The organism is Seleniivibrio woodruffii (genome assembly GCF_029267515.1).
Classification (GTDB): domain Bacteria; phylum Chrysiogenota; class Deferribacteres; order Deferribacterales; family Geovibrionaceae; genus Seleniivibrio; species Seleniivibrio woodruffii_A.
Genome location: NZ_JAJUIS010000014.1, coordinates 1 through 42,453, shown reverse-complemented (window position 1 = coordinate 42,453; position 42,453 = coordinate 1). Strand labels below are relative to the sequence as shown.

Sequence of the window (42,453 nt, the reverse complement as noted above, 5' to 3'; positions counted from 1 at the left end):
TCAAGCGATTGACGTTCTTCGGGGGTAAACTCACGTTCGCGCATGAACTCTCTCCTTTAAATTTAGTGTATACGAAAAAAAGCCCTTTAGCTATTCGCTAAGGGGCTTTTTATTAGTGTCCAAATTTAAGGATACAGTTCATCACGCGGGCTTTTTGTTACTTAACGTAGAATTGTTTGTATTGAGGACTGACCTCAATTTTCGCTGTCTTTTTAAGTGATTCAACATAGTCTTTAACAGCTTCGTTCTGTTTGACGCCCAGCAGCGCTGAAACCAACTGGTCCTTCATTTCAGGAGTTACAGTGGTTGCGGGAGGTGTAAGGCTTACAACCTGAACAAGGAAAACCTTGCCGCTCACCGTATATGGCTTTTGAAGGAATGAACCAGGTTTGGCTTTGAATATGCTGTCCATAAGATCGTTATTCATTCCCAGATTCTCAATAGGTTCGTTTCTGTTAAACGCTTTGGGTGTTACAAACGTCTTACCCGTTTTTGCAGCCGCGTCCTGAATGGAGGCAAGTTTTGAAGCCTCAGCGGCAGCTTTTTCAGCAGCCTTGATATTTGCCTGTCCTTTATATTCGCCCTCAACCAGTCCTTTGATTTTATCAAAAGGCGGGATGAACGAGGGAAATTTGTCTGTCATTTCGAAGATTACTTTTTTATCATCGAAATCCATTATCTGGCTGACTTCGGTTTTGGACATGCTCATGAGTTTTTTCACCATATCAGGCTTACCTTCAAGAGGGGTTCCAACGCCTGTTTCGGTGATGCCGTTAAGAGTTACAACGGGGAGTTTATTACCGTTTTTCTTGTTGTATGCAGTAATGTTTGATTCAGCAACAATCTCTTTATATTTGTCGAAAACGAAACTTTTGAAAGCCGCCTGACCTTTTTCTTTTTTAATAAGGTCGGCTATCTGAGGTTTTGCCTGCTCAAGAGTGGGGCTGGTTTCGATTTTGTGGTCAACAGTTTTGATGATGTGGAAACCGAACTGGGTTTTCACGATATCTGAGATTTCGCCGTTTTTAAGTTTGAAAGCGGCAGCTTCGAACTGGGGAACCATCTGACCTTTTTTGAAATAGCCGAGGTCGCCGCCGTTCTGTCCGCTGGAATCTGCTGAGTATTTTTTTGCAAGCTCTGCGAAGTCTGCACCGGATTTAGCCATGCCGAGCACTTCTTTGGCAAGTTTTTCTTTTGCGTCAACATCCTGTTTGTTGTTCCAGTCGTCAACCTTGAAAAGGATGTGTGATGCTTTAACACTTTCTGGCTGTATCAGAGACGCTTTGTTTCTGATGAAATAGTCTTCAATTTCTTTATCGCTCACAGGTATGTCGATGTTTTTCATAAGAGACGGGTCGAACACAAGAGCTATGAAATTTGCTTTTTCTGGGACTCTGTATGCTTCTTTGTTTTCATCATAGAATTTTTTGACAGCGGCTTCATCCACTTTAACAGTTCCGGCGAAGTCGTCAGCGTTAAACTCAATATAGTTGATAACAGCATTAGTGTTGCGGAACTTGTATTCCATCTCAATTTCTTTGTCTGTTACGGACACACTGTTTTTAATCATTTCAGTCATTTTCTGTGCAGTGATGTCCTCTTTAACCTTCTGTTCGAAGATTGCCGGAGTCATTCTGTTTCTTGCAAGAATGTTAGTGTATTGTTCGATGTTGAACTGGCCGTCAACCTGAAATGACTGCATGTTCTGGATGTACATCTGTACTTCCGCGTCGGAAACGGGGATGTTCAGTCTTTTTGCCTCTTCAATGAGGAGCGCCTGACCGATGAGATCGTTCATAACAGTCTTTTCCAACAGGTTGTCCTTCATAATCTGGTCAACCTGATTTCCGAAGAGACTGCGGAAATTTTCTCTTGTTGCGTCTAGTTTCTGGCTGAAATCAGCGTCAGAAATGACAGTCTCGTTAACCTTTATTGCATAGTGGCTCTGGGCAACCTTGTCACCTATACCCCATGCGAAGAAAATGGTTGCAACAAACGCCGCAATCACAAACCAAAGGGCAAAAACTGTCATCTTTTTCTGTTGTCTGAACTTGGAGATCATATTGAAGTACCTCGTGAGGCAATATTTGACCGAAAAATTAAAATTTAAGACCCGACAGGGTTACTCCGGCACACAAATTAACCCGCTACCGTTGCTTTCTTCCGAACCTGGCGGGGTTCGCGGGAAATTCATTGCAGAGACCCCATCGGGCCAGCCTGATATTTATTTTTAAAGCATCAAAAACGGAGAGGGAGGGATTCGAACCCTCGGTACGTGTTAGCGTACACACACTTTCCAGGCGTGCTCCTTCAGCCTGACTCGGACACCTCTCCATATTCGTGATTCCGAAAAGGAATCAAATGTATATCAGGCTTTCACTTTAATGTCAATAGTATGGTTTCATCCGTGCTATATTTTTTGCACACCATTATTTAACTATGATTTTTGCGGGTTTAACGGTTTTTTTAATCTTATAGTACACATATGGCGCATACCACTCTTTTGAGCATTTTACAGGCTCCGCATAGACCACTATGGATTTTTCAGTTTCGTCAATGCGGTATACCTCTATGCACGAACCGCCCGCTTCTTTTCCGAAATAAGCAACAAGAAGAGAGAAATTTGCGTAGTCGAAAGGCTGCGTATTTTTATTCATAACGGCTCTTGCTCTGTGAAACGCGCTGTATTCATCTTCAGAGTTGAATATCCTTACTCCGTATGCGGGTTTACTCACAGGAGCGAACCCGTTCACTTTTTCAAAAGATGAGAGGGTGCTCCTGTCGCCCATTGCAAAAGCAAAAGAGGCGCAAGAAATTAAAATTGTGAAAATTATGGTTTTCATGTCACACCGTTGAGGTATTAATTACTTTGTAGTAGCATATTAATATGATAATATCACGACAAAACAGTTCACGAGGTCGGTTATGATTACCAGATTAAAAATTTTGATAATTGCAGGATTTGTGTTCATTTCTTTTCTTCCTGCTTCCGCCACAGATGTTTCCGGAAAGATTATAGGCGGAACAGAGGCGACTGACGGCGAATATCCTTTCGTTGTTGCGATTCTGGATACGACAAATGGCGCCACAGAGCTTAATCAGCAGTTTTGCGGGGGAACGCTCATTGCCGCCGACTGGGTTCTGACCGCGGCGCATTGCATGGAGGATTACACCACTGCCACTGCCATCAGCAACCTGCGGGTGCTGGCGGGAACGAACGTTCTCTCCACAACGGCATCAACCAGCGGCACAAAGGTCAGGGTGTCGGCTGTATACGTCCATGAAAGCTATAACAGCGTGACTTTCAACAACGACATTGCTCTTTTAAAACTGAGCACGTCTCTTTCTGAGGATACTATAGACGGTCTCTCCTCAACAACCTATCCCGCTTTCTCGGTGGGCACACTGGCAACAGTTGCCGGCTGGGGTACAACAGCTTATCCTGACACCGTGCATACCTATCCCACAGACCTTATGGAGGTGGATTTGCCTGTTGTTTCCAATACAACGTGCAGTGAGGTTTCCGGATACAGTATGACCGATAACATGCTCTGTGCGGGCTATGCCGAAGGCGGAAAGGACTCCTGTTCCGGAGACAGCGGCGGTCCTCTGTTCGTTCAGGACGGATCAAACTATATTGTAATCGGTATAGTCAGTAACGGATATCAGTGTGCACAGCCCAATTATTACGGAATATATACCAGAGTTTCCCAGTATACGTCATGGATAGACGGAAAGATGAACGGTACTACTGATGACGGCGGAAGCACTGATAGCGGTGATACCGACACAGACGTAGATACAGTGGATTCAGGCGGCGGTGGAGGAGGCGGATGTTCCGCATCCAAAGACGGTTCGCCAATTGCTCTGATACTCATGTTCACCGCTGGCGGAATATACCTGATACGCAGAAGAAGAGCATAACTCTTTCGGATATAAAAAGAGGCAGCCTCATGGCTGCCTCTTTAATTTTGTGATTGAATATTTTACTGAGCTTCCAGAACCTGCATACCGAAATCCCTGCCCCACTGATAAGCATCTCTCAATTCATGTTCGGATGGTGTCATCTTAACTTTGAACGAGGGCAGAGGTGTTTTCATCCGCATGGTCTTCATTATATCTTCTGAAACCTTGACCCCTTCGCCGCTCCAGCCATATGAACCGAAACAGCCGCCAAGCCTGTTCACAACGTTGAGAACAACGAAATATGAGAACAGCTCAAGTACCGGATGTGGTGCTTTTGCATTAAGGGTAGGGGTGCCGATGAGCACGCCGTGGGATATCTCTATAGAGTCGATGAGGGTCATTATATCCGTTGTGGCGGAATCATACATGTCCACACGGACGCCAACCTCTTCGATTCCGGCTCGTATCTGGTCAGCCAGCTTTTTCGTGTTGCCGTAGGCAGTTGCGTATACAAGAGTAACCTGACGGGTCGTCATGTTTTTATAATAGCGGGCTGCCGACTTTTCATAGAAATCCATGTAAAAGTCGATGTCTTCAACGAGTATGGGACCATGTGAAGGGCAGACCATGTCTATTTTTAACCCATTAATCTTTTGCAGAGCTTTGGTTATATGCTCCTTATAGGGGCGCATTATCATGGAATAATAGAAGCGGAACGCCTCTTTCGCCACTTCCTTTTCCTCAATGTCTCTGTTCAGGAGTATGTCTTCCTTGGGGCAGTAGTGCGCGCCGAGAAAGTCACAGGGGAAGAGCATTTCGTCCTCAACCAGATAGGTGAACATGGTGTCGGGCCAGTGCAGAAAAGGCGTATGGAAGAACCGGAGCGTTTTCCCGCCGAGATCTATAACATCCTCATCACCGACGGCTCTTCCTTTGAAGTCACGGTTGACAATATTTTCAACGAAGGTCTTCGCTGTTTTGGAGTAGATAACCTCCATATCGGGGTTGAGATCAAGCAGCGTCGGCAGAGCGCCGGAGTGGTCCGGTTCGTTATGGTTCAGAATGACGTAATCAATCCTGCTGATTGGCATGATCTCTTCTATACGGGCGATATATTCCTTCTGAAAATTAAGTTTGCAGGCTTCTATGAGAGCTGTTTTCTCTTTGCCCACAACAAGGTAGCTGTTGTATGTCGTTCCGTGTTCCGTGGGGATAACTATGTCGAAAATCTCAAGCTCAGGGTCTTTTACACCGACCCAGTAAACGTCTTTTTTAAGCAAAGTAGCATGCATATTTCCTCCAAGAAAAATAACTGAAAAAAAGCCGCCGTTTTTGCTTTGCGGCGGCTTTGTTCCTTAGTCCTGATAAGCCTCAAAGCTGTCTTTGCCTACGCCGCATTCGGGGCAGACCCAGTCTTCGGGGATATCTTCGAAAGCTGTACCGGGGTCGATACCTCCGTCAGGGTCACCCACTGCAGGGTCATAAATCCAGCCGCAGATTGTGCAGATATACTTCATGGTTGCCTCCTTATAATAAGAGTATACTTGTCTTTTTATGCAAGTCAAATCTTTTTGATTTCAGTGTTTTTGATACCAATCTTTTTGAGCAGCCGTTCTTTTATGGTGCTTATTACTGCTGCGTATTCTTTGTCAGTAAGGTTAAGCTGCCCGCCGGCTGATTTCATATGTCCGCCGCCTGTGCCAAGCCCTTTAACAAGGCTTATGGCCATTCTGCCGACTGCTGTTCTGGTGGATTTTGACCGCAGCGAGAAGAAACCGTTATTGTCTATTCTTCCGACGACAAAAGTCCACTTTATATCCCGCATCCTCAGCAGAAAATCGCTTGTTTCCGCTATCAGATCGGCATTGCGCACCTCGCCCAGATCGCAGAAGATGAGATTATCAATGATCTCTGAACATTCTACAGCTTTTTTCAGGTTTTTGAAATAGTATCTGGGAACTTCGGGGTTTTCAATTTTTGTGAGCTTCTTGTGTGAAATATAGGGAAATATATATGACATCATGGCTTTGTCTATGCAGGTGTTCGTGCGCCCGGACCCCACCGTATCGGTCTTTATTCCGTAATAAAGCGCTGTTGCAGTATCTGTGTCGGGAATGATGTTCAGATGCTTCATATATTCTGTGATAATTGTGCTGGTGCTGCCGGCTTCCTGCCTGACATCGTGCAGGCGTACTTCGGATGTTGAATGGCGGTAGTTGTGATGATCAATTACAACGTCGGCATTAAACCCGTCTGGTATAAAGACATTTCCGGCTTTGGGCTGTGTGTCCACAACTATGAGATAGTCGTAGCGGGCAAAATTCAGCTTTACTGAGCTATGCATCTGGATTTTGCAGAGACGAAGAAGTTCACGGTTCTCTGCTCTGCCGACAATGCCGTAAAATCCTATTGTACATCGCTTTTTCAGTTTGGCGGATAGAATGTACCTTAGACCGGTCGCCGCGGCTATGGTGTCAGGATCAGGGTTGTTGTGAGTAAGTATCAGAACCTTTCTTTTAGGTTTGATATCTTCTAGTATCCTGTCTATCATGATAAAGATTATTACTCCTGCGACGTAAAATCAAGGAGAATGTTCCCGCCTTCCAGTTTCGATGCCGTAAAACCGTACTGCTTCTGTATCCCCTGCAGCTTTTTAAGGAGCATATCAGGCGACACATAAATTTCGGCTTCGATGTCAAGTGATTTTTCGGCAAAACCTTTTATACTGTAGTTGGTTATGAATGTTTTTCTTTTCAGCGTTTCCATAAGATTTTTGGGTGTTGCAAAATTGGCGTAGTTCGCAGCCGTAAGGGTTATTTTGGTCAGTTCCCTATCAAGCGACGGTGCCGGAATCGCTCCCTCGCGAACGGAATAGAGCGCAAGATCCATTGCGTTGTAAAGTGCCGATGCAACACATGATGTTTCGGACTGTCCTGAGCCTTCCCCTGAAGTTTTCACAGGGCTGAATTCTTTTGCTTTTCCTGCCACGCGGATGCTGACAGTTGCCGTGCATTTTCCACCGTTTGCTGCGGTCTCAGCTTTTATATCGAAAAGATATTGTGCTTTGGAATTCTGGAACGCTTCGTAAACAAGGTCGGGCAGGGCGCTGTCCGCCACTGTGGAGAGGAAGTCCATCTGATATTTTGTACTGAAAGCGTTATTTTTCAGAGCGTTGGTTATTGCCGCGTTATTTTCATAGTTGTCATGTGATTCGTCAATTACATATACTGCGTTGTCGGTTCTGGATTTTATCATATACGCAACGTCGGCAAGGCTTAGTTTGTCCACGTCTGCTATGACCGAATAGGTTATTGTGCCGTGGCTGTATCTTCTGTCAACTATCTTGTAGCTTCTTATAAATTTAAGGTATTCAGACGTTATTTCGGGCATCTCCGAACCGGGTTGATCATCCTGCTGTCTGGAGAAATAGTTGTAAAGCGCATTCAGAAGCGCACCGGTTTTTGCGGAGGAGTCCGCCTGTTTTATGTTGTCACCATGAACGGTAACTGTGGATGAACCATTAACCACCATAGCGTATGCGTTTATACTGAAAAGCAGAACGGCTGCCGCCGTCATAAGAAACTTATTCATCATTGTCTCCGTTCTCCGTTGTGGTCGCTGTGTATACGGATGAAGTATATTTGCCCAGTCCTCTGAGTCCGAGAGTGAGCATTACTATGTGTTCGACATCGCTTTCGTTGCTGACTGAAACGTCTTTTATCTCTGTCTTTCTTTTGTATGAAATGCCTGCTTCCCAGCATTCACTCTTATAAAGCAGGTTAACGGAATCATCCACTGACGATTCCGCCTTCCAAGACAGCTTATTGTTCCAGCCGGAGCTGGTTCTGCTGTATGAAAGGTCATATTTAGGTGTAGTATAGGTTATCGTTCCCTGAATGGTAGTGTTTTTGTCGTCGCTGGTCTCTTTGTCATAGGCAAATTTGCCGGAAACTATGAATTTCCCGGCGGATAAGCTCAGACGGGTGAGAAGGAAGTCGGCGTCTTTTTCATAATAGTTGTATTCATGCTCAAAATAGCTGTAAAAACCTTTGGTCGTATAGAGTTCAATTTTTGTTACAAGCGGCTCATAGCGGTGATCCTGACGGGTCATCTCATAACCCTGAACGTTTTCCAGTTTCAGCATCCAGTCGGGAGCTTTAAAGTAGTTTTTAAGTGAATACGAGTAGTTTCTGGTTTCCTCAATTATATCCTGATCAATGTAGTCGAACAAATTGGTCTGGTCAACGTCAGGTGTCTGGACGTATCTCAGGGTGTTGTATATGGAGTGGCGGAAACCGCCGTAATTTTTAAAAATTTCTGCAAATGCGAAGGAGTAGTCGATGGTGTACATTTGTCTTGTGATGGAGTCGTTGTCAACATCCAGATATGCCATGCCGGAATGTTTGTCGGTCTCAGGCATTTCCAGCTCATAGTTGCTGTCGAAATCGTACCATCTTGTGTAGTAACCTTTGACAGAGGGAGTGAACGTACCTATGTAAACCGGAATAGGTTTATAGAACATCAGTGTGGCATGGTCTCTCGTATAATCCAGTTTTTTGTGTTCATTTGTATCCGTTGAGTAGTTGTATATGAACTTGGTGTTGCGTACCTCATCGTGGGCGGCATAGTATCTGACATTGACCGGAGCGAAGGATATATCTTTTTCAGCGGAGAGCGACGGACGCAGATATGTATGCTCTTTCAGATAGGTGCTTGTAATGGTGTAAGACATTATATCGTTGTATTTCAGCGTAAGGTCGCTGTACTTTGTGTCGTAAAGAAGCTGTACGCTGTTGTAGTAGGTTTCATCCTCGTTGTCGTAGTTCTGGGCGATGGAGTAGTCTTCGTAGTCGTCCTGATAGCTGTAATCAGAAACCGCTTCCAGATCAATTTTCAGCCTGAGACTGTCTGTTATGGCTATGTTCGACTTATTATATATAAAGAAACGCCCCGATTCTCTGTCCGGACCTGAAACCTGTGTTTCTTCCGATGGAGATTTTCTGTCTTTCGCGACATATTCGAAATAGTTATATATTGTGCTGTCTGTACTGGGTTTCATACGAAACTCATTGGCATACAGGGTGTTTTCATTCTGAGAGAAGGTTGCGGCAACAGTAGTGTCTTTGTCCACGTCTATGTTATAGAAGAATTTCGGCTGGATAAAAGCGCCCATAGTGGAGCTGTAGCCCAGCTTTGGGACGAGAAAGCCCGTCTCTCTTTCGCTTTTTATTGGATATATAATATAAGGAGAATAGAAAACAGGAACGCTCTTTGCCCATCCGGCAACGTTGAAAGCGGAGAAATACCCGCCCACGTCTATCTTTGCAGACGATGCTGATAGTGACCATGCCGGATCGTCGCCGGAACAGGTTGTAAATGTTGTGTCGAATAATTTATAGGAGTTTTTGCCTGTTTTGTGAACTTCGTCGGCGGTGAACCAGTTATAAGGCTGAACAAACGCGTCCGCCTGATAAAACTTCCCTGTCTCGGTCTGGGTGTCATATTCCATACGCTGACAGTCAACCGTTTCGTCGGCTTCCGTCATACGCACGTTGCCTGTCGCCTCCATATATCCTTTGTCCTTATAGTATAGGAGATCGTCGGCTGTAAGAGTGCGTTCGCCTTGAAAAACTTTAACGTTGCCTGTGGCATGATAAAAGTTCTGATCGGACGAATCGACGTTGTCAGCTTCAATGGTAACATTTTCTGCAGCGTATGACGCCATGCAGAGGCAAACAATCATAATGGAGAGAATAACTTTCACTTGCTGTCCTTGACCAGTATTTCCCTTACCGCTGCACAAAGATACAGGGAACCGCATACGAGTATATCAGTATTTCGGTTAAGTTCAACGGCTAATTTGACAGCTTCGCTCACATTTGCACGCTTTAGTATATCCATATTTAAGTCATTGACATCAATGCTTCTTTCGTTATCAGGGATCTCAGTTGCGATGATATCCGCCGCAACAGCCTGCATAATATTAATATGCTTCTGTGCGTCCCTGTCCCTTGTGCATGAAAAGATGAGCACAGGATCTTTACCGCGGTAAGAATGCGCAAGTTTTTTCAGTCCGTCTTCGTTATGGGCACCGTCCAGAACGAACCTGCCGAACCTTTCCATGCGGCACATGGGCAGTTTCAGGTTTTCAGGCACTTCACCTTTGCAGATAAGGTCACAGACAGATTCAGCAAGCCGCAGATTGTCTGCGTAAGGTTCTTCAAATCCTCTGAACAGAGTGTCAGGGTAGTCTGGCTCCACAATGGTTTTGTCCGGAAACTGTGCATGAACGTGTTTACGCACCTCTTCAGTGTTCCTGCCGAGAAAAAACAGGGGATTATCCTTTATTATTGCCAGCTTTTCGTTAGCTATGGTTATGATATCGTTTCCGAGATACTCTGTGTGGTCCATAGATATACTTGTTATAACAGGTATTTTTGTGTTGATTATATTTGTCGAATCAAAACGTCCGCCAAGTCCCGTTTCCATGATCGCGGTGTCTATCCCTTTCTCCTTATAATAATATAACGCTATGAGTGTAAGTGTTTCAAAGTAGGAGAGAGAGAAGGATATTACGACCGGCTCGACAATTGAAAAAACACGGTTGAAATCATCAGGGGAGATGTCTTCGCCGTTCAGTTTAATGCGCTCGCGTACATTTAATATATGAGGTGATGTGAACAAGCCTGTGGAGTGACCTCTGAAACGCAGTATCTGGTCTATGAAATAAGACGTGCTGCCCTTACCGTTGGTGCCTGCTATATGTATGATGTTTTTAGCAATATTGTCTGATATGCCGAAATACTGTGCGGCGTTTCGGATACGGTTAAGGGTGAGCTCAAGATTTTTGAACTCACCCCTTTGTTTAAAGAATATTTCGAATAGCGTGTGCGGCATCAGCCGAAGAATTCCAGAACCTTGGAAATACCTGATTTCCAGTCCTGTCTGTGGAGAACCATGTCCACCATCCCGTGTTCAAGAAGGAACTCGGAGCGCTGGAAGCCTTCGGGAAGGGTCTGGCGGATTGTCTGTTCGATAACTCTGGGACCTGCGAAACAGATAAGTGCGCCCGGTTCGGCAATGTTTATGTCGCCGAGCATCGCATAGCTCGCAGTTACACCGCCTGTTGTGGGGTCAGTGAGCAGTGAGATGTGCCCAAGCCCTTTCTGGCGCAGTTTTACCAGTGCGGCAGAGGTTTTAGCCATCTGCATAAGCGACAGTATGCTCTCCTGCATCCTTGCGCCGCCGGAGCAGCTTATAGTAATGACGTGGGTGTTTTTTTCAATGGCACTCTCGACGAGCCTGACTATCTTTTCGCCGACAACGCTGCCCATACTTCCGCCGAGGAAGCCGAATTCTATGCCTCCGATGTGCACTGGTCTGTCGTTTATACGGGCTATGCCTGAAACGAATGCGTCGTTCATGCCCGTTTTTTTGACAGCAGCTTTAACTCTGTCCGGGTATTTCTTTGAATCTTTGAATTTGAGCGGATCAAGTGATTTCAGGTTTTCGTCGATCTCCTGAAACGTGCCTGGGTCTATTATGATGTCGATTTTTTCCCTGACGGTGATAGGAAAGTGCTTTCCGCACTTGGGGCAAGTCTGGAGAGCTTTGGTTACCTCTTTGTGGTAATTTATCTCCCCGCATCCGCTGCATTTCAGCCAGAGTTTTTCGTCAATCTCCTTGCGCTGTTGGTCGGGAGTATTAACTTTCTGGACTTTATCGCGTAAAAAATCTCTGATGCCCATATTTTCTCCGTGTTTGTGTGTCAATTAAGCATAATGAATACGGTATCTGAAAGTTGAATAATAAAACTGTTCCTTTTTTTTTGCAAATGTTTTCTTTTTTACCTGAAAATATGGAATGTCTGTCGATGTCGCATGAATAGCTGCGCAGGTGTGCATATGTTTTCGTTGGCTAATTTCTTCAAGCAGATACAGAGGAGCAGTGCCGTATGAGCAGCATCAAACAGAGCGCGGTGACGGTAGGTATCGGGAAGTGGAATTTTCATGTCGAAATGATGTATAAGATTGTCGAGAGAATAGCTCTTTAAGCCTTTTTCAGCAGCCCTTGATAATTTTACAGTATCTATTACACAATTGAGTCCGAAGGGAATCCCTTTCTCCTCAAGGTGGTGAGCAACGAAGGCGCAGTCAAAGCCTGCATTGTGGGCTGCGGCAATGCTGTCTCCAGTGAACTCAAGAAACTGTGGAAGCACCTGATACGCTTCAGGTTTATCAGCTACCATGCGTGTATTGATCCCATGTATGGCATATGCCTGATACGGGATATCGGTTTTTGGATTTATGAGGGAACTGAATGTGTCCTGAAGGTCAACTGTCAGTCCGGGTTTAACCTTTACAGCGGCGATTTCCACCAGTCTTGCACCCTTGACAGGGGACATTCCGGTTGTTTCTGTGTCAAAAACCGTAAAGGTCATATCTGAAAAGTTAGTGTTGTGCATCGTATGTCTCAAACAGGCGGATGAAATCTGCAAGGGTCATCTGCTCTCCGCGGATGTTCTGTGCCAGTCCGGCTTTTTCCAGAACTTCTTCAATATTTTCTATATGCTTCATAAGGTTATTTTTGAGTGTTTTGCGTTTCAGTACAAATGAATTACGCACCATATCCAGAAAACGTTTTTCCCGATCGATATCAAAATGCCTCTCTCTGGGGTAGAACTCAAGAACTGTTGAGCGCACTTTAGTGTTTGGCCAGAACTGACCTCCTGATATCTCTTTCAGCTTTTTCATGGTGAAGAAATATGAGGATATTACGGACAGGGAGGAGTATTCCTTGCAGTTAGGCTTTGCGTTGATTCTGTCCGCAACCTCCTTCTGAAACATAAAGGTCATTTTCTCTATGCGGTGGAAGAACTTTACGCAGTGCATCAGTATTTCCACCGAAACATTATAAGGCAGGTTGCCTGCGAAGGCTATTTTGCCTTCCGGAAGCTGCGATTCTTCTATCAGCATGAAATCCGAGTGTATCAGCCTGAATTTGGGGTAGATGAACAGGTACCTGGGAAGGAATTTTGCAAGGTCTTCGTCAATTTCCACAGATGTCACCCGCACGCCCTTTTCAAGCATTGCGATGGTGAGCACTCCGCATCCGGGACCTATTTCCACCACGTTTTTGCACTCTGCATCCGCAAGTGATTGCGCTATGTCGTCGATGGTATGTCTGCTGGTCAGAAAGTGCTGACCGAACTTCTTTTTTGTATATCCGTATTCGTTCTTGTAAATATCAAGCAAGTCGAGCATTTTTCACCATTTCCGCAGCCACTTCTGAGGCTCTTTTTATGCTTGTGCAGGAGGCTATGCCCTTACCCGCTATGTCAAAAGCTGTTCCGTGGTCAACGGAGGTTCTGATTATGGGCAGGTTCAGGGTGACGTTTACAGCGTTGCCGAATGATTCCATCTTGACCGGGATAAGCCCCTGATCGTGGTACATTACAACCACGAAATCGTATTCGCCTTTCGCCGCCTTAACGAACAGGGAATCGGCCGGGAAAGGACCTTCAACGTCTATTCCCTCCGCCTGTGCAATTTCAACGACAGGGGAAATAAGTGTTATCTCCTCGTCGCCAAGTGCACCGTTGTCTCCTGCATGGGGGTTGAGTCCGCATACGGCGATTCTGGGCTGCCGTTTCCCGCAGAAGAACTGTCCGGCGGCATTGGCGTTAAGTATTGCATTCATAATGGCTTTTTCGTCAAGTTTATCAACAAGCTGCTCCATGGGAACGTGTGTTGTCGCCAGAACGCAGCGCACCTTGTCGCCCACCATAAGCATTGAGAAGTGTCTGGATTTCGTCAGAAATCCGAGAAATTCCGTGTGTCCGGGGAAGTTATAGCCGCCCTCTTTAATGGAGGCTTTATTAATTGGGCAGGTGACAACTGCGTCCGCCTCACCGCTTTGCACCATACGCACGGCTTTTTCAACGAAAAGCATGGAAGCCTTTCCGTATTCAGGCTTTATCACGCCGTATTCTATGTCAAACGTCAGCTTTTCATCCGGTTCAACAATAGTTAGCGGCGGCATGGGCTTATTCAGCAGTGTTTCAAAAGTATGTCTTATAATATATTCGTAAGACACAAGAATAACTTCGTATTCATCGTTCTGTGCTATGCTTTCAGCAAATTTACAGGCTATTTCCGCGCCTATTCCGGACGGGTCGCCCGTTGTAATGGCTAATTTTATCTTTTTCATAAGCGGAAGGATATAGCATACGCCCTCCGGTTTCAAGAGTTAAAAACTTGCGTAAAAATATCCTCTAAATATTATATGTAGTATTTGAAATGAAAGATAAAAGTCTGTAAGATAGTACGCCCGATGCCATAACAGGCGGCAGGGAAGGAGATAAAATGCCCCAGCTTACAAAGAACATATTCGACGAGCTTACGGAAAATATCCGTGGCGAAGTATATACAGACGCTGTGCGGAGATATCTGCACTCCACCGACGGCTCCATCTTCCGTGTGGAACCAGCCTGCATAGTCTATCCTAAAGACACTTCGGACGTTGTTGAGGCTGTAAAATTCGCCAATAAATACGGGCTGTCCGTCCATTCAAGGGGTGCGGGTTCGGGGCTATGCGGTTCTGCAATCGGTCGCGGCATAATCCTTGATTTCGCAAAGTTCATGAATACTCTCATAGATATAGACGAAGAGACCAAAACTTTCGTCTGCGAACCCGGATACAGATTCGGCGAGCTTGAGGTTGCGCTCAAGGGCAAAGGACTCTTTTTTCCGCCGGACCCTTCAAGCGGTGAATACGCCACATTCGGCGGCATGTTGGGAACTAACGCCAGCGGTGCGCACTCCGTTAAATACGGCAACGTCTCCGACTACATTGAGGATGCGGAGTTTGTCACCACAGAAGGAAAGGTCTATACTCTCAGTCAGATAGCCGGAACTGACTACGACAGCCTCGACGAGCCGTTCAGAAAACTATTCGACCTTTATGAAGGCAATCAGGAGAAAATCGAGAGCGGATACCCTGCAATTCGCTTCAATGTTGCCGGATATAACCTTAAAAAACTTGTGGACAGCGGCAGACTGAGCCTCGGCAAGCTCATCGGCGGTTCTGAGGGTACCCTTGTAATCACCACCCGTCTGAAATTCAGACTGCTGAAAAAACCTACCCACGACAGCCTTGTGGTGGCTTATTTTGACAACATAATCAATTCCGCGAAGGCAACGCAGGCTATTTTGCCACTTAACCCGGCGGGGATTGAGATAATGGATAAATCACTCCTTAAATTCGCAAAGGAGTTTGATGAAAAGCTCAACGAAGCGATACCCGACGGTTACGATAACGTGTGTATGTTCGAGTTCGACGGCTTCTCCGAAGAGGAAACCACTGAGCTTGCGGAGCGCGCCAAAGTGATTCTGGAAGAGCAGAACCTTTCACCTCTGATGCACACAGCTGCTACGACCGAAGAGAAGGAAAAATTCTGGGCGGTGCGCAAGGCGGCGGTTCCGATTCTCTATAAGATAAAGGGTGAACGTAAAATACTTGCGCTTATTGAAGACGCGGCTGTGCCCACCGACAGGCTCGTGGAATATTTCGAGGGGCTGTACGGTATCCTTGAGAGCCACGAGGCGAAATTCGTTATATACGGACACATCGCAAAGGGGCTTCTGCACACCAGACCCCTGCTGAACCTGAAAGACCCCCACGACATAGAACTTCTGCGAGTGCTGGACGACGAAGTCTTCGCGCTGGTGAACCGTCTTGGAGGAGCCATCAGCGGCGAACACGGCGACGGCAGGCTGCGCAGCAAATACATTAAAAAGCAGTACGGTGCGCTTTACGATGTGTTCATGGAGACAAAGAACATCTTCGACAGCGGGCATATGCTGAACCCTGAGATAAAGACCCATCACGATGAAAACCAGATGATGAAATTCCTGCGCTACGGCAAAGACTACCGGAGCGAGGACATTCCGCGCAAGAACCTTACATGGGCGGACGGATTTGTTGAAGAGGCTGAAAAGTGCCACGGCTGTTCAAAATGTACGACTGTAACATCTGCAACGAGGATGTGCCCCGTCTATAAAATAACACGCGACGAATATTCAGCACCGAAAGCAAAGGCAAACATCCTGCGGGCACTCATCAGCGGCGCTGTGGACGACAGGGCGCTTTACGAAGAGGCGCTTCAGGAGGTTATAAACCACTGTGTAAACTGCGGAAGCTGCCACATCGAATGTCCTTCGGCTGTGAACATCCCGAAATTGAGCATAGAGGCTAAATCCCAGTATGCTGAGCGTTTCGGCGTTTCCCTAACCGACAGAATCCCCACAAAGCTGGAAGATATGGGACGTGGTCTGCGCAAGGTAACATGGATGCTGGAACCCGTGATGAAGCATAAGATAGCCAGAAACATCATGGAGATAGTTTCAGGTATATCTGCCGAGAGGGAGTTTATGCCGCTGGCAAAAAACTCTCTGCACGACAGACTGAAAGACCGCTCGAAACTCAAAAGTGAACATAAGGTTCTATATTTCGCAGGCTGCTACGCAAGCTACGTCCGCCCGCAGATTGGCGAGGCGATGATAAAGGTGCTTGAGGCGGCGGGGATAGAGGTTATCGTGCCGGAACAGCACTGCTGCGGTATCCCGCACCTTTCCAAAGGACTGGTTGACGGCGCTAAGGATAAGGTTGAGCAGAACCGCAAAAGCTGGGGAAAGCTGCTGGACGAGGTTGATTACGTGGTCACAACCTGTACGTCCTGCGGGCTTTCGCTCTATAAAGAATGGGGGTTCCTGCGCGATGACGAATTTACGAAAAAAGTCAAAAGCAAGCTGATACATATCAGCACGCTTGTTAATATGAATATGGATAAGCTGGAGTTCAGCGAATCGAAACTGCACATGGCATACCACAAATCCTGCCATATGCGCGCGCTGCCGGATAACGGAAGCTCAGTTAAGATGCTTTCCTGCCTGAAAGGTGCTGTTGTTGAAGACCTCGCCAGCAACTGCTGCGGAATGGCGGGAAGCTGGGGTATGAAGGCGGATAACTACGACCTCAGTACGAAGATAGGCACGCCCATGACAGATAAGCTGAAAGCCAGTAAGGCCGAAATAGGCGTGACAGACTGTCCCACCTGCACAATGCAGATGGAGCATATGAGCATGAAAGAGGTAAAACATCCCATAGAGGTGATGGCTGAATGTCTCAAATAAGCAGGTTTACGGCGTTTCTGCTGATTTTTTGCGCTTTTTCCGTATATGCAGGGGACGACGATTACATTCTCGGCCTGAACGCGTTCGGCGACGGGTTGTATTCCGTCTCCGCACCCGCTCTGGAAGCCTATTTGAAGGACGGAACGGATGCGTCGAAACGCAATTATTCAAAATATCTGCTTTATAAAACATATATGAAACAGGGAAAAGCCGCCGATGCGCAGAAGTACCTGAAAGATATCATCAACGCGGACGATGCTCGTTTTGACAAAGAACAGATGTCCGCCGACAATATGACCCTGCTGACAGCTACAGACTGCGGGAAAGCGTCCGTTTTCGCCGTCGCAAACCCGGACGATAAAATTCTGGAAGCATATCTGGATTCAAAATGTCCGGTCAGCGAGAGTCTGCTTAAAACTACTCTTGATAAATCGACAAGCGAGTCAGTAAGGATGAAACTGACGGCAAAATATGCCGATAAGCCGGAAACAGTGGCAAAAATATTCGATTCCACGAAACTTTCCACACTCTCTTCGTCATCAAAGCGATATTTTGGTGTATATTTCTATAAACAGAAGGATTATGTCCGTTTTGACAGGGTTAAGACCGAATATATGGACGGCGACCTTGCTGGGCTTGAGCTGGACAGATACTGGGTCAACGGCGACAAGCAGGGATATATGGACAGATTCGCCGCTTTTAACGGGAAATATGATATGACGGGCGCACCCGTCTGCCGTGCTATAGATCTTTACAACGAAGCGGGCAGAGAGTTCGACTGCAACCTTGTTAATAAGTGCATAACTGAATATACCGTTGAGTTTGTTAAGGTCAAAGGCGCGTGCATAGCTGGTAAAAAGGACTCTAAAGCTATGACGTCTTTTGCGGATTCACTGGGGACCAAGATATTTCCGGGACTTTGCGGCTACGGTGAATACATATTTGCAAATTCGCTCTATATCGGTGAGAAGGAATCTAAATTCGCAACATGCGAGAATAAATTCCACATCGCTGACATAATGGTGCAGAAACGCAACTATAAAGGGCTTCTGAACATGTTCAGAGGCGGCACGGACGATATGTACAGGTATTACACCGCCATAGGCTATGCCGGACTTGGCAGACAGAAGGAAGCCGCGGACACAGCGGCGAAGATTAAGGATGTATATCTGAAAACAAAGCTGTCGGGAGCTAAATAATGAAAAGGTTTCTGATTCTGCTTGCCGTTCTTGCCGTTGCGGGATACGGAGCTTACTACACCTTTACGTCAAAAAGTTACGAGCTCTCCCGTGAGGCAGAGCAACTGTATAACGAAGGGCGGTATCAGGAGGCATACGACCTTGTGGTTGCGGCTATGAACCTTAACAGGCTGAACAGGCAGGCGATAGCCCTTCGCCCTAAGCTGCGGCGCATAGTTGAGGGTGAGGATATGCTTGAAAAGGCTAAAACCCTTTACGAAGAGGGGGTCAACCTTGGGCTTGAGGGCAAGACAGACGATGCGAAACTGAAAATGTCACAGGCTTATAAAATAGCTACCGATATTCCGGGGCTTTCGCCTTCAAAACCGGAGGCGAAAGAGCTTATAAAGAAGATAAACCGTGACACTGAGCTTATCCTTGAACGTGCACCGGAGGTGCAGTACCGCGAGGCGATGAAATACGTCGGTTCGGGAGACATTGCGCGTGCATATGAAGCGCTCGGAAATATCGACCCGCAGACGGAAAAAGTTCAGCGAAAAAGAAGTGAACTTGCTTATCAGCTCGGAATGCAGAGATACGAATCCGCTTTGAACGGCGCTGGCGGCAAGGGTTTTGCAGAGGACGGAATTTATTGGTTTTCGGCGGTTCAGAAATTTGACGGAAATTACGCCGACGCACAACATAAAATAGCAGAGCTTAAAAAGCTGAAATAGGTGACAGATGTCATTGTACGATTTTTCAGGGGCGAAGGTGCTTGTTGCAGGAGACCTTATGCTGGACAGGTACCATTTCGGTTCCGTTTCCCGCATCTCTCCAGAAGCGCCGGTTCCCGTTGTAAACGTTAAAAGAACAACACAGACTCTCGGCGGCTCCGGCAATGTCGTTAACAACATTGCCCATCTCGGTGCTGAAGCTGTCATGATGGGTGTCTGGGGTGATGATGCCGACGCCCGTATTCTTAAAGGAATGATGGAAAATATTAAGATAGAATGTGATATGCTGGTAACGGATGCGCCGACAACCACTAAACTGCGTGTCATAGGCGAAAAACAGCAGATAGTGCGGCTGGATTTTGAAGAAATTACTCCTATCACGCGCGAGCAGGCGGGGGAAGTTTCGGCACGCGTTAAAGAGCATATAAAATCATGCCGCGCAGTGGTAATCTCCGACTATGGCAAAGGGTTCTGCACGCCGGATGTTTGCGAAGAGATAATCAGGCTTGCGGAACATCAGGGAATACCTGTTATTGTTGACCCCAAGGGGAGCGACTGGCGCAAATATTCCGGCGCAACAACAGTTACCCCAAATGTCAAGGAACTTGCGGAGGCTGTGGGCAGATACGTACCGAACGAGGACGAAGCTATCGTTCTCGCTGCGCGTGAGATAATAGACAGGGTACGGCTGAAATATCTGGTTGTAACCAGAAGCGAAAAGGGAATAACCGTAGTGGACAGCAACGACTATATACACTTCCCGACTGAGGCGCAGGAGGTCTTTGACGTTTCCGGCGCAGGGGACACTGTTGTAGCTTCGCTGGCGCTTGGACTTGCGAAGGGATTTTCCCTGAAAGACGCGGTCACTGTCGCCAACAGAGCGGCGGGCATAGTCGTGGGTAAGATAGGTACTGCTCCGGTTCTGATATCCGAGTTGAACGATTCCCGCGATGTCAAATCAAAACTCATGCCGCTGAATGCACTTTTGAAAGAGCTTGAAAAGGCGAAGCTGACAGGCAGGAAGGTGGTATTCACCAACGGCTGTTTCGACATACTCCATAAAGGGCATGTAACATATCTGAAAAAAGCGGCGGAGCTTGGTGATATCCTCGTTCTTGGGCTTAACAGCGACGATTCCATCCACAGGATAAAGGGACCTGAACGACCCATAAACAACGAAACCGACAGGGCAGAGGTTCTGGCGGCGCTCGAAAGTATCAGCTATATAACTATTTTCAATGAAGACACTCCCTACGAGCTCATTAAGGCGGTTGCGCCGGACGTACTTGTCAAAGGCGCGGACTATAAAATTGACGAGGTTGTGGGAAGAGAGTTTGCCAGAAAAACGGTTTTAATAGATTTTGTGCATGGATATTCAACAACAGCAGTAATTAAAGCGATGCAAGGAGATAAGAAATGATGATAGCTGTAACAGGCGGCGCGGGGTTCATAGGGAGCAACATTGTTAAAGGACTGAACGACGCCGGCTATAAGGATATAATAATCAGCGACAACCTTAAAAAAAGTGAAAAGCATCTGAATATGAACAGACTGTATTTCAATGACTTTGTGGATAAAGAGGATTTTATTGATGTTATTGATGATATAGCTCCTGAAATTGATGTTATTTTTCATCAGGGCGCATGTTCGGACACCATGGAAACCGACGGTCACTATATGATGAAAAATAACTATGAGTACACATGTGCACTTTTCAACAAATGTATCGAACATAATGTCCGTTTTATCTATGCTTCCTCTGCATCTGTTTACGGCAACGGCGACAGCGGTTTTACTGAAAAACGCGAGAACGAATATCCGCTTAACGTCTACGCATTCAGTAAATTCATGTTCGACAACTATTTAAGACGTTATCCCAACGAAGTACCGGTTCAGGTTGCGGGACTGCGTTATTTCAACGTATACGGTCCGCAGGAGAACCATAAGGGCAGAATGGCTTCAGTTATCAGACATTTCTTTAACCAGTACAGAGATACCAAAGAGATAAAGGTTTTCGAGGGCAGCGGTGAGTTTCTGCGCGACTTCATCTACATTGACGATGTGGTGGCTGTTAATATGTATCTGCTGGACAATCCCGACGTCTCAGGTATTTACAACTGCGGAACAGGCAACTGCCGCAGCTTTAAAGACATAGCGGATATCTTTGCAAAACGCTATCCTGATGCAAAAATATCTGAGATACCGTTCCCGGACGCTCTGAAAGGTAAATATCAGAAATATACTCAGGCTGACCTGACAAATCTGCGTTCAACAGGTTGCGATGTGCATTTCACCGCTCTTGAGCAGGGCGTTAACGCTTATCTGGATGTACTTGAAAAAACGGACGGCTATATAATTTAATGTTCATAAAACGCACCGGCAGATTTTCGAGGTTTCTTGACAGGTCTGCCGGTGTTCTTTTTCTCATTCTCCTGTCCATTTTTGTTAAAAAACGCAAAAAATCTGAAAAACCTGAAAGTTTTTGTTTTGTCAAAACCGGAGGTGTCGGCGATATGGTGCTTGTGTCTGCCGTTATAAAGCAGGTGCGGGCGAAATATCCGTCTGCGGACATGACACTTGTCTGTTCACCGGAAAACAGAGCGATGGCGGAGCTTATGACTGACAGCCGCGTGCTGACAGTTTCATACAGAAATCCTGTTCAATGGTTTACCCTCAGAAAACTTAAAACTTTTGATGTACTGATTGATTTCGGTGCGTGGACCAGATTTGATGCGCTTATAAGTTTATTTATTCCTGCTCGGTTCAGGCTTGGGTTCAGAACTGCGGGACAACACAGGCACTATTGTTACGACAGTACCGTGAAACACGACAGAAACAGGCATGAGCTTGACAATTTTTATACTTTGGCAGAGCTTTACTGCGCCCAGACAGGAGTTTTACCGCAATATAAGGCGGAAAAGAACGAAATTTACAAAGATATCGTCATAATGCACATGTATTGTTCGGGTGCGAGGTATATGTGCCGCATGTGGAACTTTGAAAATTGGAAAAAACTCGGAATATTAATAAAAAATAGCGGATTTTACCTTGGTTTTACTGCTTCCGGTGCAGAATCTGTTCATCTTAAAGCATTCTTACGCAGCGAAGGCATTGATGCTTTGATCATAACGGACAGATCTCCCGGCGAGTTAGCCTCCAAATTTAACTCTTGTCGGGGGATCATCTCCGTGAACTGCGGAATATCTCATTTCGCAGCCGCCTGCGGCGGAAAAGTTGTTGAGCTGACCGGTTCTGTAAACCCTAAACGCTGGGGAGCATCGGGCGAAAACGTTTTGCATGTCGTTCCGCCTGATGTCAGGAAAAATCTCTGCTACGGATATGAAAATGATGCTGACGAATACAGCATGGACAGGGTTGCGCCGGAAGAAGTGTTTGAGACGGTGAAAAAAGTATTTCCCTTATAGCCGTGATTCATTATATTTAGGTTTCAGGAAAAATAAGGAGCTTCTTGTTGCGTAAATACTTTATTCACACCATGGGCTGCCAGATGAACGAATATGATTCGCTGCGCATCGCCTCTATCCTCGAAAAAATGGGATTTGCCCCTGCCGAAACAATGGAAGAGGGGGACTATCTGATAGTAAATACATGCAGCGTGCGGGAGAAACCGCAGCATAAAGCGGACTCGTCCATCGGCAGATTCAAGCAGATCAAAAAGAAGAGACCCGACGTTAAAATAGGCTTCTGCGGGTGCGTGGCACAGCAGGACGGCGCAAAGATACTCAAACACAGCAAATACATAGACTTTGTTGTCGGTACAGACGGGCTGGACAGGATGGAAGAGGTCATAGCCTGTGTGGAAAACGGACAGCGCATGTGCGATACGCAGGTGAATGAAGGTTCTCTCTCCATAGGCAGTTTCAGGCGCAGCGTAAACGTTTCGTCATTCGTAACTATTATGAAGGGCTGCGACAACTTCTGCAGCTACTGCATCGTACCGTATGTCAGGGGGCGCGAGAAGAGCCGAACCCTTGGCGAAATTACGGATGAGGTGAAATACCTTGCGGATAACGGTGCAAAAGAGATAACTCTTCTGGGACAAAATGTAAACTCATACGGAAAAGGGCTTGAAATATCAGTGTCCTTTCCCGAACTTATAAACAGAGTAAGCGATATCGAAGGTATACGCCGTGTCCGGTTTGTAACATCGCACCCCAAAGACTTTTCAGAGGAACTGATAGATGTTATCAAAAGTAATGAAAAGGTGTGCGAATACCTCCACCTGCCTTTGCAGGCAGGCAGCGACAGGGTGCTTAAAGCGATGAACCGCAAATATACTTATGATAAATATAAGGATATGGTTCTGCGGGCAAAAGAAGCAATACCTGACATCGCCCTCTCCTCGGATTTCATAGTCGGCTTTCCGGGGGAGACGGACGAGGATTTCGAATGTACGCTGAATGCTCTGCGTGAGATAGAATATGACACCATATTTGCTTTTGCATATTCTGTAAGACCAGGAACCGCAGCGGAAAAACTTGCAGACGACGTGCCTGAACAGGTGAAAAAGATGCGTCTGGCAAAGGTGCTCGACCTCCAGAAAGAGATAATCGCCAGACGGTCGAAGGCATATGAAAAAACCGTTGTGGAGGTTATGGTCGAAGGCAGAGGCAAAAAGGATGAAAAACAATTCAGCGGTAGAAACCGCCAGAATAAAGTGGTAAACTTTTCGAGCGAAAAAGAACTTAATACAGGTGATTTTGTAAAGGTCTACGTTACACAGGCGAGACCGAACAGCCTGTACGGAAAAGCTGTCGAGGGAGACCAAGATGTATGAAGTGAAGGTATATAATGTTATCAGGGAACCTCTTACGTCAAGATATCTGTTGATTCTGGATTCCGTAGATATGACAGAGGAATCCGTTCTCATTCCAATAGGCAAATATGAAGCCGAAAATATTCATTCCAGAAAATGCACAAGCGGCAGATGCAAAAAATCCGCCTACGATATGCTCTCTCCGATACTTGATTCCGTTGAAAGTGTTACTTTCGACAAACTTGTCATAGACAACTGCGACTGTGGAATTTACAAAGCGAATCTGTTTATGACCTCAGGCGGAAACGATGTTAAAATTGACTGCCGCCCGTCCGACGGTGTTATCCTTGCCATGGACAGAAAGATACCCATCTACGTTAAACACCCTTCGGAGTGCTGCGAAATAAACAACTGATATTTTAATCATTATTACAGTGGGGGTATGATGAAGAAAGTTGCCGTTGAGGATGCCGTCGGGCATATCCTCGCATATGATATCACCGAAGTTAATATTGCCAAAGGTTTGAAACACAGAGCATATAAACGCGGACACGTTATTGCTGCTGAAGAGGTGGAGCACCTTAAAAGCCTCGGCAGACGATCCATATTCATTGAAGACGGAAATTCCACAGGAGTGCATGAGGACGATGCGGCGCGCATCGCAGCACCTCTCATTGCAGGAAAAAATATAAAATTCGACGCGGAAACATCAGAAGGAAAGGTCAGCTTCTATGCGGAGATTGACGGACTTTTCAAGGTGGACGAAGAGCGTCTGTTCGACATAAACAACATAGGCGTTCCCTCGCTGCCAACCATCCATAACAATATGGGGGTTGAGGCGGGAAAACAGGTCGCCGCATTCCGTATCATCCCCCTTGTCTGCGAACAAAGCGTCATGGACAGAGTGAAGGATATTCTGGATACACCTCTGATTGAGATAAAACCCTATGTCGTAAAGACTGCCGCCATGCTCATCACAGGAAGCGAAGTATACGAGGGGCGAATCAGGGACGGGTTCCGCCCGAAACTTGAGCCTAAGCTCAACAGAATGGGCGTTGAAGTAATCGACTACCGCATTGTGCCGGACGAACCGGAGATGGTTATCAGCGCTGTCAGAGAGATGGCGGAAAAGGCGGACATGCTCATTACGACCGGAGGCACTTCCGTTGACCCTGACGATATCACAGCGCAGGCTCTCCTTGATGCGGGTGTTACATATGAAATGAAGGGTTCTCAGATACAGCCCGGAAACAACATGACCATGGGATATTACAAGGGGAAACCCGTTTGCGCCATTCCCGCGGCGGCTCTGCATTTTACCGCCACCAGCTTCGACATACTGCTGCCCAGAATACTTGCGGGCGAAAAGATAGGAAAAAAGGATATGGCTCTCCTTGCACACGGCGGTCTCTGCCATTTCTGCAAAAAATGCGTTTATCCCATTTGTCCTTTCGGGAGGGGCTGAGAAATGAAAGTTTCAAGACATAAGGCGAAAGAGATTCTCTATTCCATTGCCGGAGCGCCCGAAACAGAAGAAATAGACGTGCGTGATAGTTATATGCGCGTTCTTGCGGAGGACGTTATTACGGAGCGGGATTACCCAGACTGCCGCAAGTCCGCCGTTGACGGATATGCCCATATCCCAGGATACGAAAGCTACACATCCGCCGGAGAGACAGGTGCAGGACGCAAAGGTGCTGAATCGATAAGCGGGGATGAGACAGTTTTCGTTATGACAGGCGGAAACGTACCCGACAACGCTCTTGCTGTTGCCCGTGTGGAAGACTGCACTGTTGAAAACGGAAGGGTGTTTATCCCCGAATGTAAGAAAGGGGAAAACATCAACAATATAGCCGAAGAGAACGCAAAAGGCGACGTTGCCGCGGCAAAGGGCAGCGTTATTAAAGACGGACTTTTTCCGGTGCTGTTTTACCTCGGCAGAGGAAAGGTGAAGGTCTGCAAACGCCCGAAAATAGGCATATTCGTTACAGGTGACGAGATACTTGAGGCCGGTGAAGAATACCGGAAGGGTTTCGTATACAACACTAATAAATATATCCTCGAATCCATGTTCAGAAAGTACGGGTTCGATTTCGAATACGCAGGACACGTGAAGGACAGCAAAGAGGACGTTGAGGCTGCGTTTGATATGATGTCCGGAAAATACGACATAATAATTTCGTCCGGCGGCATCTCCATGGGCAAATACGACTATGTGAAAGAGGTGTTCAATACCTGCGGCTATGAGATACTCTTTTCCAGAACAGCCATAAAACCAGGCAGTCCCCTGATGGCTGCGAAGAAGGAAGGGTGCACCTTTATCGGTATGCCCGGATACCCTGCCGCGTTCATGACGAATCTGGTGTTCTATATCATACCGTTCCTCAGAAAATGTTACGGATATGCAGTTTTTGAAAACGAAGAAGTATCTGTGACTATGGGCGGAAAAACATCCTCGAAAGAGGGCAGGTTTGATATCAACCGTGCTGCTGTGCGCACAGAAAACGGAGTTTTGACAGGATTCGATGCAGGAACGCAGAAAACATCTCACTTCATCAGCTTTGCGCAGGTGAATGCACTTCTGCTTCTGGACGAAGAGACCGGCACTCTTTCAGCAGGGGATAGGGCGAAAGCTGTTTTACTGTAGAGATTAAGTTTTAACCTTGTAATTTTTTTGTTATGTTATTTCCTGCAAATATTGTTCTTTGTTGAAACATATGCTATGCTTCTCACATATTATAAGTTGGATGAGGGGGCGGCATATGGGTAAGCAGATCATGCACAATTTTCTCGGAGAGGCACCGGACTGGTATAAATTTACGGTTTTGGGGTTTCTTGCGGCAAATCCTTTTCTGCTTGCTGTTTTCGGACCTTTTTTCACCGGATGGGTGATAATCGCAGAGTTTATCTTTACTCTTGCAATGGCTTTGAAATGCTATCCTCTGGCTCCCGCTGGTCTCATAGCTCTTGAATGTATCATTCTCGGACTTACATCTCCCGCATCCGTATACCACGAAACACACGCGAATTTCCCTGTTATCATGCTTTTGATGTTTATGGTTGCGGGCATACATTTTATGAAGGACGGGCTTCTGTTTGTTTTCACCAAACTGCTCATAAACGTGCGCTCAAAGGCAGCGCTTTCGCTTCTCTTCTGTTTTGTCAGTGCATTTCTTTCCGCGTTTCTGGACGCTCTCACTGTCACGGCGGTAATAATAGCCGTCGCATACGGTTTTTATACGGTTTATCACGCATATGCCTCCGACGATGAGGCTGAGGAATACACTGTTGACAGCGACGAACTTGTTCTCGAATCGCATAAAGCCGACCTTGAACAGTTCAGGGGATTTCTGCGAAACCTCATGATGCACGCGGCAGTGGGGACGGCTCTCGGCGGGGTTACAACCATGGTGGGAGAGCCTCAGAACCTTATTATTGCCGAAAAGATGAAATGGCACTTCGCAGATTTCATAATGCACACCTACAGGGTTACTTTCCCCGTACTTCTGGCAGGTCTTGCAACCTGCTGGACACTTGAGAAAATAAAAATTCTGGGCTACGGATACCAGCTTCCTGAAAACGTTTACGAAGTGCTGAAAAAAAATGTGGAAAAACAGGCGGAAGAGATTGACAGCTCAGGAAAGATGAAACTCATCGTTCAGGGTGTTGTCGGTATTCTTCTTGTCGTTTCCCTCGCTCTGCACCTTGCAGAGGTGGGCGTTATAGGTCTGTTCCTTATCGTTCTCCTTGCGGCTTTCAACGGCATTATCAGCGAACATGAGATAGGGCACGCCTTTACGGAATCGCTCCCTTTCACGGCTCTTCTTGTGGTATTCTTCGCTGTTGTGGCGGTGATTCATGACCAGCATCTGTTCAAACCTGTCACGGACTACGTTCTCTCCATGTCAGGCAGCGCACAGCTCGGTGCATATTTCTTAGCCAACGGCGTGCTCTCAGCCGTATCAGATAACGTATTTGTGGCAACTGTTTATATGAATGAGACAATAAGCGGTTTCAAGGATATCGTTCCTCTTCTGGGTACCCAAGAGACCCTTACGCCGGAACAGGCTGGAAGAGTTGAGCATCTTTCGAAACTGGCTGCGTCCATAAATACCGGAACCAACATTCCTTCTGTTGCAACACCCAACGGTCAGGCTGCGTTTCTTTTCCTGCTTACATCCGCTCTGGCTCCTCTGATAAGGCTTTCATATGTTGAGATGGTAAAACTTGCGCTCCCGTATACCATCGTAATGAGTTTAACAGGCTTTGCTGCAACCATCTTTTTGCTGTAATTATTATTTTTAATGACATGTATTCTCCCTTGTGTTTGAAGTAATGATTTTGTAACATTACGCATTGTATGTTAATTACATGAGGAGAATACTCTATGAATATGGGTAAGGTATTCACTGCTAATTTTCTTGGTGAAGCTCCCAATTGGTATAAGCTCACCATTCTCTCTTTCCTGATTCTGAACCCGATTCTTCTGTTTACTGTCGGTCCTTTTGTAACCGGCTGGGTGCTTATCATCGAATTTATTTACACCCTCGCCATGGCGCTTAACTGTTATCCTCTCCCTCCTGCGGGTCTTCTCGCTGTCGAGGCTGTTGTTCTGGGCATGACGTCCCCGGCAACCGTTTATCACGAAGCACACGCCAATTTTCCTGTTATCATGCTTCTGATGTTTATGGTTGCAGCCATCTACTTTATGAAGGACATGCTGCTTTTCATCTTCTCAAGGCTTCTGGTTAATGTCCGGTCGAAGATGCTGCTTTCACTGTTTTTCTGTTTCGCCGGAGCTTTTCTTTCGGCGTTTCTGGACGCTCTAACGGTTACGGCGGTGGTCATATCTGTGGCATACGGATTTTATAAGGTTTATCATGAATATGCGTCTTCACTCAGTGATGTGGAATATAATGTCGGAAACGACGGAAACATCCCTTCAGAGCACCTTGACGATCTCGACCAGTTCAGGGGCTTTCTGCGCAACCTTATGATGCACGCGGCTGTGGGTACGGCTCTCGGCGGTGCATGCACCCTTGTGGGCGAACCTCAGAACCTTATCATCGGCGAAAAGATGAAATGGCACTTCGCGGATTTCTTTTTCCATGCTGCACCTGTTTCAATACCCGTTCTGCTGGTTGGGCTTGCAACCTGTCTTTTCCTTGAAAAGGTAAAGATAATGGGTTACGGCTATCAGCTTCCTCAGAACGTTTACGACGTTCTCAAGCGTTTTGTTGATAAAGAAGCTGAGAAAATGGATTCATCCAGAAAGCTGAAACTGATCATCCAGGGTGTTCTCGGCGTGTCTCTGGTTCTGGCGCTTGCGCTTCACATTGCAGAGGTCGGTGTTATCGGTCTGACCCTCATAGTTCTGCTGACGGCTCTCAACGGTATCGTGAGTGAACACGAGATTGGTCACGCATTCACGGAGGCGCTGCCTTTTACGGCACTTCTCGTTGTTTTCTTCGCCATAGTTGCGGTGATACATGATCAGGAGCTTTTCAAACCAATTATCGGATACGTTCTGAGTCTGCACGGTAATTCGCAGCTTGGTGCTTATTTCATAGCCAACGGCGTTCTTTCGTCAATTTCAGACAACGTTTTTGTGGCAACGGTTTATATGAACGAGACCATGAGCCATTTCAAAGATGTTGCACCTCTGCTGGGGCACCATGCTAGCGACCTTTCTCCTGAAAACTTTCAGAAACTTGAGCACCTTGCTAAACTCGCAGTCTCCATCAACATGGGTACGAACATTCCTTCCGTTGCGACACCGAACGGTCAGGCGGCTTTCCTTTTTCTGCTGACTTCGGCTCTGGCACCTGTAATCAGGCTTTCATACATGGAAATGGTTAAACTGGCTCTTCCCTACACGATAACAATGAGCGTTACAGGCTATCTTGCTACAGTTTACCTTTTGTAAATAGCTGTTGAACAACAAGAACCTGCCCTTATGGGCAGGTTTTTTCATTTTTGCATCTTTTCTGTATCATTTAGCTTTTTATATACACAAAATAATGCTAATATTGATTAGTCGGTGAACAATGCAAGAAGACAGATTTTCATCCATAACTATTCTATATGTTGAAGACGAGCCTGCGATCAGAGAGGGGCTTCAAAGATTTTTCCAACGCCGTTCCGGCACGATACATCTTGCGTCAAACGGACAGGAAGGGCTTGAGCTTTTCGGCAGACATAAACCGGACATAGTTGTTACGGATATCCGTATGCCTGTGATGGACGGTCTAACAATGTCCCGCAGGATCAAAGAGATATCTCCGGATACCCCGATAGTTATCACCACAGGGCACAACGACGAGGAATTTCTTCTGAAAGCCATAGACGTCGGCGTTGACAAATATATTAAAAAACCGGTTGATTTCAGGGAGCTGATGAAGGTTATCCTTAACCTTTCATCCTCTGTACATTACAAAAAACAGCTTGAAGAACAAAACAAGTTCCTCCGCGAGGTGATGGATCTCAACCCTAACTTCCTCGCCACCACAGACGGGACAAACTGCACCTATATAAACGATTCTTTTCTCAGCTTTCTCAAATGCACAGGGCTGGAGGATTTCAACCTGCGCTACGGTTCACTTGAGAAGGCGTTTGTCGATAAAGACGATTCGTTCTATGCCGGAAAAAAGATATCCGAGTGGATACACATAGTTGCAGACGACAGGCAGACAAGCCGCATAGTCGTTATGAAGCCGGATACCAGCGATGACGACGAGGAATCAACTTTCATACTGACGGTGAGACATGTCCCCGGAAAGAACGAGTACCTTATGTCTTTTGCGGACGTTACCCATCTTGAAATGGAAAAGCAGCTTTACATGATTCTTTCGCTGCAGGATCCCCTGACGAAGATATACAACCGAAAAAAGTTCTTCGACGAGCTTGAAAAAGAGGTTGAAAGGGTGAACAGGTACGGTCAGAGGCTGTCCCTTATAATGATGGATGCTGACTATTTTAAAAACATAAACGATATATACGGTCACTCCGTTGGAGATAAGGTTCTGATACAGCTTACGGAGCTTATACGCAAAGGTATCCGCAAAACAGATATTCTCGCACGCTACGGCGGTGAAGAGTTCGCTGTCCTCATGCCCGGAACGGATGCGGAGGGAGCTTTCGAGATTGCTGACAGACTGCGTAACTCCATAGCTTCATATGAATTTCCCGTCTGCAAAGAGGTAACCTGCAGTTTCGGCGTTGCCGAGTTCGCAGAAACCGACACCATCGACAGCTTCGTTCAGAAAGCCGATATCGCCCTCTATGAGGCGAAGAGCAAAGGGCGCAACAATGCCCAGATGTTTGCAGGCGGCTCATTCAGATGCAGCATGTAGCTTCTTTAGTTTAATATTGATTAAAGCGTTGCCATGTGTTAGTTTTCCATTTGATGCCGTGGGCATTTTACGGAGTATGAATTGGAAAATCTGTTCGAAAAAGACTTCCTCTCGCTTGGCAGACAGGCGGATGATATAAGACAAAAGATGTGGGGCAGAAAAACTTTTTTTGTCCGCAACCTGCACCTTAACTATACCAATATCTGCGTGAGCAAATGCCGTTTCTGCGCCTTTGCAAAGGATGAAGGCGATGACGGTTCATACCTTTACGAAGTTGACCAGATGGTCAGATACGTTGACGAAAAAGCTCCTGACGCCAGAGAAATACACATCGTAGGCGGGCTTCACCCCGACAAACCTTTTAAATTTTACACCGATGCCGTATCTGCTCTGAAAACTGCATATCCGGAAAAGACAATCAAAGCATTCAGTGCTGTTGAAATAGATTATTTCTCAAGAATATCAAATCTTTCTGTTGCGGAAGTTCTGAAATCGCTGAAAAAAGCGGGGCTTGAGATGATGCCGGGAGGCGGAGCGGAGATATTCGATCCAGAGGTCAGGAACGTTATATGTCCTGAAAAGATACCCGCCGAGAGATGGATAGAGATACATAAAACGGCGCATAGTCTTGGTATTCTTACAAACGCTACAATGCTTTACGGACACATAGAGAAAGATGAGCACAAAATGCGTCATCTTGAGACACTGAGGGCACTGCAAAAGGAAACCGGCGGTATTCTGGCTTTCATACCACTTTCGTTTCACCCTGAAAATACTTTTCTGAGTCATATCCCCGCTTCAACCGGTGTTGAGGACTTAAAAACCATCGCTGTTTCGAGGATAGTGCTGGACAACGTGCCCCATATAAAGGCTTACTGGGTGATGCTTGGGGAGAAGACCGCACAGGTAGCGCTGCGCTTCGGTGCTGACGACCTCGACGGAACCATCGTCAAAGAGAACATAACCCACGCCGCCGGAGCAAAAAGCAGCGAGGGTCTGACCGTTACGCAGATGGCTGATTTTGCACGTTCCGCGGGGCTTGTTGCTGTTGAGCGCGATGCACTTTATAATGAAATAAAGGTATACGGCTGATATGGCTGATTATATATTTTTAAATCCGTCCCCGAATCTGCTGAAGGTTGCGGAGAACGTCCGAAACCGCGGCTTTGACGTTAAGCTGGTTAAGAACGAGCAGTTTCCCGATATAACGGCGGACAACGTCCATGTTTTTTATGACGGCGGATATCGCACTTTCTACCAGAACGAACCAGGTCTGGGCACTTCAAAACGGTTCATGAAACTGAAAAAATCTTTTCTGTCAGGCTTCAGCGTGAGAAGCGTTTCCAGTGACCTTAGGGGGATTTCCGGCGGGCTTGGCTGCGGGGATATCATAGATCTCTCGCTGTTCAGACGTCAGGCGCTTGAAGACAACAGTCTGGTCACGTCCCCCGTTTCCAGCGCTTCCAGTTTCTCTGCCATTGCCGAGGACAACGGCAACGCGGTCATTGTAACAGGATATCTTGAGTTTGTGGCGGGCAGCGAAAAGCTCTCAATGTACGACACAGATTTTGATATAAACGACGCTTTCGGCAACGATTATATAGTCTTCATGTGTGACGGTCACAGGATTGAAATGTGCCGTTCTGGTAACAGACTGGTGATAATCGGCAGCAAAAGCGCCGACAACCTTGCTTTTTTAAGTTCTAAACTGCATTTTCTGAATAAATTCAGCTTTAAAAGAGTCAAAGAACTGGTAATCTCCCGTAACAGGATGCCGTGGATTATGAACAGTCTGGACAAAAAGCTGATTCTGCTTAATGACTTCAGTTATTTCAACATTTCCGTTAAGCTGACCTCCGAGTGGTTTGATAAGGTAGGTAAACAGATATGCGCAGACAGGCAGCGGTAGCGGGATATTTTTACCCCGCAGACAAGAGTGAACTGACGGAATTTTTCAGAGCGAACACTTTAACAACCCCAAAAAAAGATGCGCTGATGGTTATAGTGCCGCACGCGGGCTATATTTATTCAGGCGCGACGGCATTTAAGACCCTTTCTTCGGTGAACATTCCTGAACATGTCATTTTGATGGGACCCAACCACACGGGCGCAGGACCCGTTATCTCTGTATACCCCGAAGGTGAATGGGAAACGCCTTTCGGCGATGTCAGCACGGATGGGGAAATGGTGGGTGCTCTGTGCTCTTCCGGAATATTTGAGAGAGACACGCAGGCACACAAAAGGGAACATTCGCTGGAAGTTATCGTGCCGATGCTCCTGTTTTTACGTCCTGATGTAAAAATAACGTGTATTACGGTTAAAAATCCCCATAAAAACACTTTAAAATCTGCAGCGGAGGTATTATTTTCGTCCGTTAGAGGTAAAAATGTGCTTGTCGTTGTGAGTTCTGATATGAATCATTTCGAAAATGCACGGATTACGGAGCAAAAAGACTCGATAGCTATACAGGCGCTGTTGAAATCGAACGAAGATATGCTGTATAATAGCGTGTTTGCAAACGACATTTCCATGTGCGGAATTTTTCCCGCATATATAGGTCTGCATTATTGCAGGCTCTGCGGGGAGCACGGAGCGGAACTGGTTGAGCATACCCACAGCGGCGTGAGCTCAGGTGATTTTGACAGGGTTGTGGGCTATGCCGGATTAATATATTCAAAAGGTGATTAATGAGAGTCAGAACTGCTGTTTTCCCTGTTGCGGGACTGGGGACAAGGTTATTACCCGCCACGAAATCCATTCCGAAAGAGATGGTTACTCTTATAGATAAGCCGCTGATACAGTACGCTGTTGAAGAAGTGATAGCGGCTGGCATTGAACGTGTCATATTTGTTTCGGCAAGGAGCAAACGCGCTCTGGAGGATCATTTCGACAATTCGCCGGAACTGGAATACCAGCTTGAGTCAAACGGAAAGATGAAGGTTCTTGAGGAGATGAAACGCATATCGGAAATGTGCGACATAACATATGTCCGCCAGAAGAACCCCAACGGACTTGGGCACGCAGTGCTCTGCGCAAAAGACGCAGTGGGCAACGAACCGTTCGCCGTCATTCTGCCGGACGATATAATAATGAGCAAAGTGCCTGTGACTGCTCAGCTTGTGGAGCAGTTCAATCTGACGAAAAAATCGGTGATATCTCTTATGCAGGTACCGGACGAAGATACTTCCAAATACGGAATAGTCGTTCCCGGCGAGCGGGTTGACGACAGGCTTATGAGACTTGAGGGGATGGTTGAGAAACCTAAGAAAAACCCTCCCTCAAACCTTGCCATAATCGGCAGATATATACTGACCAGCGAGGTCATGGACGCGTTGCAGGTCATCCCCAGAGGCGCGGGCGGTGAGATACAGCTTACCGATGCCATCCTTGAGGTTGCTAAATCCAGCCGGGTTTACGGATATCACTTCGAGGGGAAAAGGTTCGACTGCGGAAACAAGTTCGGTCTTTTCGAAGCTGCGGTGAACTTTGCTCTCGACAGGGAAGATATGCGTGAACACGCGATTAACGTTATAAAAGGTATGCAAATCTGACACCGTGAGAGGTGGGGCAAATGCAGGACAGGATTGAAAAAATAAAATTCATCCACGGCTTATTCAAAAAGGAACTGGATGAGCTTCTGAGGTTTGCAAACTCTGCCAAGGCTAGCCTGACAGAGACGCAGGGTCCGCCCATGGACATTGTTATAAGCGACAAAGACGTAAACCTGTATATCGAACTGCCTGGACTTTCCGCAGATGATTTTACGGTTTATCAGCTCGACGATCTCATTGTTGTCGAGGGTATGAGACCCAAAGAAAACATAGAACAGGTGCGGTTTATCCGTGTCGAAAGGGAGGCTGTGTGGTTTCGCCGTGTTGTCCGCCTGCCTTTCTGTGTGAACGATTCTGAAACCACGGCAAAACTGAAGGAAGGTGTTCTTACAGTTAAGATATCCAGATGCGCCTGTGAAATAGAGTGATTCATTGATAGGAGGAAAGTATGGAACAATTCGAGCAGGAAATTAACATACCCGATGAGCTTCCGCTCCTTCCCGTGCGGGACATCGTGGTTTTCCCATATATGGTGCTGCCCCTTTATGTGGGCAGGGAACAGAGCATTGCCGCTGTTAACGAGGCACTGAATGAAGACAGGCTTATTTTCCTTGCCTGCCAGAAAGATGCGTCTGTTGAAGATCCTGAGAAGGAAGAGATATACAAGGTCGGTACAGTCGCGGTCATTCTGCGTATGCTCAAGATGCCTGACAGCAGGGTTAAGCTGCTTATTCAGGGTATTAAACGTGCGAAAATAACTGAATTTGTTGAGAGCGATCAGGGGATGCGCGTAAAGATAGAGCAGATAAACGATTCTGTCAAACAGGAGAATATTGACGAGCAGGCGCTCCTTCGCCATTCGAAAGACCTTCTCAGCAAAGCGGTTTCACTTGGAAAGCCGATGCTTCCGGATCTGCTGGCAGTCATTGACAGTATAGACGAACCGGGCAAGCTGGCGGATATAATCGTTTCCAACCTCGGACTCAAGATGGACGAGGGGCAGCAGGTTCTTGAGATAGAAAATCCTGTGGACAGGCTGAAAAAAGTAGGTGAACTGCTCAACCGCGAGATATCCATTCTGGAAGTTCAGCAGAAGATAATGAACGACGCCAGAGGCGAGATTGACAAGAGCCAGAAGGAGTATTTCCTCCGCGAACAGCTCAAGGCTATCAAAAAAGAGCTGGGAGAAGAGGACGACTTTCAGGTTGAGATGGATGAATATGCCAAAAAGATAAAGAAATGCAAAATGCCTAAGAAGGTGAACGAGGAGGCTGTCAAACAGCTTGACAGGCTCTCGAAAATGCATCCGGATTCCGCCGAGGCGACAGTTGCAAGAACGTATCTCGACTGGATGGTGGAAGTGCCCTGGAGCAAAGCCACTAAAGATATGATAGATATAAAGAACGCAAAAAAAATACTGGATGAGGATCACTTCGGACTGGAAGAGGTCAAAGACAGAATTCTGGATTTCCTTGCTCTCCGCAAGCTGAAAAATGATCTGAAAAGCCCGATCCTCTGCCTTGCTGGACCTCCCGGAGTGGGTAAAACCTCGCTCGGAATGTCCGTTGCGAAGGCAATGGGCAGAAAATACGTCCGCATGTCGCTGGGCGGTGTGCGCGACGAGGCTGAGATACGCGGTCACAGAAGAACGTATATCGGCGCGCTCCCCGGCAAGATAATTCAGGGCATGAAAACTGCGGGCACCAATAACCCCGTGTTCATGCTGGACGAGATAGATAAACTCGGCTCAGACTTCAGAGGCGACCCGTCGTCCGCTCTGCTTGAGGTGCTTGATCCCGTGCAGAACGTGGCGTTTACCGATCACTATCTCGGAGTGCCGTTCGATCTGTCGAAAGTCCTGTTCATAACAACGGCAAACTACCTCGACCCGATACCTCCGGCGCTGAAAGACAGGATGGAGATAATCAACATCCCCGGCTACACCGAAGAGGAAAAGATAAAGATAGCGGAAAAGTATCTGATTCCCAGACAGAAAAAAGAGAACGGCATAGATGAATATGAGGTGACGTTCACAAAAAAAGCTCTTTCGGAGCTTATTTCCGGCTATACAATGGAGAGCGGACTGCGTAACCTTGAGCGTACAATCGGCACTGTGTGCAGAAAGATAGGGCGTAAGATTGCGGAGGGAGACAAAGCAAAATCCTTTGTCGTCACTGATAAATCGCTTGAAAAATACCTTGGTCCCATAAAGTTCCTCGGCGAGGACGCACTCAAGGAGAACGAGGTAGGTGTCGTCACAGGGCTTGCGTGGACTCCTGTGGGCGGTGACGTGCTGTTTGTGGAGTGTACCAAATTTAAAGGTAAGGGCGCGCTTAACGTTACGGGGCAGCTCGGCGACGTTATGAAGGAATCTTCACGTGCGGCAATGACATACGTTCGTACAATCGGAGAGAGATACGGTATCAGCAACGAGGATTTCGAAAGTTACGATATCCACGTTCACGTGCCTGCAGGCGCGATACCGAAAGACGGACCCAGCGCAGGTATTACAATGGCTACGGCTATTCTGTCCTGTCTGACAGGTAAAAAGGTGGATAAGAGCGTTGCCATGACGGGCGAAATAACCATCACCGGAAAGGTTCTGCCCATCGGCGGTCTGAAAGAAAAACTGCTGGCGGCAAAACGCCACGGCATAAAAAAGGTGCTGGTGCCCGAAAAGAACGAAAAAGACCTGCGCGGATTGCCGAAATATGTAACCCAGTCCCTTGAGATAGTGTATGTCAGCACATTTGATCAGGTTGTGCCGCACGCACTTATAGATTAAATATTTAAATATTCGAAAAAGCTCCCTTGCAAAACACGGGAGCTTTTTTTATATTGATTTTGAATATCATTAATAATTGTCGGAGTTCATAATGTCCTCAAAACTTACAGAAAAGAGCGTCAATATCGGCGGAATGACCTGTGCTGCGTGCGTTCGCCGCGTTGAGAAAAAGCTGGGCAAGGTGGAGGGCGTTAAGTCCGTCGCAGTGAACCTTGCCACGAACTCCGCCGCTGTGGAGTATGACCCCGCGGTTGTGGATATGGACGAAATAGCTCAGGAGATTGAACGCATCGGCTACGTTTACAAAGGCGTGGATAGAGACATTGCGGACGACGAAACGGAGCTTTATTACGCAAAGGCGCTGAAACTTTCTGCCCCAGTAACGTTTATAGTCTTCCTCTTTTCGATGGTTATAATGCCGCCTCATGAATATATGGGCATAACAAACTGGGTGATGATGTTTCTTTCGCTCTATGTAATGTATTTCGGCGGGCGTTCATTCTATAAGATAGCTTGGAAAAACCTTAAAAACCGCACTTCTGACATGAACACGCTACTGGCGCTGGGCACACTCTCCGCGTTTTCATATTCTGCCGCGGTTACGATATATCCTAAATTTTTTGAGGATCACGGTGCGGCACACGTTTACTATGACGCTTCGGTAGTAATCATAACATTTATCCTGCTGGGCAAACTCCTTGAAACCAGAGCGAAAAAGAAAGCGGCAGGCGCTATTGAGGCTCTTCTGAATCTTGCGCCAAAGACTGCCACGATAATAGAGAACGACGGCGAGCGTGAAGTCGCAGTTTCCACCCTTAAAATAGGTGATGTTATCCGTGTAAAACCCGGCGGTTCCATAGCGGTTGACGGCATGGTCGAACACGGACAGGGCAGCGTGGACGAATCCATGCTGACCGGTGAATCCGTTCCTGTTTCAAAAAGAGCAGGGGACAGCCTGTTTGCCGGAACCATACTGACATCCGGCACACTGCTCTATAAGGCAACCTCTGTCGGCACCGACACAGTCCTTGCGGGCATAATCAAAGCCGTTAAAGGTGCCACTGCATCCAAACCGCGCGTACAGCGCATGGCAGATCAGGTCTCAGCAGTGTTTGTTCCCGCGGTGCTCATAATCGCCGCTGTGACATTTCTTGTATGGATAACTGTCGGACCCCAGCCTGTGCTGACAAACAGTCTTCTTGCGTTCGTTTCCGTGCTTATCGTTGCGTGTCCCTGTGCGATGGGACTTGCCACGCCCACAGCCGTCATGGTTGCCACCGGACGGGGTGCATCCGAAGGTATTCTTGTAAAGAACGGAGAAACGCTTGAAAAGGCTTGTAAGGTCAACAGGGTTATTTTTGATAAAACAGGTACTCTGACAACGGGTAAACTGAGAGTTGAGAACGTGTACACCGCGGTGGGCTATACGGAGGAAAAGCTGGTCTCCTATGCCGCGTCGCTTGAGGCGCTTTCCGAACACCCTCTTGCGAAGGCGGTTGTTACACATGCCAAAGAGAAAAATCTTCCTCTGCAACATGTTGAAGAGTTCGTTAATATCGACGGTGAGGGTGTTAAGGGTAATCTGGACGGCAGAGAGGTTCTGGTCGGTAAACTTGATTTCCTGAAATCCAACGGTGTGGATGCTGTACCGTCTGATTTCGCGGGGTCTCATGTTTATGCGGCTGTGGATGGAGTTTATGTCGGCGTTTTCGGCATTGCGGACACGGTTAAAGATGATGCGGCTGGTACCGTTTCCAAACTTAAAAAGATGGGTATCGTTCCAGTAATAATTTCTGGCGACAACGAAAAGTCCGTTAAAAGCGTGGCGGAAAAACTTGAAATATTCGAATATTTCAGCGGCGTTAACCCCAAGGGCAAACTTGCCAAACTGCACGAATACAGAGACAGGGGCGACATTGTGGCTATGGTTGGCGACGGTATAAACGATGCTGCGGCGCTTGCGGCGAGCGATGTAGGGTTTGCCATGAGCAGCGGAACTGAAGTAGCTATGCAGTCCGGCGACATAACCATTATCGGAGACAAAACGGACAGGATTGTGAAAGCTATAAAACTGTCAGGCAATACGCTGGCAATAATCAGAGAGAATCTTTTCTGGGCGTTCTTCTATAATATTGTGCTTATTCCTCTTGCGGCGGGCGTTTTCTATCCGGCTTTCGGAATACGCATGATGCCTATGTACGCAGGTATAGCTATGGCGTTTTCGTCAGTTAGTGTTGTAAGCAACTCTCTCAGACTGAAAATTAAGAGGCTTTGACGGCGGAACGCTTTATTTTCGCTCCGATTATCTGTCCTGCGACGGAAAACAGCAGAAACAGCGGAATGAACGTCCATGGGGTATGGGTTGAAATGCGTATTACCGCAACAACAGGAATCGGCGCGTGGACGCAGGCGAACCAAGCCAGAGAAAATTTTCTGGTATTGGCTCTTATCCAGCCGAAAGGCAGGTTTAAAATAAACGCAATCACACAGATTGCAATAACGCCTTGAATTGATGTCATAATTTCTATATAAGACTGAAATGAGGTTTTGTAAATGAAAATTTTGCTGATAGGAATAGGCGGCTTTCTTGGCGCTATCGCCAGATTTTACACTACAAAATGGACAAACAACCTGATAACAGACAGGATTCCGTTCGGAACCGTAGTTGTTAACGTCGCAGGTTCATTCATCCTTGGACTCGTGGTTGTTCTGTCTGTGGAAAAGCTGATTGCCAGTGAAGACATCAGACTTTTTGTCGGTGTCGGCGTTATCGGCGCATTCACGACATTTTCCACCTTTTCTGTGGAAACGGTTTATCTTCTGGAAGAGGGTGCTCTTATGCCTGCTTTCACATATATAGCATGTAACCTGTTTCTCAGTCTGCTTGCTTCATACGGCGGGATGCTTCTCGCCAGACATATGGTATGAAATGGGATTTCTCAGGAATATAAAATGTCCGGTGTTCAACGCCGAACGCATTAAAGAAGTGCCGGAGAGGGCTGAATATACCTTGCAGATTGGCGGCGGGTGTGAAAAAACAGGTATATATAAACTGGATGAGTTTCTGGCAAACTTTAAGATTCATACCGTCAGCAGCCGTCTTACCTCCGTTTCAAAATGGAGCGTAAGGGCAGACTGGCAGGGGATTTTGTGGCAGGATTTTTTAGATTGGGCGAAACCTACGGACAAATATAAGTTTTTATATACAGAGAGCTGGGGAGGCTATAAAACCTCTCTGTCAGCGGAACTTTTGCTTAACCCGCGTGTGCTTATATGCACGGGAGTTGCAGGAGAAGAGATTGAATATGAATACGGTGGCCCTTTGCGGATGATTATCCCGAACCAATGGGGATTTAAAAGCTGCAAGTGGTTGAGAAAGATATACTTTACCGACGAATACGTGCGAGGTTTCTGGGAAGCGAACGGATACGGCGACGACGGAACGATACTTCCATGTATGGTCGAAGACGTTAACACCGGAAAGCATGTGCGCATTAAGGGCGGAGAGATTACGGAGTTTTAATATGGCAGGAAATACATTCGGAAAGAATTTCACTATAACCACATTCGGAGAGAGCCACGGAAAGGCTGTAGGGGTCGTAATAGACGGCTGTCCGCCTAACATTGATCTTTCTGTTGAATATGTCCAGAAAGAACTGGACAGACGCAGACCGGGACAGAGCGAGGTATCAACCCCGCGCGACGAGTCCGACACAGTTGATATTTACAGCGGCATATTCGAAGGCAAAACCACGGGAACGCCTGTCATGATGATGGTGTTTAATAAAAATCAGATGTCCAGAGACTACGATGATGTTAAGAACGTGTTTCGCCCCGGACACGCGGACTTCACATATTTCTCGAAATACGGCATACGCGACCACAGAGGTGGCGGGCGCTCGTCTGCGAGAGAGACCATCGGAAGGGTATGCGGCGGCGCTGTCGCAAAGGCTGTGCTGGCACAGATCGGAATTGACATCAAGGGATATGTCATTCAGGTGGGACCCCACAAGGCTGTTAAACGTGATTTCGATTACATAGAAAAGAACATCATCCGCACCTGCGACCCGGATGCGGTTCAGTCCATGACTGATTATATATTGGAAGCGAAGAACGAAGGCGATTCAGTGGGTGCTATTGTGGAAGTGACCATCAAAGGAGTGCCTGTGGGGGTGGGCGAGCCCGTTTTCGACAGACTGAACGCCAACCTTGCAAAAGCGATACTTTCTGTTCCCGCCGTTAAAGGCATAGAGTTCGGAAGCGGTTTCGGTGCGGCGCTTATGCGCGGCAGCGAACACAACGATGAAGTTACCAGATACGGCTTTCTTTCAAATAATGCAGGCGGTACCCTTGGGGGAATTGCCAGCGGACAGGACGTTGTGTTCAGGTTTGTTGTTAAACCTGCCAGCTCAATAACCGTACCCAAAAGAGGTATAGACCTTTATGGGAACGAGAAGACAATCATTACGGAAGGTCGCCACGATCCGTGCGTTGCTCCCCGTGTTGTACCTGTCGCTGAAGCCATGTCAGCGGTCACTGTTCTTGACATGATTATGTCTGACAGAGCTGTTGCAAAGTTTTTTTCAAAATAGATGAAATAAGTTGTTGACTTAACAGGTACGATTGGCTATAACACATCTCCGCTTGAGAGCACACCTTGAATGGTGAAAAAATTCAGGCGGAAAAGATGTTAGAAACACAGCATCGAAAGATGCCGCTCACTTTTTTAAGGTACTGAAAAGAAATCTTAAAAAAGCAAAAAAAGAGATTGACAAGGTTGGCTGAATAAAGTAAGCTCACCGACTCCTGAGAAGGTTAAGCGCCTTTGAAGGTTTAAAAAGAGATGTTAGAAACTTTAAAAAAGAGATTGACAAAGGTGAGTAAGTTTGATAGATTCACCAGCCGCTTGAGAGAGCGGGTTGCTCGAAAGACCGGACGGAAGGAAAAAGGAAGTTTGAAAAAAACTTCTTGACTTTA

The 42,453-nt window shown here is 46.7% G+C and carries 37 protein-coding genes, 1 tRNA gene and 1 other RNA gene; 24 read left to right on the top strand and 15 right to left on the bottom strand.

Features of this window, described 5'->3' with window-relative positions:
- Nucleotides 1–157: 157 nt before the first annotated feature.
- The 4 genes from Q7P67_RS11835 to Q7P67_RS11820 form a co-directional block, all read right to left on the bottom strand.
- Nucleotides 158–2,062, bottom strand: coding sequence for a SurA N-terminal domain-containing protein (locus Q7P67_RS11835; RefSeq protein ID WP_303852381.1), 1,905 nt, complete (start codon nucleotides 2,060–2,062; stop codon nucleotides 158–160).
- 49 nt (nucleotides 2,063–2,111) lie between these two features.
- An RNA gene (ffs, locus tag Q7P67_RS11830) (signal recognition particle sRNA small type) lies at nucleotides 2,112–2,210 on the bottom strand.
- Between the two features lie 35 nt (nucleotides 2,211–2,245).
- Nucleotides 2,246–2,334 (bottom strand) — tRNA-Ser (locus Q7P67_RS11825).
- A 95-nt stretch (nucleotides 2,335–2,429) separates the two neighbouring features.
- A complete protein-coding gene (locus Q7P67_RS11820; RefSeq protein WP_303852379.1) occupies nucleotides 2,430–2,843 on the bottom strand; it encodes a hypothetical protein in 414 nt (137 codons plus the stop codon).
- 82 nt (nucleotides 2,844–2,925) lie between these two features.
- On the opposite strand from Q7P67_RS11820, the gene Q7P67_RS11815 reads away from it, so the two are divergent.
- Nucleotides 2,926–3,924, top strand: coding sequence for a serine protease (locus Q7P67_RS11815; protein ID WP_303852377.1), 999 nt, complete (start codon nucleotides 2,926–2,928; stop codon nucleotides 3,922–3,924).
- A gap of 62 nt (nucleotides 3,925–3,986) precedes the next feature.
- Here Q7P67_RS11815 and Q7P67_RS11810 read toward each other — a convergent pair whose 3' ends face one another.
- The 10 genes from Q7P67_RS11810 to pdxA all read right to left on the bottom strand — a co-directional run bounded on the left by Q7P67_RS11810 (nucleotide 3,987) and on the right by pdxA (nucleotide 14,115).
- A complete protein-coding gene (locus Q7P67_RS11810; protein ID WP_303852376.1) occupies nucleotides 3,987–5,198 on the bottom strand; it encodes an FprA family A-type flavoprotein in 1,212 nt (403 codons plus the stop codon).
- A 63-nt stretch (nucleotides 5,199–5,261) separates the two neighbouring features.
- The gene (gene rd, locus Q7P67_RS11805; RefSeq protein WP_303852375.1) at nucleotides 5,262–5,423 is read right to left on the bottom strand and encodes a rubredoxin; all 162 of its coding nucleotides are present in this window, start codon (nucleotides 5,421–5,423) and stop codon (nucleotides 5,262–5,264) included.
- 44 nt (nucleotides 5,424–5,467) lie between these two features.
- The gene (locus Q7P67_RS11800) at nucleotides 5,468–6,457 is read right to left on the bottom strand and encodes a bifunctional oligoribonuclease/PAP phosphatase NrnA (protein WP_303852373.1); all 990 of its coding nucleotides are present in this window, start codon (nucleotides 6,455–6,457) and stop codon (nucleotides 5,468–5,470) included.
- Between the two features lie 11 nt (nucleotides 6,458–6,468).
- Complete coding sequence (locus Q7P67_RS11795; RefSeq protein ID WP_303852371.1) at nucleotides 6,469–7,500, bottom strand: hypothetical protein; 1,032 nt, start codon at nucleotides 7,498–7,500, stop codon at nucleotides 6,469–6,471.
- Nucleotides 7,490–9,631, bottom strand: coding sequence for an LPS-assembly protein LptD (locus tag Q7P67_RS11790; RefSeq protein WP_303852369.1), 2,142 nt, complete (start codon nucleotides 9,629–9,631; stop codon nucleotides 7,490–7,492). Before Q7P67_RS11790 ends, Q7P67_RS11795 begins: the two co-directional genes overlap by 11 nt.
- 35 nt (nucleotides 9,632–9,666) lie before the next feature.
- On the bottom strand, nucleotides 9,667–10,803 hold the full coding sequence (locus tag Q7P67_RS11785; RefSeq protein ID WP_303852368.1) for a folylpolyglutamate synthase/dihydrofolate synthase family protein: 1,137 nt from the start codon (nucleotides 10,801–10,803) through the stop codon (nucleotides 9,667–9,669).
- The gene (gene accD, locus Q7P67_RS11780; RefSeq protein ID WP_303852366.1) at nucleotides 10,803–11,654 is read right to left on the bottom strand and encodes an acetyl-CoA carboxylase, carboxyltransferase subunit beta; all 852 of its coding nucleotides are present in this window, start codon (nucleotides 11,652–11,654) and stop codon (nucleotides 10,803–10,805) included. Before accD ends, Q7P67_RS11785 begins: the two co-directional genes overlap by 1 nt.
- Nucleotides 11,655–11,752: 98 nt before the next feature.
- Complete coding sequence (locus tag Q7P67_RS11775) at nucleotides 11,753–12,370, bottom strand: PolC-type DNA polymerase III (protein ID WP_303852364.1); 618 nt, start codon at nucleotides 12,368–12,370, stop codon at nucleotides 11,753–11,755.
- Nucleotides 12,357–13,169 carry a 16S rRNA (adenine(1518)-N(6)/adenine(1519)-N(6))-dimethyltransferase RsmA gene (gene rsmA / locus Q7P67_RS11770; protein WP_303852362.1) on the bottom strand — a complete coding sequence of 271 codons (813 nt, stop codon included), beginning with the start codon at nucleotides 13,167–13,169 and terminating at the stop codon, nucleotides 12,357–12,359. The genes Q7P67_RS11775 and rsmA overlap by 14 nt, the downstream gene beginning before the upstream one ends.
- Nucleotides 13,153–14,115 (bottom strand): 4-hydroxythreonine-4-phosphate dehydrogenase PdxA, encoded by a 963-nt coding sequence (gene pdxA, locus Q7P67_RS11765; RefSeq protein WP_303852360.1) that lies wholly within the window; start codon nucleotides 14,113–14,115, stop codon nucleotides 13,153–13,155. Before pdxA ends, rsmA begins: the two co-directional genes overlap by 17 nt.
- A gap of 155 nt (nucleotides 14,116–14,270) precedes the next feature.
- Here pdxA and Q7P67_RS11760 point away from each other — a divergent pair, with 155 nt between their 5' ends.
- The 20 genes from Q7P67_RS11760 (at nucleotide 14,271) to Q7P67_RS11665 (ending at nucleotide 39,751) form a co-directional block, all read left to right on the top strand.
- Entirely contained in the window at nucleotides 14,271–17,099 is a 2,829-nt protein-coding gene (locus Q7P67_RS11760; RefSeq protein WP_303852358.1) for an anaerobic glycerol-3-phosphate dehydrogenase subunit C, read from the top strand.
- On the top strand, nucleotides 17,087–18,298 hold the full coding sequence (locus tag Q7P67_RS11755) for a hypothetical protein (RefSeq protein WP_303852356.1): 1,212 nt from the start codon (nucleotides 17,087–17,089) through the stop codon (nucleotides 18,296–18,298). Before Q7P67_RS11760 ends, Q7P67_RS11755 begins: the two co-directional genes overlap by 13 nt.
- Entirely contained in the window at nucleotides 18,298–19,011 is a 714-nt protein-coding gene (locus Q7P67_RS11750) for a hypothetical protein (protein ID WP_303852354.1), read from the top strand. Before Q7P67_RS11755 ends, Q7P67_RS11750 begins: the two co-directional genes overlap by 1 nt.
- Nucleotides 19,012–19,018: 7 nt before the next feature.
- Nucleotides 19,019–20,431: a bifunctional D-glycero-beta-D-manno-heptose-7-phosphate kinase/D-glycero-beta-D-manno-heptose 1-phosphate adenylyltransferase HldE gene (gene hldE, locus Q7P67_RS11745; protein ID WP_303852352.1), complete on the top strand. Its 1,413-nt coding sequence runs from the start codon at nucleotides 19,019–19,021 to the stop codon at nucleotides 20,429–20,431.
- Nucleotides 20,431–21,372, top strand: a complete 942-nt coding sequence (gene rfaD / locus Q7P67_RS11740; protein WP_369696032.1) for an ADP-glyceromanno-heptose 6-epimerase — start codon at nucleotides 20,431–20,433, stop codon at nucleotides 21,370–21,372. Before hldE ends, rfaD begins: the two co-directional genes overlap by 1 nt.
- Complete coding sequence (locus tag Q7P67_RS11735) at nucleotides 21,372–22,436, top strand: glycosyltransferase family 9 protein (protein ID WP_303852348.1); 1,065 nt, start codon at nucleotides 21,372–21,374, stop codon at nucleotides 22,434–22,436. The genes rfaD and Q7P67_RS11735 overlap by 1 nt, the downstream gene beginning before the upstream one ends.
- A gap of 47 nt (nucleotides 22,437–22,483) precedes the next feature.
- Nucleotides 22,484–23,809, top strand: coding sequence for a tRNA (N6-isopentenyl adenosine(37)-C2)-methylthiotransferase MiaB (miaB, locus tag Q7P67_RS11730; RefSeq protein WP_303852347.1), 1,326 nt, complete (start codon nucleotides 22,484–22,486; stop codon nucleotides 23,807–23,809).
- Nucleotides 23,802–24,203 (top strand): bifunctional nuclease family protein, encoded by a 402-nt coding sequence (locus Q7P67_RS11725; RefSeq protein ID WP_303852345.1) that lies wholly within the window; start codon nucleotides 23,802–23,804, stop codon nucleotides 24,201–24,203. The genes miaB and Q7P67_RS11725 overlap by 8 nt, the downstream gene beginning before the upstream one ends.
- 27 nt (nucleotides 24,204–24,230) lie before the next feature.
- Entirely contained in the window at nucleotides 24,231–25,253 is a 1,023-nt protein-coding gene (locus Q7P67_RS11720; protein WP_303852344.1) for a molybdopterin-binding protein, read from the top strand.
- 3 nt (nucleotides 25,254–25,256) lie between these two features.
- Nucleotides 25,257–26,435 carry a molybdopterin molybdotransferase MoeA gene (locus Q7P67_RS11715; protein ID WP_303852342.1) on the top strand — a complete coding sequence of 393 codons (1,179 nt, stop codon included), beginning with the start codon at nucleotides 25,257–25,259 and terminating at the stop codon, nucleotides 26,433–26,435.
- A gap of 115 nt (nucleotides 26,436–26,550) precedes the next feature.
- Nucleotides 26,551–28,080: a sodium/proton antiporter NhaB gene (nhaB, locus tag Q7P67_RS11710; RefSeq protein ID WP_303852340.1), complete on the top strand. Its 1,530-nt coding sequence runs from the start codon at nucleotides 26,551–26,553 to the stop codon at nucleotides 28,078–28,080.
- Nucleotides 28,081–28,175: 95 nt separating this feature from the next.
- The gene (gene nhaB, locus Q7P67_RS11705; protein ID WP_303852338.1) at nucleotides 28,176–29,714 is read left to right on the top strand and encodes a sodium/proton antiporter NhaB; all 1,539 of its coding nucleotides are present in this window, start codon (nucleotides 28,176–28,178) and stop codon (nucleotides 29,712–29,714) included.
- A 121-nt stretch (nucleotides 29,715–29,835) separates the two neighbouring features.
- Nucleotides 29,836–31,140 carry a diguanylate cyclase gene (locus Q7P67_RS11700; protein ID WP_303852337.1) on the top strand — a complete coding sequence of 435 codons (1,305 nt, stop codon included), beginning with the start codon at nucleotides 29,836–29,838 and terminating at the stop codon, nucleotides 31,138–31,140.
- Between the two features lie 81 nt (nucleotides 31,141–31,221).
- A complete protein-coding gene (gene mqnE / locus Q7P67_RS11695) occupies nucleotides 31,222–32,232 on the top strand; it encodes an aminofutalosine synthase MqnE (RefSeq protein ID WP_303852336.1) in 1,011 nt (336 codons plus the stop codon).
- A gap of 1 nt (nucleotide 32,233) precedes the next feature.
- Nucleotides 32,234–33,049, top strand: coding sequence for a hypothetical protein (locus tag Q7P67_RS11690; RefSeq protein WP_303852334.1), 816 nt, complete (start codon nucleotides 32,234–32,236; stop codon nucleotides 33,047–33,049).
- A complete protein-coding gene (gene amrB / locus Q7P67_RS11685) occupies nucleotides 33,028–33,828 on the top strand; it encodes an AmmeMemoRadiSam system protein B (RefSeq protein ID WP_303852333.1) in 801 nt (266 codons plus the stop codon). The genes Q7P67_RS11690 and amrB overlap by 22 nt, the downstream gene beginning before the upstream one ends.
- Entirely contained in the window at nucleotides 33,828–34,691 is an 864-nt protein-coding gene (gene galU / locus Q7P67_RS11680) for a UTP--glucose-1-phosphate uridylyltransferase GalU (RefSeq protein ID WP_303852331.1), read from the top strand. The genes amrB and galU overlap by 1 nt, the downstream gene beginning before the upstream one ends.
- Before the next feature lie 20 nt (nucleotides 34,692–34,711).
- Nucleotides 34,712–35,119 (top strand): Hsp20/alpha crystallin family protein, encoded by a 408-nt coding sequence (locus Q7P67_RS11675; RefSeq protein WP_303852329.1) that lies wholly within the window; start codon nucleotides 34,712–34,714, stop codon nucleotides 35,117–35,119.
- 20 nt (nucleotides 35,120–35,139) lie between these two features.
- The gene (gene lon / locus Q7P67_RS11670) at nucleotides 35,140–37,476 is read left to right on the top strand and encodes an endopeptidase La (RefSeq protein ID WP_303852328.1); all 2,337 of its coding nucleotides are present in this window, start codon (nucleotides 35,140–35,142) and stop codon (nucleotides 37,474–37,476) included.
- A 91-nt stretch (nucleotides 37,477–37,567) separates the two neighbouring features.
- Nucleotides 37,568–39,751, top strand: coding sequence for a cation-translocating P-type ATPase (locus tag Q7P67_RS11665; protein WP_303852327.1), 2,184 nt, complete (start codon nucleotides 37,568–37,570; stop codon nucleotides 39,749–39,751).
- Here the strand turns inward: Q7P67_RS11665 and Q7P67_RS11660 are convergent.
- Complete coding sequence (locus Q7P67_RS11660) at nucleotides 39,738–39,995, bottom strand: hypothetical protein (RefSeq protein ID WP_303852326.1); 258 nt, start codon at nucleotides 39,993–39,995, stop codon at nucleotides 39,738–39,740. The genes Q7P67_RS11665 and Q7P67_RS11660 overlap by 14 nt on opposite strands.
- Nucleotides 39,996–40,029: 34 nt before the next feature.
- Here Q7P67_RS11660 and crcB point away from each other — a divergent pair, with 34 nt between their 5' ends.
- The 3 genes from crcB to aroC are packed head-to-tail and all read left to right on the top strand — an operon-like array spanning nucleotide 40,030 to nucleotide 42,068.
- Nucleotides 40,030–40,404, top strand: coding sequence for a fluoride efflux transporter CrcB (gene crcB / locus Q7P67_RS11655; protein WP_303852325.1), 375 nt, complete (start codon nucleotides 40,030–40,032; stop codon nucleotides 40,402–40,404).
- Nucleotide 40,405: 1 nt separating this feature from the next.
- Nucleotides 40,406–40,999 (top strand): molybdopterin-dependent oxidoreductase, encoded by a 594-nt coding sequence (locus Q7P67_RS11650; protein WP_303852323.1) that lies wholly within the window; start codon nucleotides 40,406–40,408, stop codon nucleotides 40,997–40,999.
- A gap of 1 nt (nucleotide 41,000) precedes the next feature.
- A complete protein-coding gene (gene aroC / locus Q7P67_RS11645) occupies nucleotides 41,001–42,068 on the top strand; it encodes a chorismate synthase (protein ID WP_303852322.1) in 1,068 nt (355 codons plus the stop codon).
- The last annotated feature ends 385 nt before the right edge of the window (nucleotides 42,069–42,453 follow it).

Coding starts and splice junctions, on each gene's coding strand:
- Q7P67_RS11815 (WP_303852377.1), top strand. CDS start 2,926: ATGATTACCAGATTAAAAATTTTGATAATTGCAGGATTTGTGTTCATT.
- Q7P67_RS11790 (WP_303852369.1), bottom strand. CDS start 9,631: ATGGCGTCATACGCTGCAGAAAATGTTACCATTGAAGCTGACAACGTC.
- Q7P67_RS11800 (WP_303852373.1), bottom strand. CDS start 6,457: ATGATAGACAGGATACTAGAAGATATCAAACCTAAAAGAAAGGTTCTG.
- Q7P67_RS11810 (WP_303852376.1), bottom strand. CDS start 5,198: ATGCATGCTACTTTGCTTAAAAAAGACGTTTACTGGGTCGGTGTAAAA.
- amrB (WP_303852333.1), top strand. CDS start 33,028: ATGCGCAGACAGGCAGCGGTAGCGGGATATTTTTACCCCGCAGACAAG.
- Q7P67_RS11720 (WP_303852344.1), top strand. CDS start 24,231: ATGATGAAGAAAGTTGCCGTTGAGGATGCCGTCGGGCATATCCTCGCA.
- hldE (WP_303852352.1), top strand. CDS start 19,019: ATGTCATTGTACGATTTTTCAGGGGCGAAGGTGCTTGTTGCAGGAGAC.
- pdxA (WP_303852360.1), bottom strand. CDS start 14,115: ATGAAAAAGATAAAATTAGCCATTACAACGGGCGACCCGTCCGGAATA.
- lon (WP_303852328.1), top strand. CDS start 35,140: ATGGAACAATTCGAGCAGGAAATTAACATACCCGATGAGCTTCCGCTC.
- Q7P67_RS11665 (WP_303852327.1), top strand. CDS start 37,568: ATGTCCTCAAAACTTACAGAAAAGAGCGTCAATATCGGCGGAATGACC.
- Q7P67_RS11760 (WP_303852358.1), top strand. CDS start 14,271: ATGCCCCAGCTTACAAAGAACATATTCGACGAGCTTACGGAAAATATC.
- Q7P67_RS11775 (WP_303852364.1), bottom strand. CDS start 12,370: ATGCACAACACTAACTTTTCAGATATGACCTTTACGGTTTTTGACACA.
- Q7P67_RS11755 (WP_303852356.1), top strand. CDS start 17,087: ATGTCTCAAATAAGCAGGTTTACGGCGTTTCTGCTGATTTTTTGCGCT.
- Q7P67_RS11785 (WP_303852368.1), bottom strand. CDS start 10,803: ATGCCGCACACGCTATTCGAAATATTCTTTAAACAAAGGGGTGAGTTC.
- Q7P67_RS11725 (WP_303852345.1), top strand. CDS start 23,802: ATGTATGAAGTGAAGGTATATAATGTTATCAGGGAACCTCTTACGTCA.
- Q7P67_RS11675 (WP_303852329.1), top strand. CDS start 34,712: ATGCAGGACAGGATTGAAAAAATAAAATTCATCCACGGCTTATTCAAA.
- nhaB (WP_303852338.1), top strand. CDS start 28,176: ATGAATATGGGTAAGGTATTCACTGCTAATTTTCTTGGTGAAGCTCCC.
- Q7P67_RS11660 (WP_303852326.1), bottom strand. CDS start 39,995: ATGACATCAATTCAAGGCGTTATTGCAATCTGTGTGATTGCGTTTATT.
- Q7P67_RS11700 (WP_303852337.1), top strand. CDS start 29,836: ATGCAAGAAGACAGATTTTCATCCATAACTATTCTATATGTTGAAGAC.
- Q7P67_RS11835 (WP_303852381.1), bottom strand. CDS start 2,062: ATGATCTCCAAGTTCAGACAACAGAAAAAGATGACAGTTTTTGCCCTT.
- rfaD (WP_369696032.1), top strand. CDS start 20,431: ATGATAGCTGTAACAGGCGGCGCGGGGTTCATAGGGAGCAACATTGTT.
- Q7P67_RS11750 (WP_303852354.1), top strand. CDS start 18,298: ATGAAAAGGTTTCTGATTCTGCTTGCCGTTCTTGCCGTTGCGGGATAC.
- Q7P67_RS11735 (WP_303852348.1), top strand. CDS start 21,372: ATGTTCATAAAACGCACCGGCAGATTTTCGAGGTTTCTTGACAGGTCT.
- aroC (WP_303852322.1), top strand. CDS start 41,001: ATGGCAGGAAATACATTCGGAAAGAATTTCACTATAACCACATTCGGA.
- Q7P67_RS11820 (WP_303852379.1), bottom strand. CDS start 2,843: ATGAAAACCATAATTTTCACAATTTTAATTTCTTGCGCCTCTTTTGCT.
- nhaB (WP_303852340.1), top strand. CDS start 26,551: ATGGGTAAGCAGATCATGCACAATTTTCTCGGAGAGGCACCGGACTGG.
- crcB (WP_303852325.1), top strand. CDS start 40,030: ATGAAAATTTTGCTGATAGGAATAGGCGGCTTTCTTGGCGCTATCGCC.
- rsmA (WP_303852362.1), bottom strand. CDS start 13,169: ATGCTCGACTTGCTTGATATTTACAAGAACGAATACGGATATACAAAA.
- Q7P67_RS11650 (WP_303852323.1), top strand. CDS start 40,406: ATGGGATTTCTCAGGAATATAAAATGTCCGGTGTTCAACGCCGAACGC.
- Q7P67_RS11795 (WP_303852371.1), bottom strand. CDS start 7,500: ATGATGAATAAGTTTCTTATGACGGCGGCAGCCGTTCTGCTTTTCAGT.
- Q7P67_RS11715 (WP_303852342.1), top strand. CDS start 25,257: ATGAAAGTTTCAAGACATAAGGCGAAAGAGATTCTCTATTCCATTGCC.
- galU (WP_303852331.1), top strand. CDS start 33,828: ATGAGAGTCAGAACTGCTGTTTTCCCTGTTGCGGGACTGGGGACAAGG.
- accD (WP_303852366.1), bottom strand. CDS start 11,654: ATGGGCATCAGAGATTTTTTACGCGATAAAGTCCAGAAAGTTAATACT.
- rd (WP_303852375.1), bottom strand. CDS start 5,423: ATGAAGTATATCTGCACAATCTGCGGCTGGATTTATGACCCTGCAGTG.
- Q7P67_RS11690 (WP_303852334.1), top strand. CDS start 32,234: ATGGCTGATTATATATTTTTAAATCCGTCCCCGAATCTGCTGAAGGTT.